The 50,136-nt window shown below is 43.4% G+C and carries 56 protein-coding genes and 2 pseudogenes (1 of these 58 running past the window's edge); 19 read left to right on the plus strand and 39 right to left on the minus strand.

Annotated elements, in window-relative coordinates; all coding sequences use genetic code 11:
• Positions 1–1,173, minus strand: partial view of a replicative DNA helicase gene (gene dnaB / locus GYO_RS42795; protein WP_014115849.1) — the 5' portion only. Its footprint begins 192 nt before the window's first position; only the first 1,173 of its 1,365 coding nucleotides appear in the window; the start codon lies at positions 1,171–1,173; the stop codon falls past the left edge of the window.
• A gap of 169 nt (positions 1,174–1,342) precedes the next feature.
• Here dnaB and GYO_RS42805 point away from each other — a divergent pair, with 169 nt between their 5' ends.
• A complete protein-coding gene (locus tag GYO_RS42805) occupies positions 1,343–1,543 on the plus strand; it encodes a DUF2188 domain-containing protein (protein WP_041521111.1) in 201 nt (66 codons plus the stop codon).
• Positions 1,544–1,588: 45 nt separating this feature from the next.
• Here the strand turns inward: GYO_RS42805 and GYO_RS42810 are convergent, their stop codons facing one another.
• A complete protein-coding gene (locus tag GYO_RS42810) occupies positions 1,589–1,792 on the minus strand; it encodes a hypothetical protein (RefSeq protein ID WP_014115851.1) in 204 nt (67 codons plus the stop codon).
• A 120-nt stretch (positions 1,793–1,912) separates the two neighbouring features.
• Here GYO_RS42810 and GYO_RS42815 point away from each other — a divergent pair, with 120 nt between their 5' ends.
• From GYO_RS42815 to GYO_RS42825, 3 genes are all read left to right on the plus strand, one after another.
• Positions 1,913–2,053, plus strand: coding sequence for a YycC family protein (locus GYO_RS42815; protein WP_003242786.1), 141 nt, complete (start codon positions 1,913–1,915; stop codon positions 2,051–2,053).
• Positions 2,054–2,125: 72 nt separating this feature from the next.
• Entirely contained in the window at positions 2,126–3,334 is a 1,209-nt protein-coding gene (locus tag GYO_RS42820) for a CynX/NimT family MFS transporter (RefSeq protein ID WP_014115852.1), read from the plus strand.
• Between the two features lie 116 nt (positions 3,335–3,450).
• Entirely contained in the window at positions 3,451–5,562 is a 2,112-nt protein-coding gene (locus GYO_RS42825) for an ArnT family glycosyltransferase (protein WP_014115853.1), read from the plus strand.
• 36 nt (positions 5,563–5,598) lie between these two features.
• On the opposite strand, the gene rplI is transcribed toward GYO_RS42825, so the two are convergent.
• The 4 genes from rplI to GYO_RS42845 all read right to left on the minus strand — a co-directional run bounded on the left by rplI (position 5,599) and on the right by GYO_RS42845 (position 9,368).
• Complete coding sequence (gene rplI, locus GYO_RS42830) at positions 5,599–6,048, minus strand: 50S ribosomal protein L9 (RefSeq protein WP_003219165.1); 450 nt, start codon at positions 6,046–6,048, stop codon at positions 5,599–5,601.
• On the minus strand, positions 6,045–8,024 hold the full coding sequence (gdpP, locus tag GYO_RS42835; RefSeq protein ID WP_014115854.1) for a cyclic-di-AMP phosphodiesterase GdpP: 1,980 nt from the start codon (positions 8,022–8,024) through the stop codon (positions 6,045–6,047). The genes rplI and gdpP overlap by 4 nt, the downstream gene beginning before the upstream one ends.
• 37 nt (positions 8,025–8,061) lie before the next feature.
• Positions 8,062–8,991 carry a YybS family protein gene (locus tag GYO_RS42840; protein WP_014115855.1) on the minus strand — a complete coding sequence of 310 codons (930 nt, stop codon included), beginning with the start codon at positions 8,989–8,991 and terminating at the stop codon, positions 8,062–8,064.
• 227 nt (positions 8,992–9,218) lie between these two features.
• Entirely contained in the window at positions 9,219–9,368 is a 150-nt protein-coding gene (locus GYO_RS42845) for a hypothetical protein (protein ID WP_014115856.1), read from the minus strand.
• Positions 9,369–9,513: 145 nt separating this feature from the next.
• Here GYO_RS42845 and cotF point away from each other — a divergent pair, with 145 nt between their 5' ends.
• Positions 9,514–9,996, plus strand: a complete 483-nt coding sequence (cotF, locus tag GYO_RS42850; RefSeq protein ID WP_014115857.1) for a spore coat protein CotF — start codon at positions 9,514–9,516, stop codon at positions 9,994–9,996.
• A gap of 29 nt (positions 9,997–10,025) precedes the next feature.
• Here the strand turns inward: cotF and hypR are convergent, their stop codons facing one another.
• Complete coding sequence (gene hypR / locus GYO_RS42855; protein ID WP_014115858.1) at positions 10,026–10,403, minus strand: transcriptional regulator HypR; 378 nt, start codon at positions 10,401–10,403, stop codon at positions 10,026–10,028.
• A gap of 206 nt (positions 10,404–10,609) precedes the next feature.
• On the opposite strand from hypR, the gene GYO_RS42860 reads away from it, so the two are divergent.
• Entirely contained in the window at positions 10,610–11,539 is a 930-nt protein-coding gene (locus GYO_RS42860) for a manganese-dependent inorganic pyrophosphatase (RefSeq protein WP_014115859.1), read from the plus strand.
• A gap of 234 nt (positions 11,540–11,773) precedes the next feature.
• Here the strand turns inward: GYO_RS42860 and GYO_RS42865 are convergent, their stop codons facing one another.
• The gene (locus GYO_RS42865) at positions 11,774–12,220 is read right to left on the minus strand and encodes a DUF6376 family protein (RefSeq protein ID WP_014115860.1); all 447 of its coding nucleotides are present in this window, start codon (positions 12,218–12,220) and stop codon (positions 11,774–11,776) included.
• A gap of 435 nt (positions 12,221–12,655) precedes the next feature.
• Here GYO_RS42865 and GYO_RS42875 point away from each other — a divergent pair, with 435 nt between their 5' ends.
• On the plus strand, positions 12,656–13,966 hold the full coding sequence (locus GYO_RS42875; protein WP_014115861.1) for an MFS transporter: 1,311 nt from the start codon (positions 12,656–12,658) through the stop codon (positions 13,964–13,966).
• Between the two features lie 229 nt (positions 13,967–14,195).
• On the plus strand, positions 14,196–14,933 hold the full coding sequence (locus GYO_RS42880; protein WP_041521113.1) for a MerR family transcriptional regulator: 738 nt from the start codon (positions 14,196–14,198) through the stop codon (positions 14,931–14,933).
• A gap of 21 nt (positions 14,934–14,954) precedes the next feature.
• On the opposite strand, the gene GYO_RS42885 is transcribed toward GYO_RS42880, so the two are convergent.
• Both GYO_RS42885 and GYO_RS42890 read right to left on the minus strand, forming a co-directional pair.
• Positions 14,955–15,764, minus strand: coding sequence for a YybI family spore inner coat protein (locus tag GYO_RS42885; RefSeq protein ID WP_014115863.1), 810 nt, complete (start codon positions 15,762–15,764; stop codon positions 14,955–14,957).
• A gap of 64 nt (positions 15,765–15,828) precedes the next feature.
• Positions 15,829–16,218: a YybH family protein gene (locus GYO_RS42890; RefSeq protein WP_014115864.1), complete on the minus strand. Its 390-nt coding sequence runs from the start codon at positions 16,216–16,218 to the stop codon at positions 15,829–15,831.
• Positions 16,219–16,365: 147 nt separating this feature from the next.
• On the opposite strand from GYO_RS42890, the gene GYO_RS42895 reads away from it, so the two are divergent.
• Positions 16,366–17,205 (plus strand): pentapeptide repeat-containing protein, encoded by an 840-nt coding sequence (locus GYO_RS42895; protein WP_014115865.1) that lies wholly within the window; start codon positions 16,366–16,368, stop codon positions 17,203–17,205.
• Positions 17,206–17,332: 127 nt separating this feature from the next.
• Here the strand turns inward: GYO_RS42895 and GYO_RS42900 are convergent, their stop codons facing one another.
• Entirely contained in the window at positions 17,333–18,532 is a 1,200-nt protein-coding gene (locus GYO_RS42900) for an MFS transporter (protein ID WP_014115866.1), read from the minus strand.
• 187 nt (positions 18,533–18,719) lie between these two features.
• Between GYO_RS42900 and GYO_RS42905 the strand changes: the two genes are divergently transcribed.
• From GYO_RS42905 to GYO_RS42915, 3 genes are all read left to right on the plus strand, one after another.
• Positions 18,720–19,598 (plus strand): LysR family transcriptional regulator, encoded by an 879-nt coding sequence (locus GYO_RS42905; protein WP_014115867.1) that lies wholly within the window; start codon positions 18,720–18,722, stop codon positions 19,596–19,598.
• A gap of 14 nt (positions 19,599–19,612) precedes the next feature.
• On the plus strand, positions 19,613–20,056 hold the full coding sequence (locus tag GYO_RS42910; protein ID WP_014115868.1) for a GNAT family N-acetyltransferase: 444 nt from the start codon (positions 19,613–19,615) through the stop codon (positions 20,054–20,056).
• Positions 20,057–20,137: 81 nt separating this feature from the next.
• Positions 20,138–20,617, plus strand: a complete 480-nt coding sequence (locus tag GYO_RS42915) for a DUF2798 domain-containing protein (RefSeq protein WP_014115869.1) — start codon at positions 20,138–20,140, stop codon at positions 20,615–20,617.
• A 46-nt stretch (positions 20,618–20,663) separates the two neighbouring features.
• On the opposite strand, the pseudogene GYO_RS44220 reads toward GYO_RS42915, so the two are convergent.
• A pseudogene (locus tag GYO_RS44220) lies at positions 20,664–20,852 on the minus strand (LysR family transcriptional regulator); the annotation flags it as partial.
• A 132-nt stretch (positions 20,853–20,984) separates the two neighbouring features.
• Entirely contained in the window at positions 20,985–21,647 is a 663-nt protein-coding gene (locus tag GYO_RS42925; RefSeq protein ID WP_014115871.1) for an MBL fold metallo-hydrolase, read from the minus strand.
• A 104-nt stretch (positions 21,648–21,751) separates the two neighbouring features.
• Here GYO_RS42925 and GYO_RS42930 point away from each other — a divergent pair, with 104 nt between their 5' ends.
• A complete protein-coding gene (locus GYO_RS42930) occupies positions 21,752–22,105 on the plus strand; it encodes a winged helix-turn-helix transcriptional regulator (RefSeq protein ID WP_014115872.1) in 354 nt (117 codons plus the stop codon).
• 162 nt (positions 22,106–22,267) lie between these two features.
• Here the strand turns inward: GYO_RS42930 and GYO_RS42935 are convergent, their stop codons facing one another.
• Positions 22,268–22,720, minus strand: a complete 453-nt coding sequence (locus tag GYO_RS42935; RefSeq protein WP_014115874.1) for a MarR family transcriptional regulator — start codon at positions 22,718–22,720, stop codon at positions 22,268–22,270.
• Between the two features lie 119 nt (positions 22,721–22,839).
• Between GYO_RS42935 and GYO_RS42940 the strand changes: the two genes are divergently transcribed.
• Both GYO_RS42940 and GYO_RS42945 read left to right on the plus strand, forming a co-directional pair.
• On the plus strand, positions 22,840–23,268 hold the full coding sequence (locus GYO_RS42940; protein ID WP_014115875.1) for a GNAT family N-acetyltransferase: 429 nt from the start codon (positions 22,840–22,842) through the stop codon (positions 23,266–23,268).
• A gap of 11 nt (positions 23,269–23,279) precedes the next feature.
• A complete protein-coding gene (locus GYO_RS42945) occupies positions 23,280–23,876 on the plus strand; it encodes a YczE/YyaS/YitT family protein (RefSeq protein WP_041521217.1) in 597 nt (198 codons plus the stop codon).
• A gap of 165 nt (positions 23,877–24,041) precedes the next feature.
• Here GYO_RS42945 and GYO_RS42950 read toward each other — a convergent pair whose 3' ends face one another.
• From GYO_RS42950 to GYO_RS42960, 3 genes are all read right to left on the minus strand, one after another.
• Positions 24,042–24,515, minus strand: a complete 474-nt coding sequence (locus tag GYO_RS42950) for a DMT family transporter (protein ID WP_014115877.1) — start codon at positions 24,513–24,515, stop codon at positions 24,042–24,044.
• Between the two features lie 13 nt (positions 24,516–24,528).
• Positions 24,529–24,957: a DMT family transporter gene (locus GYO_RS42955; RefSeq protein ID WP_014115878.1), complete on the minus strand. Its 429-nt coding sequence runs from the start codon at positions 24,955–24,957 to the stop codon at positions 24,529–24,531.
• Positions 24,958–25,038: 81 nt separating this feature from the next.
• Entirely contained in the window at positions 25,039–25,353 is a 315-nt protein-coding gene (locus GYO_RS42960; protein WP_014115879.1) for an ArsR/SmtB family transcription factor, read from the minus strand.
• Between the two features lie 276 nt (positions 25,354–25,629).
• On the opposite strand from GYO_RS42960, the gene GYO_RS42965 reads away from it, so the two are divergent.
• On the plus strand, positions 25,630–27,699 hold the full coding sequence (locus GYO_RS42965) for a thioredoxin domain-containing protein (protein ID WP_014115880.1): 2,070 nt from the start codon (positions 25,630–25,632) through the stop codon (positions 27,697–27,699).
• Here the strand turns inward: GYO_RS42965 and GYO_RS42970 are convergent.
• Positions 27,696–28,595: a CPBP family intramembrane glutamic endopeptidase gene (locus tag GYO_RS42970; protein WP_014115881.1), complete on the minus strand. Its 900-nt coding sequence runs from the start codon at positions 28,593–28,595 to the stop codon at positions 27,696–27,698. The genes GYO_RS42965 and GYO_RS42970 overlap by 4 nt on opposite strands.
• A gap of 226 nt (positions 28,596–28,821) precedes the next feature.
• Between GYO_RS42970 and GYO_RS42975 the strand changes: the two genes are divergently transcribed.
• Entirely contained in the window at positions 28,822–30,177 is a 1,356-nt protein-coding gene (locus tag GYO_RS42975) for an MFS transporter (RefSeq protein WP_014115882.1), read from the plus strand.
• A 30-nt stretch (positions 30,178–30,207) separates the two neighbouring features.
• Here the strand turns inward: GYO_RS42975 and GYO_RS42980 are convergent, their stop codons facing one another.
• The 11 genes and pseudogenes from GYO_RS42980 to GYO_RS43030 form a co-directional block, all read right to left on the minus strand.
• A complete protein-coding gene (locus GYO_RS42980; RefSeq protein ID WP_014115883.1) occupies positions 30,208–30,765 on the minus strand; it encodes a sugar O-acetyltransferase in 558 nt (185 codons plus the stop codon).
• 17 nt (positions 30,766–30,782) lie between these two features.
• The gene (locus tag GYO_RS42985; RefSeq protein ID WP_014115884.1) at positions 30,783–31,163 is read right to left on the minus strand and encodes a VOC family protein; all 381 of its coding nucleotides are present in this window, start codon (positions 31,161–31,163) and stop codon (positions 30,783–30,785) included.
• Positions 31,164–31,218: 55 nt separating this feature from the next.
• The gene (ccpB, locus tag GYO_RS42990) at positions 31,219–32,154 is read right to left on the minus strand and encodes a transcriptional regulator CcpB (RefSeq protein WP_014115885.1); all 936 of its coding nucleotides are present in this window, start codon (positions 32,152–32,154) and stop codon (positions 31,219–31,221) included.
• Between the two features lie 58 nt (positions 32,155–32,212).
• Positions 32,213–32,971 (minus strand): exodeoxyribonuclease III, encoded by a 759-nt coding sequence (gene xth, locus GYO_RS42995; RefSeq protein WP_014115886.1) that lies wholly within the window; start codon positions 32,969–32,971, stop codon positions 32,213–32,215.
• A 60-nt stretch (positions 32,972–33,031) separates the two neighbouring features.
• Positions 33,032–33,271 carry a 30S ribosomal protein S18 gene (gene rpsR / locus GYO_RS43000; protein ID WP_003219224.1) on the minus strand — a complete coding sequence of 80 codons (240 nt, stop codon included), beginning with the start codon at positions 33,269–33,271 and terminating at the stop codon, positions 33,032–33,034.
• A 43-nt stretch (positions 33,272–33,314) separates the two neighbouring features.
• Complete coding sequence (gene ssbA, locus GYO_RS43005) at positions 33,315–33,833, minus strand: single-stranded DNA-binding protein SsbA (RefSeq protein ID WP_014115887.1); 519 nt, start codon at positions 33,831–33,833, stop codon at positions 33,315–33,317.
• A gap of 40 nt (positions 33,834–33,873) precedes the next feature.
• Positions 33,874–34,161, minus strand: coding sequence for a 30S ribosomal protein S6 (gene rpsF, locus GYO_RS43010; protein WP_014115888.1), 288 nt, complete (start codon positions 34,159–34,161; stop codon positions 33,874–33,876).
• A gap of 110 nt (positions 34,162–34,271) precedes the next feature.
• A pseudogene (gene ychF, locus GYO_RS43015) lies at positions 34,272–35,373 on the minus strand (redox-regulated ATPase YchF).
• 126 nt (positions 35,374–35,499) lie between these two features.
• The gene (locus tag GYO_RS43020) at positions 35,500–37,503 is read right to left on the minus strand and encodes a molybdopterin-dependent oxidoreductase (protein WP_014115891.1); all 2,004 of its coding nucleotides are present in this window, start codon (positions 37,501–37,503) and stop codon (positions 35,500–35,502) included.
• A 50-nt stretch (positions 37,504–37,553) separates the two neighbouring features.
• Positions 37,554–37,760, minus strand: a complete 207-nt coding sequence (locus tag GYO_RS43025; RefSeq protein WP_003219236.1) for a DUF951 domain-containing protein — start codon at positions 37,758–37,760, stop codon at positions 37,554–37,556.
• A 93-nt stretch (positions 37,761–37,853) separates the two neighbouring features.
• Complete coding sequence (locus GYO_RS43030) at positions 37,854–38,870, minus strand: YkvI family membrane protein (RefSeq protein ID WP_014115892.1); 1,017 nt, start codon at positions 38,868–38,870, stop codon at positions 37,854–37,856.
• A gap of 569 nt (positions 38,871–39,439) precedes the next feature.
• Here GYO_RS43030 and yyaC point away from each other — a divergent pair.
• On the plus strand, positions 39,440–40,057 hold the full coding sequence (gene yyaC, locus GYO_RS43035) for a spore protease YyaC (protein WP_014115893.1): 618 nt from the start codon (positions 39,440–39,442) through the stop codon (positions 40,055–40,057).
• Positions 40,058–40,095: 38 nt separating this feature from the next.
• On the opposite strand, the gene spo0J is transcribed toward yyaC, so the two are convergent.
• Positions 40,096–40,944: a stage 0 sporulation protein Spo0J gene (gene spo0J, locus GYO_RS43040; RefSeq protein WP_014115894.1), complete on the minus strand. Its 849-nt coding sequence runs from the start codon at positions 40,942–40,944 to the stop codon at positions 40,096–40,098.
• Entirely contained in the window at positions 40,937–41,698 is a 762-nt protein-coding gene (gene soj, locus GYO_RS43045; protein ID WP_003219244.1) for a sporulation initiation inhibitor protein Soj, read from the minus strand. Before soj ends, spo0J begins: the two co-directional genes overlap by 8 nt.
• 243 nt (positions 41,699–41,941) lie before the next feature.
• Here soj and GYO_RS43050 point away from each other — a divergent pair, with 243 nt between their 5' ends.
• On the plus strand, positions 41,942–42,382 hold the full coding sequence (locus GYO_RS43050; protein ID WP_041521218.1) for a PH domain-containing protein: 441 nt from the start codon (positions 41,942–41,944) through the stop codon (positions 42,380–42,382).
• Between the two features lie 49 nt (positions 42,383–42,431).
• On the opposite strand, the gene noc is transcribed toward GYO_RS43050, so the two are convergent.
• The 8 genes from noc to rpmH all read right to left on the minus strand — a co-directional run bounded on the left by noc (position 42,432) and on the right by rpmH (position 49,925).
• The gene (noc, locus tag GYO_RS43055; protein WP_003219249.1) at positions 42,432–43,283 is read right to left on the minus strand and encodes a nucleoid occlusion protein; all 852 of its coding nucleotides are present in this window, start codon (positions 43,281–43,283) and stop codon (positions 42,432–42,434) included.
• A gap of 121 nt (positions 43,284–43,404) precedes the next feature.
• Complete coding sequence (gene rsmG, locus GYO_RS43060) at positions 43,405–44,124, minus strand: 16S rRNA (guanine(527)-N(7))-methyltransferase RsmG (RefSeq protein WP_003236640.1); 720 nt, start codon at positions 44,122–44,124, stop codon at positions 43,405–43,407.
• Positions 44,125–44,137: 13 nt separating this feature from the next.
• Positions 44,138–46,024 carry a tRNA uridine-5-carboxymethylaminomethyl(34) synthesis enzyme MnmG gene (gene mnmG, locus GYO_RS43065; protein ID WP_014115896.1) on the minus strand — a complete coding sequence of 629 codons (1,887 nt, stop codon included), beginning with the start codon at positions 46,022–46,024 and terminating at the stop codon, positions 44,138–44,140.
• 20 nt (positions 46,025–46,044) lie between these two features.
• Positions 46,045–47,424: a tRNA uridine-5-carboxymethylaminomethyl(34) synthesis GTPase MnmE gene (mnmE, locus tag GYO_RS43070; protein ID WP_014115897.1), complete on the minus strand. Its 1,380-nt coding sequence runs from the start codon at positions 47,422–47,424 to the stop codon at positions 46,045–46,047.
• 311 nt (positions 47,425–47,735) lie between these two features.
• Entirely contained in the window at positions 47,736–48,362 is a 627-nt protein-coding gene (jag, locus tag GYO_RS43075; RefSeq protein WP_014115898.1) for an RNA-binding cell elongation regulator Jag/EloR, read from the minus strand.
• Entirely contained in the window at positions 48,359–49,144 is a 786-nt protein-coding gene (gene spoIIIJ, locus GYO_RS43080) for a YidC family membrane integrase SpoIIIJ (RefSeq protein WP_044059167.1), read from the minus strand. Before spoIIIJ ends, jag begins: the two co-directional genes overlap by 4 nt.
• A 144-nt stretch (positions 49,145–49,288) precedes the next feature.
• Entirely contained in the window at positions 49,289–49,639 is a 351-nt protein-coding gene (rnpA, locus tag GYO_RS43085; protein WP_041521115.1) for a ribonuclease P protein component, read from the minus strand.
• 151 nt (positions 49,640–49,790) lie between these two features.
• On the minus strand, positions 49,791–49,925 hold the full coding sequence (rpmH, locus tag GYO_RS43090; protein ID WP_003178075.1) for a 50S ribosomal protein L34: 135 nt from the start codon (positions 49,923–49,925) through the stop codon (positions 49,791–49,793).
• Positions 49,926–50,136 lie beyond the last annotated feature (211 nt).

The raw sequence follows: 50,136 nt of genomic DNA on the forward strand, positions 1-50,136 counted from the left end.
ATCCGCGTCCTGCTCGATACTTCCTGATTCCCGGATATCAGACATCATCGGACGCTTATCCTGACGCTGCTCAACACCCCGGGAAAGCTGAGAAAGCGCGATAACAGGGACTTGCAGCTCCCTGGCGATCGCCTTCAGTTCACGGGAAATTTCTGATACTTCCTGCTGACGGTTATCCTTTGAACGTCCGCTTCCCTGAATCAATTGCAGGTAGTCGATCAAAATCATGCCGAGACCGCTTTCCTGCTTCAAGCGGCGGCACTTGGCTCGGATTTCACTCACGCGGATACCCGGTGTATCATCGATGTAAATCCCGCTGTTTGACAGGCTTCCCATCGCCATCGTCAGCTTGCCCCAATCCTCTTCCGTCAGGTTACCGGTACGAAGATTTTGGGCATTGATGTTTCCTTCGGCACAGAGCATACGCATAACGAGCTGCTCTGCACCCATCTCAAGACTGAAAATCGCTACGCTTTCGTCGGTCTTGGTCGCCACGTTTTGTGCGATATTCAGGGCAAAGGCCGTTTTCCCCACTGACGGACGGGCAGCCACAATGATCAAGTCGTTGCGCTGGAACCCGGCAGTCATCCGGTCAAGCTCTGTAAACCCTGTCGGAATTCCCGTAATATCGCCTTTTCGATTGTGAAGCTGTTCGATATTGTCATAGGTTTGGACAAGGACGTCCTTAATATTTTGGAAGGCACTCGTGTTTTTGCGCTGCGCCACTTCCATAATCGTTTTTTCAGCTTCACTGAGTAAATCCTCGACCTCATCCTCACGGGTATACCCGTCTTGAGCGATGGTTGTCGCTGTTCTGATTAATCGGCGAAGAATTGATTTTTCCTCTACGATTTTCGCGTAATATTCTATGTTAGCCGCTGTCGGCACCGAGTTTGCGATATCTGTCAGATACGAAATGCCACCCACTTCTTCCAGCAGGTCTGTATTCGCAAGCTCTGACGTTACCGTCACTAGATCAACCGGTTCACCTCGGTCACCGAGCACCAGCATCGCATTATAGATTTTTTGGTGGGACATTCTATAGAAATCATCTGGAATCAATACTTCTGAAGCCAGTGTTAAAGCAGACGGCTGCAAAAAAATAGCGCCTAACACGGCTTGTTCGGCTTCTATATTTTGCGGAGGAAGCCGATCATTCAGAACGTCTGTCATGCTAAGCACCGTCCTCTCATTAAAAAATCTCCAAACTCCATTCTACCATTTCTGCAGAAAAAAAATAGAAAAATTGTCTATTTCCTGTTTTTTTCAGCTAGCCGATTGGATCGTTTCGGACAGTAACTAGGCGGGAAAAATGCAATAAAACTTGAGGGAGGAATGAATGATGATGAAAAAATATGCAGTTACACCTAATGTTGATGCGGACGGCTGGTTTATTAAGGTGGAGAATGTGGCGCCGACAGCTTTGTATACATCTAAAGACGCCGCAATTGAAAAAGCCAAACAGGTGGCAGAAGAAAACAGTCCAGCAAAGCTTGTGATTTATGACCAGTTTAAAAATGTGGAAGAAGAATACTCATTTTAACGAATGAAACCCTTCGCTGCAGCGGGGGGTTTTTGGCGGATCGGCTTATTTCATCCATTGGAAGCTTGTGTGCATCATCAGATCCGCCGCTTTTTGATACAGATCCCACTCCTCAAACGAAGCAAATTTCCCCATCAGCTCCTGAAGTTTCAGCCTCACAGCTATATACTCCTCAAAGGTGACAGCTTTCTCAGTTTCTTTCTGATGCTCAGTCAGCATTTGTTTTAATAATGACAGCGGTGCGTGCATAAGAACCCTCCTTTCCTCTTTTATAACGGGCATTTACGGATTGCTCCATTCCTTTGTGACATCTTCTTACATTTCACATCTGATTCTTGTACAATGGACAGAAGAGAGGAGGGATCTTTTGTGAGACCTTTGCAAATTTCTGCTGAAACTGCCCAAAAGCTTGCAGAGTCCTTAAATCTGCCGCTTGAACAGATCATGCATATGCCTCAGCATATTCTGCTTGCCAAAATGGCTGAATTGCAAAAAGAGGACAAATCATAGCCTTCATTCACATACTTGCTTACCTGTTTCGGGATAATATGATGTATATGTTAGAAAAAAGGAGTAACTGCTTTGCCACATCCACAAAATAAAAAAATCCAATCGTTTTGGCTGATCGCCGGCATTATCTTTATCGCGTTTAACTTACGGCCCGCGATTACTTCAGTCGGTCCGGTCATCAGCTCTATCCGGGCAGAGCTGCACATGTCCAATGGGGCAGCCGGTTTTTTGACAGCACTGCCGCTGCTTTCGTTTGCAGTTCTTTCTCCGCTTGCGCCTAAGCTCGGACAGCGCCTCGGAAATGAGCGAACCTTATGGCTTGGTCTCCTGATACTGTTTATCGGCGTTTTGATTCGTTCTGCCGGCTACACTGCCGCTTTGTTTTTCGGAACGGCACTCATCGGAGTTGGAATTGCGATCGGAAACGTTCTATTGCCAAGCTTAATCAAACATAAATACCCTGAAAAGTCAGGAATCATGATCAGCCTGTATACGACATCAATGAATATATTCGCTGCTTTGGCATCGGGTGTCAGCGTACCCCTGGCCGCACAGATGGGAGGCGGATGGAAGCAAGCCTTTCTCTTATGGGGCGGGCTGGCGTTACTTGCATTGCTGATCTGGATACCTCAGCTGCGCCACCGGGATACAGCAAACAAGGCGGTGAAGCTTCAAAACAGTTCCATTTGGGCTTCCAAAATGGCATGGTTTGTCACCATCTTTATGGGACTGCAATCATTTTTATTTTACAGCAGCATCGCTTGGTTTCCTGAAATTCTCCGTTCACACGGGATTGATACATCAACAGCCGGATGGATGGTGTCACTCATGCAATTTGCGAGTCTGCCTTCCACTTTTCTGACACCGGTTTTAGCTGACCGTGTGAAACAGCAGCGCGTTATCGTTGCGGCGCTGGCCGCAGTCTATCTGATCGGCCTATGCGGATTATTAGCGGGCGGCAGCCATACAATGCTTGCCATCTGGATGGTGATTATCGGTATCGGACAAGGCTCCAGCATTAGTTTGGCACTCGCTCTTATCGGTCTCCGCAGTGAAAATGCACAGCAGGCCGCTGCGCTGTCAGGCATGTCTCAGTCATTCGGCTATCTGCTTGCAGCCGTCGGTCCAATCTTTGTCGGCTATCTCTTTGACCAGACACATTCATGGACAACACCGATTGTGCTTCTTATTGCTGCCCTGATCGTAATGGGAGCAGCCGGACTGGGAGCCGGACGAGATCGATACATTCTTCAGTCAGCGAAACAAAGAAACTCAGCATAAAAAGCGGGGAAGATATCTCCGCTTTTTTCTTTGAAATTCTTCGAATATTTATGGTTTATTCATAAGTTTTTCATATTTGTTTTTTACAATTAAACATCATAAAGAGGTGAAAAACGATGAAAACCAAACGATTCGACGTAGTCCTTATTCTCATTTTGCTTACAGCGGCTTTTCTGAATGCGTATAACATTTGGCAGGATGACACAGCGAACCAATACTATTTGGCGGCTGTGAAAAGCATGACGCAAAGCTTCCACAATTTCTTTTATGCATCATTTGACCCTTCTGGATTTGTGACAGTAGATAAGCCGCCTGTTGTGTTATGGATTCAAACGATTTTCGCACTGATTTTCGGCGTTCACACATGGAGTGTAATCCTTCCCCAGGCTCTCGCTGGAGTTGGATCTGTATTCCTTCTCTACAGAATGATCAAACCGACTTTTGGAATTGGAGCGGCCCGCATTGCCGCACTTGTCATGACACTGACGCCTATCGCAGTAGCCGTCAGCCGGACAAACAATATTGACAGCATGCTTGTCTTTACCTTATTGCTCGGTTCAGCTTGCCTGCTTCGGGCCGTGAAACAAGGCAAGCTGGTTTGGCTCCTGACGGCATTTGCCCTGATAGGACTCGCCTTTAATATGAAGATGATGCAAGCGTTTATGGTATTGCCTGCATTTGTGTTATTCTACCTGATTGCATCTCAGGTTTCTCTGAAGAAAAAAATCGGGTCTCTGATTCTGTCTCTTGTCCTACTGACAGGCCTTTCCCTCTCATGGGCGGTTGTGGTGGATTCGGCCTCATCCTCCAGCCGGCCTTATGTAGGAAGCAGCCAGACCAACTCAGTGTTAGAACTGGCCTTCGGCTACAACGGCACAGAGCGGCTGCTTGGACAAACCACCGGCCTTGCAAGGAGTGATATGAATGCCGCTGGCGGCCGTAACATGCAGAATCATAGCACCATGCAACCGCCAAACAGCAACGGATCATCTTCTGACGGAAACAGCAAGTCTGACGGAAGTGCCGCCAATCAAAACGGCAATCAATCATTCGGAAACAATTCACAGGGGCCTCAGCCGCCTAACGGACAAAACGGCGCTTTAAATGGAGGCGGAGGCACACCTCCAGCAGGCAACGGAACTGGAAACGGCGGGCCTGGCGGCGGAAATGGAGGACCTGGCGGTAGCGGCGGAAAAAACATGAATATGTTCGGCACCGGCGATGCAGGACCGCTTCGTCTCTTCCAATCGGCACTTTCCGGCCAAATCAGCTGGATGCTTCCATTCGCATTGATCGGATTGCTGGGCGGAATCGTCAGCTGGTACCGTGATCGCCGCGGACAGGCTGCTGAAATGAAAGAAACGCTATTCTGGACGGCATGGCTCGTTCCGGTCGCTGGTTTCTTCAGCGTTGCAGGATTCTTCCACCAGTATTATTTAATTATGCTGGCACCTCCGATTGCCGCACTTTCCGGTATCGGATGGTACACAATGTACCGTTTATACAAAAACAATAAAGACTGGGCCAGCTATCTTCTGCCGGCAGCCGTTCTAATCACAGCCGCGTTCCAGGTTTATATTCTGAGCGCTTATACAAGCCAAATCGGCAGTGTATGGATGTACGTACTAGGACTCTTAGGACTCGTCATCACCCTTGCGCTTCTGATGCTTAAACGCAGCCATCCATTCAGCAAGCAGCTGACGATCATCAGCTTATGTGTTCTGCTGCTCACACCAGTCTACTGGTCAGCAACGCCGCTTCTATACGGAGGCAACAGCGTCCTTCCTGAATCCGGCCCGCAGCTTAATAGCTCAGCAAACGGCGGAAACATGTTCTCTTCAGAGGTCGACACCGGACTCCTGTCCTATCTGAGAAAGCATAATACCGGCGAAGAGTATCTATTTGCTACTTTGACAACCGTAACGGCTGCGCCATACATCATTAATGAAAATGAATCTGTTATGGCAATGGGCGGATTTAACGGCACAGATCCAATTCTGACTGTGTCCGAACTGAAAAAACTGGTCAAAGAAGGCAAAGTAAAATACTTCCTTCTGTCAGGAAATAACTCAGGCAACAGCGAACTTGTTTCCTGGATTAAGAAAAACGGAAAAGAAATAACATCTGACGAATATAGCAGTTCTTCCAGCAGCACAAACAGCAGCCTGCAAAGCATGAGAGGAGGACCTGGCGGAGAAAGCCAGCAAACTCTTTATCTCGTGGAATAAAAAAAGAGGCTTGGATTGCTCCAAGCCTCTTTTCTATTAAACTTCTTCTTTCACATGTACCTTTAACACAGCCTGCACCTCAGGATGCAGCTTCACAGGCACGTTTGTATATCCTAATGCACGAATGCCGTCCGGCAGTTCAAGCTTCCGCTTATCTACTTTAATCTTATGGTCTTTTTGGAGCTGTTCAGTAATTTGCTTGCTTGTCACAGAACCAAATAAACGGCCGCCTTCCCCTGATTTCGCGCTGAGCTCAACTGTCAGTTTTTCTAATGTTTCTTTTAAGCTCTTTGCTTGCTCAAGCTCGGCAATAGCTTCTTTTTTCTCTTTTTGTTTTTGTCCGTTCAGCGCGCTGATGTTTGACGCGTTCGCTTCAACCGCGAGGCCTTTTTTAATTAGAAAGTTATGCGCATAACCGTCTGCTACGTTTTTGACTTCGCCTTTTTTTCCTTTTCCTTTTACATCTTGTAAGAAAATAACCTTCATCTCTGTACGCCTCCCTCAAAATACTCATCTATGGCGTGCTTCAGCCGTTCCAGCGCTTCAGAAACTGAAATGCCGGACAACTGAGTCGCCGCATTTGTTAAATGCCCTCCGCCTTCCAGCGCCTCCATGATGATCTGAACATTGACCTCGCCAAGTGACCGCGCACTGATACAAACGGTTTGTTCATCCCGTCTCGCCACCGCAAATGAAGCCTCAACTTCACTCATCGACAGCAGCGAATCGGCCGCCTGCGCAATGAGCACTTGATCGAAGTATTCCTCCTCATTTTCAGGAAGAGAAGCAATCGCAATGTTCTCTTTATAGAGGGCTGTATGCTGGATCAGCTTCGCCCGTTTAATATAGGAATCAACGGTTTCTTTCAGGAACTTCTGCACAAGCACCGTGTCGGCGCCTTTTGCCCTTAAATAAGAAGCCGCATCAAAAGTCCGCGAGCCCGTGCGGAGAGAAAAGCTCTTTGTATCCACTATTATACCAGCTAATAGGGCTGTTGCTTCAATCATATTGATTTTTAAGCGCTTCGGCTGATATTCAAGCAGTTCTGTCACCAATTCCGCTGTCGAAGAAGCGTACGGCTCCATATAAACGAGCAGCGGGTCTCTGATAAACTCCTCACCCCTGCGGTGATGGTCGATAACCACGATATGTTCAATTTTATTGACCAGCCGTTCCTCCATAACAAGTGACGGTTTATGTGTATCAACGATCACAAGCAGCGTGTCATCATTGGAGATTTCCATCGCTTCTTCAGGCGTAATAAACCTTGACCACAGCTCTTCATATTTTTTGATTTCCTCAATCAAACGCTGCACACTTGATCCGATTTGATTTGGATCAATGACGATAAAACCATCTTTGTTATTTGCCTGAGCCACCTTTAAAATCCCGATCGCTGCGCCGATAGAATCCATGTCAGGGAATTTATGCCCCATGATAATCACATTGCTGCTTTCAGAGACGATTTCCTTTAAGGCATGAGAAATGACGCGGGCCCGCACCCTTGTTCGTTTCTCCATCGGGTTTGTTTTACCTCCGTAAAACTTCACCTTGCCGTTCGGCAGCTTAATGGCTACTTGGTCTCCGCCGCGCCCCAACGCTAAGTCCAAGCTGGATTGCGCCAAATCGCCAAGTTCTTTCAGCGAGGAGACTGACGCCCCTACACCAACGCTTAACGTCAGTGCTACACCGTCAAATGAGGTTTTTTCCCGCACCTCATCTAGAATCGAAAACTTCGAATTTTCGAGTTCAGTTAAGATGTGTTCATTAAGTACAGCAATAAACCGTTCTGAAGACGTCCTTTTCAGGAAGATCCCGTACTCCTGCGCCCAGGCGTTCAGCAAAGATGTTACCTGGCTGTTCATCGTGCTTCTCGTCTGGTCATCCAATCCTTGGGTCACATCATCATAGTTATCAAGGAAAATATACGCCAGCACGGTTCTTTCGTTTTCATATAGCTTTTCAATCTGGATTTGTTCCGTTATATCAAAGAAATACAGCAGGCGCTCATCCCGTTTGATGACAACCTTAAACTTACGGTCGTTCAATGTAACCGTTTCCGATTCCACCTCTTGTTTGATGAGCGGCACAACCGACTCACAAGTATCGTAAAGGGACCTCCCCACTAATGTGCTTTCATTAAAGCAAGAAGAAAGAAACGGATTTGCCCATTCTATATAATATTGGTCATTAAAAAGCATGATGCCGATCGGCATTTCCATCAATGCCTCTTCACCGACTTTTTTCAACCTGTAGGATAACGTAGAAATATAAGCATCAATCTCTTTTCGAATAAGAGAATCAGCACGTTTAATAAAAAACAAAATAACTGCGAGCAGCAGTACTTCGACGGTTCCTAATATCCAGTTAAAATAAAAGCTGATGAGGATTGTAATGATTGACAGAGCAATCAATGCATAGATGGGATACCGAAACAGCGGTTTTTCATAAAAGCTTGGCATTTCTATCACTCCCCACCATGTGAGTAAAACTTCATGTTCACTTCACCTTATTCCTTATATTAAAGCCCATATCTATAACGCCTAAAATGCGAATGGCTGCCATAAAGATCGGATGTATAAACCCAAGAATCACTGCAATTACAGCCGCAGCCTTCGGATATTGTTTCTTATGGCAATAGAAAAAGATAAATGATAAACCTTGGATAAAAATCAGAAACCCGAGTATAAACTCCCCATTTAAAGCGATAGAGTACAGCATTTGGCCTTTTTCTAAAGGCAAAAATGAAAGTATGACGATCATTAAATACAGCACTACAACACTTTGCGGAAACTTCAACTCTCTAAAAGGCTTTAGATTAGGAATATCGGGGGAGAATCGCCTTAAGAGCGGCTTAGCGATAAGGTAACTGAGGAAAGAAAAAATAGCTCCTACCATCACAATAGCTGTTGGAAAAAGATATTGAACGATACCCAATTGTTCTTCCATCAGTTTCAATTGCTTCTCAAGCTGTTCAGCATTGCCCGACTGCTTCACTACAGTTTCTACAATATCAAGAGATTGCCGGTATTGTGTCATCGCTTCATCAATGATATTGATACCCAAAAACTGAATGCTTATCACAAAATAGAAGACAATACAAAGCATATAAATAAGAGCGCCCGAAATAATGGCGTGCCCGGGTTCTTTCTTTTTGAAATAGTGCCCCATGGCAATGCCGGCGCAAGCTGACATAAAAGCTACAATAAGCCCGGTAAAGGACCCAACAATAAAAACAACCGGAAGACTGACAATGCCCATCCATATCCCTAACTTCAATCCATGTCTAATCGTATACAGGATCATGGGCAGCGGCAGTGCAAATAACAGAATTGTTCCAATCACAGGAACATAAACGACCAAAAGCGTGATGATCGCAAACAGACTGATTAAAATAGCACCTTCCATTAATGCTCTCGTTTGTTTCACTTAGTCACCTCGTATCATCCTGAACATACGAATAGAAAAGAGCAGCATAAACGACTGCTCTTTTTTCATCGCTGCAACATGCTTTGCACCGAATGTTTTTTTATATCATCTCTAAATTTTACTTTTATATTTTAACATAAGTCCAAATCGCAAGTAAAATGACGCCAATGTTTCATGTGAAACATTGCAAATGAAAAGACATTCTTTGAAAAGAATGCCCATCACGGTTAATGTTTATCATCCATAAAGCCAGAAGATTCCTTGTTTTTCTTTTTCGTTTTTCTGACATACATAAAAATTAAGATCACCAGTAAAAGCGTTGTTGCTTGCAGAACGCCGCTGCTAAACAAGAAAAAGTTCTTTATCATCTCCCACATCGTGTTTCACCTCTTTTTGCATGTTCTCAACCCGTATCCTATATAAGGTGAATTTCCCTTTTTAAAAACTTCAAAACATCATGAACAACATTGAGCGTTGGGCATATGCTGATATGGAATCTGATTGATAAAGGAGAATTGTTACATGGATGAACGCAGAACATTGGCTTGGCATGAAACATTAGAAATGCACGAGCTGGTTGCTTTTCAATCAAATGGACTCATTAGGCTGAAGAAAATGATAAGAGAAGTAAAAGACCCTCAGCTCAGACAGCTTTATAGTGTGTCTATTCAGGCTGTTGAGCAAAATCTAAGAGAGCTTCTTCCATTCTTTCCGCAGGCGCCGCACAGAGAGGATGAGGAAGAAGAACGCGCGGATAACCCATTTTACAGCGGTGATCTTCTCGGGTTTGCCAAAACGTCTGTCCGCAGCTATGCCATCGCGATTACAGAAACAGCAACACCTCAATTAAGAAACGTACTGGTCAAGCAGCTGAATGCTGCCATCCAGTTGCATGCACAAGTTTATCGATACATGTATCAGCATGGATACTATCCGTCTTACAACCTTTCTGAACTGTTGAAAAATGACGTCAGAAACGCCAACAGAGCCCTTTCAATGAAATAAAACAAGCAGCAAAGGAGTTCCCTTTGCTGCTATTTCTGCTGATCCTTCAGCAAGCCGTTCGACCGATAAGATTCCAGCACATCTCTGTTGGATTCTCCCCATTCTTTCATTTGCAAAACAATCGGTTCAAGCGTTCGACCAAATTCCGTCAGAGAGTATTCAACCTTGGGCGGCACCTGATGGTAAACCTCACGATGCACGATGCCGTCCGCTTCCAGCTCCCGAAGCTGAAGGGTGAGCATTCTTTGGGTGATACTCGGGCAAATTCGACGAAACTCATTAAACCGTTTCTTGCCATCTATCATGTGATAAAGAAGAATCCCTTTCCACTTTCCGCCAATCACATCTAGTGTAAATTCAACTGGACAGCCTTCTTTGTTCGGGTATATATTCTTTTTTTCACTCATTCTTGACCCTCCAATAGTACCTTTTTTGATACTACATCACATTTCGCAACTAATCTACCCAGTATTTTACACACCTTTTCTTCTCAGCTCAAAGAAAATGCTTCTTATTCACATCAATTTTTACGGGTTTGTATGATTACACCTGCAGCAAGACGTGTTAAACTATATAAAGATTACACTACTTAAAAAATAGATAAGGAGCTATCATGGAAAAAATACTTATTTTCGGACACCAAAACCCAGACACAGATACGATTTGTTCTGCGATTGCTTATGCTCATTTGAAAAACAAACTCGGCTTTAATGCTGAGCCAGTCCGTCTTGGACAAGTCAACGGCGAAACACAATACGCGCTTGACTATTTCAAACAAGAAAGCCCGCGTCTTGTTGAAACAGCCGCAAACGAAGTAAACGGCGTTATCTTGGTTGACCATAACGAACGCCAGCAAAGCATCAAGGACATTGAAGATGTTCAGGTTCTAGAAGTGATCGACCACCACCGCATCGCTAACTTTGAAACAGCTGAGCCGCTTTACTATCGTGCTGAGCCTGTAGGCTGTACGGCTACAATCTTAAACAAAATGTATAAAGAAAATAACGTGAAAATCGAGAAAGAAATTGCCGGCCTGATGCTGTCTGCGATCATTTCTGACTCACTGTTATTCAAATCTCCAACTTGCACAGACCAAGACGTAGCGGCAGCAAAAGAGCTTGCGGAAATCGCCGGCGTAGATGCTGAAGAATACGGCTTGAACATGCTGAAAGCTGGCGCTGATTTAAGCAAAAAAACAGTGGAAGAGCTGATTTCTCTTGATGCGAAAGAATTTACACTCGGCAGCAAAAAAGTCGAAATCGCACAAGTGAACACAGTAGACATTGAAGATGTAAAAAAACGCCAAGCTGAATTAGAAGCTGTGATTTCTAACGTTGTGGCTGAGAAGAACCTTGACCTGTTCCTTCTTGTCATCACAGACATCTTAGAAAATGATTCACTTGCCCTTGCGATCGGTAACGAAGCAGCGAAAGTGGAAAAAGCGTTCAACGTTACATTAGAAAACAACACGGCCCTCTTAAAAGGCGTTGTTTCCCGTAAAAAACAAGTCGTTCCTGTCTTAACTGACGCAATGGCTGAATAATAAAAAAGCATCCCGTCGTCGGGATGCTTCATATTACTGACAACATCCTAAAACGGTTTATCGTTTTAGGATGTTGTCATCTTTTCAGCGTGATTGAAAACCCTTGAAGTCTAGGAAGGACGAGCATCGGAGCACAGCGAATGTTGGAATTCGTGAGCACTGAAGCGCAGGCCTGACAACGAATGCGAGGGTTTGTCGACACGCTGAAGCATCCCGTCATCGGGATGCTTTTTCTTATTCGCCCAGCTTTTCAATCTGGCCCATCACATCAGTAATTTGCTTTGCGTTTTGGACAAGGTCTAACTGCTCCCATTCTTCAAGCGATACCTTGCCTTCCTCCACTTGTTTCAACACATCTTCAGCACTTTTTTGCAAGGTTTCGTTATGCTCCTGAACGGTTTGATGAATCTCCGCCGCAGCATCAGGCGGTGTTAATTCATTAAAATCAGCGGCAGCCTGCTGAATCGACTCAAGCTGTGCTTCAAGTTTTTCTTTCGCCTCAGTGTCATTTACAGCTTGCTCAGCCAATTCAGGCGCATCCTCTGCAAATGTCTTCACCTTCTCCACATAGCCGGCGGCTTCACTTGTATAATTCAATCCGTCATTCACCTGATCAAGCATGCCGCATCCGCCTGCACTCAAAAGCCCCACTCCGCCAAGAACAGTCAAAATGATTTTCATCGTCAGCCTCCTCATCGCTTCTTCTTCATTTTTTCTTTTAAGATCGGGATCAATTTCTCTTTTGCTAACGGCAGCCCTTTCCTCACCAATTCTCGCTTCAGCCACTTTTTCAGCTTAGACATCCTGACGCTCCTCTCCCTTTTTGATAAAAATGAAAAAACTCCACCGACTTGGTGAAGTTCCGAAACAAAAAGACCTTCACCAAATCAGATTTGGCAAAGGTCTCGCTAACAATTAGATTGCCAGCAAAGCCGAGGGCATCTTGCCCCGTAATGACGACTTTACTGTGAAAGCTACTCCCCTTTGGAGTGTTCATTTTTATTACTTTCATTCTAAAGCACCGGGCTTTTCCAGTCAAATTCCTGCTGTCCGTTTACACAAAAGTCCACTGTGGTATTTAAAATTTGAATGGTATTTCCATCAGGAGATCATGCTATGACAGAGGAGGTTTTCATCATGAGTCAAGAGCGCGTGAAACGGCCTGGACATACCAGATGGTACATATCTTCGTTACTCAGCGGCATTATTATTCTTAATTATTTTGACCGAGTGGCCATCTCTGTAGCGGCCCCTGCGATACAAGATTCGTTTCACCTTACAGCAACCGAACTCGGCATCGTGTTTTCCATTTACACCTATTCCTATACACTGATGCAGCTGCCTGTCGGAAGTTTGCTGGACCGGTTTGGCGTGGCGTGGGTCACGAGGATTGGAATGACGATATGGAGCTTATTAACGATCCTTCTTGCTTTTTTGCAAGGAAAATTGCTGCTGTATTTGTTCCGGTTTCTCATTGGGCTGACGAGCGCCTCTGCGTTCCCTGCCGCCTCCAAGGCAACCGCACTATGGTTTCCTCCAAGTGAGCGGGGATTGGCAAACTCACTGTTCGACTCGGCCGCCAAATTTTCAAACGTAATCGGCGCGCCATTGGTCGCCTTTCTTGTCACAACTTTTGACTGGCGTGTCGCTTTTTTGACGATTGGATGCATCAATGTGCTGTTTACGATCTTTTTCTGGCAGTATTATGAGCAGCCTGAACGGCACAAACGCATTTCCAAAAGTGAGCTAAACTATATTCAAAGACACAATTCAATTACAACAGAGCAAATCCCTTACAAAACGGGTCCGCTTTTAAAAAAGCTTTTCTCCAACCGGAAAGTATGGGGCTTAATGATCGGATTTACAGGGTACGGCTATACATTCAACCTGCTGCTCACCTGGCTTCCGACTTTCTTTAAACATACATACGGAATGGATCTCATGTCGTCCGGTTTATTTACAGCCGTGCCATGGCTGATCTCAACCATTTCCGGAATTGTAGTCGGGGGATGGCTCGTCGATTACTTTATTAAGAAAGGTTATCCTAACACCAAGGTATACCGAACCGTAATCATTGTTGGAATGAGCTTCGGCTTTTTCTTTTTAGGCTCCATTCTGACGAACAATATCACCATCGCGATTATCTGTATTTCAATCGGCCTTGCCGGTATTTCTGCAACCGCTCCAGTCGGCTGGTCCATCTCCGCAGAGCTGGCGCCGATCGGTTCCGTATCCATGCTAAGCTCCATGGTGAACCTGGCAAACAACCTGTTCGGAGGCATTATTGCCGCTTCACTGACGGGGTATTTGTTTGATGTGACAGGCTCCTTTACGCTCAGCTTTCTGGTAGCTGGTTTTGTGCTGTTGCTGGGATTGGTTTTTTATGTGTTTGTGTTAGGGGATGTAAAACGAATTAAGCTGGAATAAAGAGTGCTTGCTGAAAGCACTCTTTTTTGATCATAAATAAGAAGCGGCCAGCTTTTGAACGGCTTCTCAGGATTATTTCAATCTAGGGCGTGCCACTTGTTTAGTGATTCAAATAAAACTTCTCCCATATTCACCGATATTCTATTCTCTCCGGACGCCAATACCACCATTTTATCCTTGACTCCAACCAAAGGTAAGGCCTCATAGTGAAAGAAGAAGGAGGAATTGGATTGTGAAATTAACAGTAAAAGAATTATCCCACATTGCGAACGTGACAATCAAAACGCTTTATCATTACCACAAAATCGGCCTGCTGGCTCCAAAAGAAATAAGTGAAGCCGGATATCGGTACTATGGTGCTGACGAACTAAAAAGACTGCAGGAAATCCTTTTTTACAAAGAATTAGATATTCCTTTATCAGAAATAAAAACATTATTAGATAAGGATGCTGAAAGAACTAGTACATTAGAAAAACAAAAAAAGCTGTTTGAAAAGAAAATTGAAAAGTATCAGCGCCTCATTCAAACAGCCAACACGTCTTTAGAATACACGAGAAAAGGTGAGAATATGGATCATAAGGTCATGTTTAAAGGATTTGAAAGCGCGGAAGAGTGGAAACAATCTTTAGCAGAACAAAATGGCTATTTAAAAGATCATTACAATTTTGAATTAGATACTCATGCGATCAATGTAGATGAAATGAACAAAATGGCGATAGAAGCAAAACATTTTCTTGATGGAATGGCTGATTTTTTAAGGAGCGGCGTGACGTATCATGACCCTGCCGTGCAAGAGCATGTCATAAATCATCTTAAGTTCCTAAATCAGAACGGGCATCCGACAAGTAAAGAAGATTACGTAAAACAAACGCGATTTTTTGTGCAAGATGATTTCCATAGAGGAATGCTAGAAGAGCAGCAAACAGGTTTATCTTATTATTTGACCGTCGTTGCAGAACACCTGTAACGTGAGTCTTTGTCACTCTATCTAGGGAGACAGCCTTCGTGATGACGAGACAGCACCGCCAACAATTGATACATTCTGCCGGTCAACGGCAAAATTCCGCCCGTTCCATTTCAATACGGTTTGAACATATCCCAGCGAGTCAGCGTTATACCTCCCGGCGATCCGCTGATACGCCACAAGTTCGTATGTGCCGTCTCTGTCAAAATCAACCGGATACAGGCCAGACAAAGGATTGACCCAGCCTTCTATCGGCATTTTTAACACACCCTGGCTGGTATAAATCTCATTCAAATATTCCCTGCCCTTGTAAGTAAGATCGAGGATATACGTTTCATTCTGATGATGGCTGATGACACTTGCTTTATATTGATTTTGATAGCTCACACTGTACTTAAATTCATCATTAAACACATCCGAGTTAAAAATCTGTCGGAACTGCCGATTTAGATAGGCAAAAATATACGCATATATAGTGCCGCCGCTTCCCCCAGTGTCTATTACCACTGCCACATCATCAATCTTGTCGCCTGTCATATCCCCCAGAAAAAGTGACGGATTGTATCCCAGATTGTTTTGGAGCTGGATTCGCTGTTCCTGATGGGTTCTGCCGTCACGGATTACCAATGTGATATTTCTCCATAAAGGGCTGCCAGTCATTTGGCTGCCAGTGAGAAAGACTTCGTCAATTACGCCGTCTCCCGTTACATCCCCGCGGGCTGATGCAATGATTGCACGAGAGGAGACAGGCTGCCGAAAAACGTATGGATGTGGAACAAGTCCTCTGCCTTCATAAAACCAATAAGGAGCCATTCTGATGTCATACAGATTCATTGGCGTCACCTTCCCTATTCAGCTGAATGAATTATTATATGCAGGAATGGCACATCGAAGGACGCTAAACACCAATTAAATCCGTACCATATGAATTATCGATTGCACAAAGCCACTCGCCTTGCGCATTCTTCTTAAATACATAGGTCGCTCTTCTTTCCATCGCATACTCGGAATTCTTTTTATCCGAATCAAGCAGTGTCTGAGAAAGGACGAGTACAGTGTCACCTGCTTCCAACATGATCATTTCCCCTTGTGTCGGGACAATACGATGATTGAAATAGTTCGCGATCTTGATAAATGCTTTCTTGATTTCTTCTTTGCCTCGCGCGATCATGCCAGGCTTCACAACTAAAATGGCATCTTCCGTGTAGTACGTCATCAGTGTATCAAAATCTTCATTTTGGATTGCCAAATCACACGCAGAGATAATGTCTTTAATTTGCTGTTCCAAGAGGGGTCCCTCCCAATCATCATGATTGGATATATTATACATCGTTTGACCCGCTGAAACCGTAAAAACAAAATGAAAAGTATTCCTATTTCCTATATAATCAAATAGATATATTTAACAAAGTACCCAGTGAAGGGGTGGACAATATTGTCTGCGGAAGTAACGTTACATGACAATATACATCATGATTTACGTGCGGATTGCCAGCATTGTTTTGGCCTGTGCTGTGTCGCCTTGCCTTATGCGAAATCAGCGGATTTTGCTTTTGATAAAGACGGGGGCACGCCTTGCCGCAACTTACAATCAAACTATCAATGTTCTATACATAAAGATCTCAGAGAAAAAGGATTTCGAGGCTGTTCTGCATATGAATGCTTTGGCGCCGGCCAGAAGGTATCCCAAATCACTTATGAGGGAAAGGATTGGCGAAATAACCCGGAAACAGCCAACGAGATGTTTGACGTTTTTCCCATCATGCAGCAGCTGCACGAAATGCTCTGGTATTTATATGAAGCTCTTTCTATAGATATAGCCAAGCCGATTCATCCTGAACTGAGAACCAGTTTCGAAAAAATAGAAAGGCTCACCAGACTCAGCAAAGAACGCTTGCTGACACTGCAGGTGGACGAGCATCGAGCTGAGGTCAATGAATGGCTGTTAAAAACTAGTGAGCTGGTGCGTGCCCAAGCCCGCAATCCAAAACTCCCGAAAAAAATCAGCCGGGGAAGTGTTCTAATCGGCGCGAAACTGAAAGGGCTTGATTTGCGAGGAGCAAACCTAAGAGGGGCGCTGCTCATAGCCGCCGATCTGAGAAATGCTGATCTGAGAATGACAGACTTTATCGGTGCAGATGTGAGAGACGCTGGTCTCAGCGGCGCCGACCTGACCGGCAGCATCTTTCTGACGCAGGCACAGGTGAATGCCGCAAACGGCGATTCAAACACAAAACTTCCACCGTCTCTGCAAACCCCTGCCCATTGGAAATAAAAAAGGACCCGCCTGCGGTCCTTTTTTTTGCTGCCATCATTCATCTTTAACAGCAGTTGGTGAAAATGAGTAGTGCTAATCTTATAGTTACCTTTTATTCTGTGAAATGTCGGGTACCAAACATCAGTCATAATGCTTTATCCGGCATTTTCACACTTTTAGCCAAGTATCCCGACAGCCATAACGCAGCCAGCAGCATGAAGGTGATCATACCGATGACGCCCAGCCAGTGAAAAGCAGACCAGAATAGCCCGCCGACTGTTCCGCAAATACTTGAACCGGCGTAATAAAAGAACAAATACAGCGATGACGCCTGCGCTTTGTTATGAAGCACTCTCCTGCCCACCCAGCTGCTGGCGACTGAGTGCCCGCCGAAGAAGCCGAAGGTAAAGAGGGCAATCCCCAGAATTTTCACTGCTAACCCACTGTTTATCGTTAACAAAGCACCCGTGATGACGATGAAAATATTCATCACCAGTATTTTCGGATAGCCATATTGATCAACCATTCTTCCAATGAAAGACGAGCTGAAAATCCCTACAATCATCACAATAAAAATCCAGCTGACAAACGCTTTATTAAACGAATATGGCGGTCCCAACAGCACATACGCAATGTAGTTAAACAATGCAACATTGCTTCCGAGCAGCAAAAAACCAATGAGGAACAAGCTTAATAGTCTCCGGTCCTTCAAGTGGCTGATGAGAGACATTCCCAATTGCCCGAGCTCCAATTTTCTCGGCGTGAAGTGCCTGGATGGAGGCAAATTTATAAAAAATATAATACTTGCGATCAAACTAATCACACCAATTGACCCCATCGCCATATGCCAAGTAAAGTACTCGCTCAGGAGCCCTGACACGATCCTTCCAAAAACGGCGCCGATCGCGTTTCCGCTAATATACAGCCCCATCGCCGATCCAAGGCTTCCGGGTTCAATTTCTTCTCCGAGATAAGCCATCGCAATAGAAGGAAGGCCAGCGAGCGCAATCCCTTGAATGGTTCTCAATACGAGCAGCGTATGAAAGTTCGGGCTGAAGGCCGACGCCAGACAAAGAACGGATGCGGCCAACATGGATACAGCCATAATCGGCTTGCGTCCCCACACCTCGGACAATGAACCAAAGACAAGCATACTCACAGCTAACAGCATTGTTGTAACGGATAAAGAAAGACTCGCCGCAGTAGGTGTCACATGAAATTCCCGCGTGAATTCCTCCAGAAGCGGCTGTACGCAATAAAGAATTGCAAATGTATTGAAACCCGCGGCAAAGAAAGCAAACGTAATTTTCCGAAAAACCGGTGTGCCTTTTTGAATGTATGTCATCGGGACTTTATCGGTCCCTTAGCATGTTGTTGAGCACTGCCATTCATAAACAACCATCCTTTATTTCTTACGAATTCAAACATCCTCGAGTCTGTTTATACATTTATCTTAGCACCGTTAATATATGTTGTATAATGCATATAAAATATCCTTTTCATGCTTATATGTAATTTAGGAGGGATGAGGGTTGGAATGGGAACAACTTGAATATTTTCAAACACTGGCCCAGATGCAGCACGTGACGAAGGCGGCAAAAAGCCTCTCCATCACACAGCCTGCGCTTTCACGCTCTATCGCCAGACTGGAAAACCATTTAGGCGTCCCGCTATTCGACAGGCACGGACGATCCATTACCTTAAATAAATATGGGCACATCTTTTTACGGAGGGTAGAGGCGATGACGAAGGAGTACACCGAGGGAAAACAGGAAATCCAAGCCTTATTAAAGCCAGACCAAGGCGAAGTATCTCTCGGCTTTTTGCATACTTTAGGGACAACGCTCGTGCCCGATCTCATCGGCTCCTTCCAGCAGGAATACCCCAACATTTCCTTCCAGCTGAAACAAAACCATTCCTATTGGCTGCTTGAACGATTAAAATCCGGAGATCTGGACCTCTGCCTCCTCGCTTCGATCAAGCCTGAAAAGCCGATCCAATGGATCAAGCTGTGGAGTGAAGAACTTTTTGTATTTGTGCCAAACGATCACCCATTAGCCAATCGTGAAAGCATTACCCTGAGTGAGATTGCCGGGGAGCGTTTTATTTTATTGAAAAAAGGCTACGCACTTCGGATGACAGTCGATGAGCTGTTTGAGAAAGCCGATATACAGCCAAACATTATGTTTGAAGGGGAAGAAGCCGCCACCGCAGCAGGTTTTGTCGCTGCCGGGCTCGGCATATCCATTCTGCCCGATCTGAAAGGCTTAGACCAAAGCAAAATTACAAAAATCCGCGTCAGCTGGCCAGAATGTCAGCGTGTCATAGGAATCGCCTGGATAAAAGGCCGATTTTTATCACCGGTTGCTGAGACCTTTAAACAATATGTCATCAGCCATTTTTCTGAGTAAGGGAGGATCACATCGTGAATGTGAAAAAAATAACGTCAGAACATGATTTACATATCGCGTTTGATATCAGAAAGGCAGTATTTGTAGAGGAACAAGGCTGTCCTGTTTCCGACGAATTCGATGAGTTCGATACACTCCGCGAAGATTGCCGGCACATCTTGGTTTATCATGAGAATGAGCCCGTTGGCACAGCCCGTGTCCGTATCGTTGATCACGCGGGAAAACTGGAAAGAATCTGCATTCTGAAGCCCTATCGCAAATTCGGGCTGGGCATAGTGATGGTCGATGCGTTAGAACGCATTGTGAAAGAACAAGGCATTTCTGCCTTCAAATTGCACGGCCAGACACAGGCGGCAGGCTTTTATGAAAAGCTCGGCTATCAGACAGCATCAGAAGAATTTATACTGGACGGCATTCCGCATGTGCTGATGACAAAAAAAGACAGCTTCGCCCTATAAAAGTTCACAAATTTGTCACTTATGAGCATGAGTGGTTCATTGGTATACTAATCACCGATTATGGAGAGAAGGATTGATTGTATGCCAACAAATAAAAAAGAAGGTCTTATATTTGGCGTGATGATGTGCTTTGGAATGGTCTGCATCATGTCGATTTACAATGCCATCATCAACGGAGCCATACATGATTTTTCATTGGTGACAGCTTTTGAAATGGTCATCGGTTTTATGGTCGCCCTGCTGTTAGATTTACTGTTAGTGGGTCCCCTTGCCAAAAAGATTGCATTCAGCATGCCGTTCGACAAGTCTAAGAAATTATATGTCATCCTCGCCATGTCTACGTGTATGGTGATCGGCATGGTGCTTTGTATGTCTGTGTTCGGTTTAGTGACAGCCGCTTTATCAAATGGAATTAACGGGGACAGCCTCTTCAGCACTTACCTGATGATTGTATTGAAAAATTTCATCTTAGCTTATCCCTTGCAATTACTGATTATGGGTCCATTAGTCAGAGGGGTTTTTATGAAATTTGTAAAACCGAAGCTCACAGCTGCTGTTTAAATAGAAAAGGAGTGAGCGTTACACCCACTCCTTTTCCCAATGATTTTCAGCACACCGCCTCACAAATCGAATGTAAAACAAGCTCCGCAAAAGCCTCCGCGGCAGGCAGCTGCCATTTTTTCTTTGTGATTAACATATGAGAGTAAAGCGGATCAAAGGTTTCAGCATGATGAAGGATTTTCAGCTTCCCCGCCTCCACTTCTTCTTTCACTGTGATATAAGGCAAAACAGAAAATCGGGATCTGCCGATTTATGTTTGATCTCTGATGAGCCTATTAATATCAGAAGCTCATTGAGATATCTGAGTATCTTTAAATTTCTCTCAAAACATATCAATATTTGTTTGGTATGTTTTTTCTTACTTCAATTAATCCCTATACCTTAACACATAGTTTTTATACAATTCTTTGTTATAAAGAATTTCTTCGCCATGTGAAGAGCAAATGAGCGCTGGTTTGATTTGATCTATGATTGCACCGCTATCGATGTTCTCATTCATATTAATGCTGAATTTTCTGATAGGGGGATGTAAATCCTCCTTGCTTGTGATAAAAAGGTCTCCTGTTAATAGGGTACGATCGATTTCATGATGATACACGACATGCCCCGGGGAATGTCCGGGTGTTAAATAGTATTGCAAAGGCAAGTGAGCCAGCGTTTGCGCCGTCAGCGGCTGGACAATATGAGCCACCCCTGTGTTCTCCACTTCATCTTTGTTCGGATAAGGCGCTTCCCCATTGATATACACTAGCTCTTTTTCATGGGCATAAATCGGAATATCAAATCTCTCTAACCATTTTGATGCACCTCCGATATGATCACTGTGGCCATGGGTAAGCAAGATGGCTTTTGGATTGCCGATCGCTAACGCTGCCCTAATTTGAGCATCAGCAAAACGTTCTATTCCCGTATCAATGATATAAACATCATCACCATCTTTGATAAACCAAATATGAACCGGAATACGAAGAGGCACATCAAGCTCAAATTCACATTGAAAGACATGTTCTGATAGTTGTCTCAAGTTCATGCAAACCACTCCCTTTGGAAATTTTTGATATCATTACTATAATACATCTGAGTTAGATATGTAATGACGCACATTTTTGTAACTTACATTGTGAGGTGACAAAGATGGGAAACCGGTTAAATGGATTTGGCGCTTGCAGTGCAGAAGTAGAAAAGGCTTGTCCCGTGGAAATGACGCTGCATATTATCTACGGGAAATGGAAAGGAATCATCATCGATATCCTGTCTCACAAATCAGTCCGGTTTAATGAGCTGAAACGGACCATACCAGGCATTACACAAAGAATGCTGACACTGCAGCTGAGAGAACTGGAAGCAGATGGTGTTGTGAAGAGAAATGTAGAGAACACTGTCCCCAAGAAGGTGGAGTATTCTTTGACAGAACTAGGTGAAAAGCTTTCTCCTATTATTGCATCCATGAGGCTGTGGGGGAATGAGTATATGAGTAAAAATGAGTGAAAATGACTTTAAAGATTTTACAGAAAACAGAAGGGTTTCCTTTTAAGTGAACGGAACATTTTCAAGGCAGATTATCTTGAAAATGTTCCCACAATGCAGCAGACTGGTATTCTTGAGAATCAGAAGCAGGGTTCTCGCCAGCTTGGCTCGACTTGTTGTCCATTAATAATCCCTTTTGTTCCCCTTCTTCACATATTCCCAATCACGTTCTATATTTTTCCTGACTCTGTGAACGAGTTTAAAAATGGTTTCCTTTTCCTCAGGCGTAAAACCAGACAAGGCCACTTCCATGGAATGTTCTCCTTCTCTTCTTAACAATGGATACACCTTTTTTCCTTTCTCAGTCGGGAACAGTTTTTTTATTTTTTTATTTTGCTCATCCGGCTGTTTTTGAATAAATCCCTGCATTTCTAATTTCTTAATGGCCCGCGCAGCCGTTGTTCGGTCCACTTTTATCATTTCCGCCAATTTTTCTTGAATAATTCCCGGATTTTCGTATATACGTACGAGATAGAGATACTGCCCTCTTGTTAAGTCGAAATCTTTAAATTCAATATTGCTTATGGAATCCAACGCTCTTGCTATCATGCCGATCTCACGCAAAATGTCATTCATTCCTAAAACCCCTCACGTATTTTTGTTGCAATTACAACAAAATTGTTTTAACCTTACTATTATAAGACCACATGCATGCTGTACAGTCCAGACTAATATCAGAAAAGGATTGATCAATTATGAATATAAAAAGAATAACAACAGAAAATGATTTACATGTTGCTCTAGATATTAGAAGAATGGTATTCATTGAGGAGCAGCATGTATCTGAATCGGATGAGTTCGATGAATTTGATACGCTCCAAGAACAATGCCAGCATATTTTGGTATATCATGAAAATCAGCCCGTTGGCACAGGTCGTGTGCGCATCGTTGACCATACAGCAAAGCTGGAAAGAATCTGCATTCTAAAACCTTACCGTAAGTACGGATTGGGGAAAGTCATCATAAGAGGATTAGAAGAAATCATGAAAGAAAAAGGAATGACTGCATTTAAGCTGCATGGGCAAACACAAGCAGCAGGCTTTTATAAAAAACTGGGCTATCAGATTGCCTCACAGGAATTTATGGAAGACGGCATCCCGCACGTCTTGATGACAAAAGAATGATCACGAATAAAATGAAATATGTTTATTACGTGTTAGGTATCCTCATATTAAGTTTAGGCATTTCTTTAACGATACAATCAGGATTAGGCACATCGCCCTTCGATGCCCTTTTGGTTGGCCTTTCAAAAGAAGTCGGTCTTACCGTGGGAAGCTGGGAGGTCCTTATTTCTGTGATCCTCTTAATCTGTAACTCTATATTAACGAGAAAAAAGCCTATGTTGCTGGGGTTGGTTACAGCATTCATTACTGGGATAGGCATTGACCTATGGTTGTTTGTTGTAAAAAATACCATTTATCTAAACGCGTTGTTAAGCAAACTGATTTGTTTCGGAATTGGTTTGGTGTTCATCGGTCTTGGAACAGCCATCTATCTTCAGACGAAATTTGCATCAACTCCTATCGATCATTTAACACTCATCATCCGAGATATCTCCAAAAGAACGATCTTATTTTCAAGAACATTGGTATATGCTCTTTTCTTCGTATTAGCTATTATATGTAAAGGCCCTATCGGCATCGGAACGCTTTTAACTGTTTGTTTAGGAGGAATAATCCTTCACTTTTTTATGCCTTTTGTTGAAAGACGCTTCTTATCCTCAAAAATGTAAATTGATGGTTGAATACCAGTTTCTTATAAAAAAAAGAAAAGAAGAGGTTAAAAAAACCTCTTCGTCTTCAAAAACCTTGCTATCATTAATGCTGCTGAGGAGATGGGAGTTGAACCTCTACCTCCGTCTATTAGATCCCCAATCAAGAGGAAGCCATCTTGTTTTTTAAGCTTTCTGTGTTTGTGCTTCCTTGCTTGAACGCTTATTCCCCTTATAGATAAAATAAAGGGAAATAATCATAAATAGCAATGCGAAGACACGTTTAATATCTAGTTCTATGACTAAACTATTAAACCATCCAAAATGATCAATCATTACCCCAATTACAAGTTGGCCAGCTATACCAGCAATATTAGTTGCAATAACCCCTATTCTTGGAACGGCTATGACAGTTAGCAGCAAATATGCCGTACCCAAAAATGCTGCACTTAATTGCCATTTAGGCGCTTCTAGAAGTCCAAGTACATTTCCGCTGCCAAAAAATAAAATGAAAATAGTAAGAAACATTGTTCCAGTGAGAAAGGTTAAAAATGTTGTTTCAATTGTTCCAGCTTTCCTACTAAATGTACCATTAATAGATGATTGTGCGCTTAATGTGACACCGCCAATCAATGTGAATAAAATCATAAATAGCCCCATTATTAAAGACCTCCTAGTTTATTAATATAAGTGCAATAATCATTGAAATTACGGCAAAAATCTTTTCTTTATTAACCCTCGTTTTCTTACTTCCAAGCCATCCAAAATGTTCAATAACCATACTCATTACCAATTGCCCGATAATGACAGCAACCATGGTGATACCAACACCAACGAATGGAACACTTACAACGATTGAGGTTAAATAAACAACACCCATGACACCACCAAGTAATGACCATTTAGGTGCTTTCAATGTATAGGAAAGCTCTCCTTTTCCAAAAAAGAGCCACAATAGCCCCAAAATAATTGAGCCCATAAAGAAGTTATAAAAACTAGTTTCTATTTGTCCAATTGTTTTTCCCAGTTCAGCATAAATAGCCCCTTCAAAGCTAAGTGCTGCTCCAGCAAATAGAGCAAGTAAATAAGATATAAAGCGCATATATAATATCTCCTTTTTCGAATAATTAAATATCTAGAATATTAGATATTTGCTGGTAAAAAAACAGAAACCAACATAAAATTAGATCTCTGTTTTAAAATATTTAGCTAACTGTTGAATAAATTCTTCGTTACGCCTGTAGTAAGTCCATTGGCCATGACGGATTGATTCAAGCAGACCAGCTTTTTGCATCATGCTTAAGTAGCTAGAAATTGTTGATTGAGAAACTTTGGCTTTTTCTTGAATATCCCCAACACATACTCCGCCTTTGTAACTTACCTCCTTTGGCAGGTGAGCGCCTTGTTTCGGGAAATGTTTCTCGGGTTCCTTCAGCCACTCTAGGATATTAAGTCTTGTTTCATTGGATAACGCTTTGAATACGTTAATAGGTTCCATGGCTGCAATTGTATATCTAGATATACCGATATGTCAAGTTGAATAAAAAATACGATAAATGTATAAATCATTAACAAAGACAATGAGATTCTGACTTGAAATCGATGGCTCGTCGGAATACTTTAGATAAAAATAAAAGATGTACTATAAACTATCCATTCCAAATACTTTAGTTAACCCTATAGACTATAGACTAAGGTATTTTTTTTATTATCTGTGGTAAGGTTAAATATGTTATCAAGTTTATAAAAGAAAAACACGAAAGAAGGTGATCCCATGCCAAATAACAATAAACCCAATAGATTAATCAATGAGAAGTCTCCTTACTTACTCCAACACGCCCACAACCCCGTAGACTGGTTCCCTTGGGGAGAAGAAGCCTTCGAAAAAGCAAAACGCGAAAACAAGCCGGTTCTTGTCAGCATCGGCTATTCCACATGCCATTGGTGCCACGTCATGGCCCACGAAAGCTTTGAAGATGAAGAAATCGCGCGTCTTCTCAATGAACGGTTTGTGGCGATTAAAGTCGACCGGGAAGAGCGGCCGGATGTAGATTCTGTTTATATGAGAATCTGCCAGCTGATGACCGGACAGGGCGGCTGGCCGCTGAATGTGTTTATCACGCCTGATCAGAAGCCATTTTACGCGGGTACATATTTTCCAAAGACGAGTAAATTCAATCGTCCCGGTTTCGTTGATGTCCTTGAGCATCTGTCTGAGACGTTTGCGAACGATCGCGAGCATGTCGAAGATATTGCAGAGAATGCCGCTAAACATTTGCAGACCAAAACAGCCGCAAAATCAGGCGAAGGCCTTAGCGAGTCAGCGATTCACCGGACATTCCAGCAGCTTGCCAACGGGTTTGATACGATCTACGGCGGTTTCGGGCAGGCGCCGAAATTTCCGATGCCCCATATGCTGATGTATTTGCTTCGTTATCATCACAATACGGAGCAGGAAAATGCTTTATACAACGTGACGAAAACGCTGGACAGCATGGCAAATGGCGGCATTTATGATCATATCGGCTATGGATTCGCCCGCTACTCGACCGATGAAGAGTGGCTCGTTCCTCACTTTGAAAAAATGCTGTACGACAATGCGCTGCTGCTCACTGCTTATACAGAAGCCTATCAGGTTACGCAAAACAGCAGGTATAAAGAGATTTGCGAGCAGATCATCACGTTCATACAGCGGGAAATGACCCATGAAGACGGAAGCTTTTTCTCCGCTTTAGACGCAGATACAGAAGGAGAAGAAGGAAAGTACTACGTGTGGTCAAAGGAAGAGATTCTGAGAACGCTCGGAGACGATCTCGGAACGCTGTATTGCCAAGTGTATGACATCACTGAAGAAGGAAACTTTGAAGGCAAAAATATTCCTAACCTCATTCACACAAAGCGGAAACAGATTAAAGCTGATGCCGGGTTAACCGAGGAAGAGCTCAGCCTCAAGCTTGAGGGCGCAAGACAACTGCTCTTGAAGACTCGCGAAGAAAGAACCTATCCGCATGTCGATGATAAAGTGCTGACCTCATGGAACGCGCTGATGATCGCAGGTCTCGCCAAAGCGGCAAAGGTATATCAGGAACCGAAATATCTCAGCTTAGCGAAAGACGCCATCACATTTATTGAAAACCATTTAATCATCGACGGCCGTGTGATGGTTCGGTATCGGGACGGCGAAGTGAAAAACAAAGGCTTCATCGATGATTATGCTTTTCTCCTATGGGCTTATCTGGATCTCTATGAAGCTTCGTTTGATCTTTCTTATTTACAAAAAGCGAAGAAACTGACGGACGATATGATCGGCTTATTTTGGGATGAGGAGCATGGCGGATTCTATTTCACCGGACACGATGCTGAAGCCTTAATCGTCCGGGAAAAAGAAGTGTACGACGGCGCCGTGCCTTCCGGAAACAGTGTGGCAGCCGTTCAGCTCTTGCGTCTCGGACAGGTCACAGGCGACTTATCGCTCATTGAAAAAGCAGAAACGATGTTTTCTGTGTTTAAGCCGGATATCGATGCGTATCCGAGCGGCCATGCTTTCTTTATGCAAAGCGTGTTAAAACACGTGATGCCTAAAAAGGAAATCGTTATTTTTGGCAGCGCAGACGATCCAGCCAGAAAACAAATCATCACTGCACTTCAAAAAGCCTTTAAGCCCAACGACTCCATTTTGGTGGCAGAGCATCCTGATCAATGCAAAGACATAGCACCATTTGCAGCAGACTACCGCATCATAGACGGCAAAACAACTGTGTATATTTGTGAAAACTTCGCCTGCCAGCAGCCGACAACAAATATCGAAGAAGCCCTCCAAACGTTAATAAGCAGCAGGGATTAAGACCCCTGCTGCTTACTTTGTGATTTCTTATGGTACCATAAAGCGATGCCCGCAAAAACAAGATTGACCGCTATCGTAAATAAAGCCTCCCACATCGGGTTCCCCCGCGTAACCGTAAATAAAGAAGGAATTCCTCCATACACACTGTTTTTTTCTGTGATAAACATACACAAAAACATATTATTCGCGGCATGGGCGCCAAGTGATATTTCAATACTGCCAGTTTTAATCGTGTAATAGGTCCACACAAAACCAAATGTTAAGTACTCAATTCCTGCCCAGACAGCGCCATTGTTCATTTCTGGATTAGCAAAATGCAATACGCCAAACAAGCCCCCGACAATCAATGTCAAGATAAGTGGATTTTTCGTTAATCTCCCGAAAGCTTGAAGCAAAAATCCTCTAAAAAACAATTCTTCCGCTGATGTTTGAAACGGAACCAAAATGAGGGCCGCCGCTAGCAGCCATATAAACCGTGAAGCATCAACATCTTGCATTGAATAGCTGTCAGGATGGATCGCAAAATCAATCAATTGTACGGCGATCATCAGCAGGAAATAAGCAATAAAGCCAAAGAAAATTCTCCGCCAATTGATCTTTGCATTCGGCGTAATGACCGTTCGAAAAGGCCGCTTTAGAATAAAGCGCACAGCCAGCCATACTCCTGGAATCGCAAATAAATAAATGACATGAGACAAATAAAGATCTACCAGAGGATCACTCAGCACAGCTTCATCCAAATCAAACGTGATATCGGGATTCACAATAACCGTAAACAGTATAGCGAAAAGGTAAGCAATATTCCCGAATACATATAAACCTACCATCACCAAAAAGGCGAAAAAGTATCTCCACAACGTATTGTTTCCTTCTATAGGACGGATAAATGGATTCATTCCTTCTATGTCTCTTCCTTTCAATGAGAATATTACTATATATTTGCATAAATTGGTCTATGAATCTACTGTTTTGGAAATCTTTTATGCAAAATTAAAATATAAAGTGTGAATTTAGTTCTTCCATCTAGTGATTTGAACTCTGTCACCAATGAATCAAGATACTTATAATATTCCCAAGAGGGGAGTTTTCAGTCTTTTCTTACTACTTAAAAGGGGGTTTTTTATGAATACGATCTTCAAACAGAAAAACACACATCCTTTCTCAAACGCAGCGAATCGTTTAGACCGCCTTCCGATTTCTCGCGTTCACTTCCAAGTATTAACCGCTCTCGGCATTGTTTATTTCTTTGATCTTGCAGATTTATTTACCCTCAGCAATGTAGCGCCGGCACTGATCGAGCATTGGGGCATCCCGCTTTCAACCATTGCCAATGTAACGGCGGCTTCGTTTTTAGGCATGTTTTTAGGCGCATCACTGGGTGGAAGGCTGTCCGATCGAATTGGCCGCAAAAGAGCCTTAAATCTATTTGTGTTTGTTTTCTCAATCGCATCGCTATGCAATGCCACGGCATGGGACATCCCGTCTTTAATGACATTCCGTTTTCTTACCGGATTTGGTGTCGCAGCGGCCATGGTCATTACCAATAGCTATCTGGCAGAATTTTTTCCTTCCAGTGTCCGCGGGAAATATATTTCTTTCTGTGCCATGATTGGATTGATCGGCGTTCCGATCACCAATATTGTGTCTGCCTTTGTCATTCCGCTCGGTTCATGGGGATGGAGGCTTGTATTTGTATGGGGTGCCGTCGGCCTTATTTATTTTTTCTTTATCCGCCGTCTCGAAGAGTCACCTCGCTTGCACGAAAATCGCGGTGAATATGCGAAAGCTGATGCGATCCTCAACAGAATTGAGGCGCAGGTTGAACAAGAGAAAGGCCCGCTTCCGGCACCAGCTCAGCCTAAAGCAAACAGTATCGTTCAGAAGCATGCCGGTTATGCAGGGTTATTGAAAGGAAGAAACCTTAAAATCACCATTGTGTTATCTGCTGTATGGATTTTTGAAACGTTTGGATTTTACGGATTTGCCTCATGGGTTCCCAGCCTGTTAAAAAGCAATGGAGTCTCCATGGAAAATACATTGTGGTATAACGTATTGCACTCCGTCGGCGCTCCGCTTGGCGCATTGCTCGGTTCCATGATTTCTGAAAGATTTCAGAGAAAGTGGATTTTAGCCGCCAGCGCATTTTTGACAGCCATCGCCGGTCTCTTATATGGCATGACTTTTATTCCGATCATGATCATTGTGTTTGGTTTTATCGTGAATATCACGGAACGGGTTTTCACCTCGAACTTATACGCCTATACGTCTGAACCTTATCCGACTGAATACCGTTCGTCTGGCAGTGGTTTAGCCTACGGCCTCGGCCGCTTTTCAAACATTTTTGGCTCATTGCTCGTCGGATTTATCGCCGTTCAGCTCGGCTATGTCAGCGTCTTCTTATTTATCGGCGGCTGCTGGCTCGCATGCTCCGTGCTGTTAATCTGCTTCGGCCCTAAAACGAATGCGAAACAGATTTAAAAAAGTCAGTGCGGATCTGCCGCACTGATTTCATTTCAATTCCTTCAACATCCTCGCAGGGTTTCCGCCTACAACCGTATTAGCAGGTACATCCTTAGTCACAACAGACCCTGATGCGATCACTGCGTTATCGCCGATCGTCACTCCCGGGTTAATCACTGCCCGGCCTCCGATCCAAACATGATCTCCAATTGTCACAGGCTTACCGAACTCCTGCCCGGACTTCCTTTCAATCGGATCAAGAGGATGACCGGCCGTATAGATATGTACACCTGGCGCAATCAAACAATGACGTCCGATACGCACTTCACACACATCTAAAATGACACAGTCAAAATTAACAAATGTATGGTCTCCAATATGAATGTGATAGCCATAATCACAGCGAAATGTCGGCAAAATCGTGACTTGATCACCAATCGAACCGAGCAGCTCCTTCAAAAACTCCGTCCGCACTGTATCATCTTCTGGTGTTTCGTTATATTGTCTAGTCAGCTGTCTCGCATGTTTGCGTTCTAGTAGCAGTTGTTGATCTTCCGGATTGTATAATTCTCCGGCTGCCATTTTTTCTTTTTCTGTCCTCAGCATTCAAGTCACTCCAGATGTCAGATTGTAATCTCGATCAAATTTCCTTCATCATCTTCAATCACACTTTCATAGTAGCCGTCTCCTGTTGTCCGCGGACCGTTTACTACTGCGAAACCATCCTTCTTCAATTGATCAGTCAGTTCATCAACCTTCTCCCGGCTTCCAACGGAAAAGGCAATATGGGCCCAGCCTGTCATCGTTTGTGAAGGCGGATCAGTCACATTTCCTTTTTTCATAATTTCCAGCCTTGCTCCGGAATCAAACGTAATAAAATAAGACTTAAAATCTTTTTTCTCATTATGGTATAGATCATTCGCTTTGCCGTTAAAATACGTTTCATAAAAAGCCTTCATTCGCTCTAAATCGTTGACCCAGATCGCTGTATGTTCAATCCGCATTTCTTCCTCCTCCTTCACCTTCAATGAAGTTATAAAGTATGAAATGCATTTCAGTTCAAGCTTTTTTCTCGAATTGATGCTGAATTTTGATATCAATGGGTTCATCCTGCATAAATAGAGAGAATGCTGCGATGCCGAGTTGCTCAAGATTCAAATCAAGCGACGGAAAACCAAGAACACGGCTGATAGAAGAATTCCCCTCGCCAATGATTTCAACATCCCATTTATTCTTTTGGGCAAATACATAAATTCCAGCTGCCACTTCATCACTATTTGCATAAATAGCAGTCGGAACCCGCTCGCTCGTATAATAATGTTCAGCTGCCCGCGCACCGTCATTCATCCCATTGCAACCAGACAGCATATGACGGTCTTCCAGCCTCCCGTAAACGGCTTTATAGGCCGCAGCTTTATCAGACGTGCTCGGACTCCTGTCGGCTTCTCTGACGCACGTAAAAGCAATATTTTCATGCCCACGGCTCTTTAGATAGCGAAAGCTTTCTGTATAAGCAGCTTTTCTGTCATTGTACGCACATGGGACATCAATGTCTCCGGTATCCTCACAAGCGATGATCGGCCCATACTCCTGATAAGCGATAATGCTGTTCCAGTCATTGGCGCGGGATGTAATGATGAGACCGTCTATTTTCTTCGTTCTTAACAGCTCTAGATATTTGATTTCAATAGCGGGGTTATAATTGGTGGGGAGGAGGGTCGTTGCATACTCTTGCTGAAACGCCGCCTTAGTGATTCCATTTACGATTTTATCAAAGCAGGGATGATCGCTATAAGGCAGGATCACACCGACCGTATGGGTTTTCCCGCGAATGAGATCGATTGCGGTTCGATTTGGTGTGTAATCTAATTCCTTCATGACTTGATGAACAAGCTTTCTCTTTTCTTCAGACACATATGGATGATGATTCAACACACGCGAAACAGTCGAAACAGATACATTGGCCAGTCTTGCAATCTCTTTTATGTTCGCCATCTCTTTCTCCTTTTTCATATAAAAAAGCAGTAAGTGTAAATTCCTTACTGCTATCTCATCATATATTGATCATAAGTTCAACAGGACAATGGTCAGAACCCATGACGTCCGCTGATATGCTGGCATCCTCAATCTGTTCCTTAAGCCTTTCGGACACAACAAAATAATCGAGACGCCATCCGATATTTCTGTCCCGGGCCCCGGCACGATACGACCACCAGGAATAAGCGCCTTCAAGATCAGGATAGACGTGGCGGAATGAGTCAACAAAGCCTGCTTCTAAGAAACGAGTGAATGCTCCTCTTTCTTGCTCAGAAAATCCGGCGTTATTTCGGTTCGCCTTTGGATTTTTCAAATCGATCTCCTGATGGGCTACATTCAAATCGCCGCATAAAATGACCGGCTTTTTCTTATCCAATTCAAGAATATAAGATAATAAAGCCTCTTCCCATTGCATCCGATAATCGATTCGCTCCAATCCTCTTTTGGAATTGGGCGTGTAAACGGTCATCACAAACAAGTTTTCAAATTCCAGCGTAATCACTCTGCCTTCTTGGTCATGCTCTTCTATTCCGATACCGTACATGACATGCAGCGGCTTTTGTTTTGAAAAAACAGCTGTGCCGGAATATCCTTTTTTCACTGCATAATTCCAATACACATGATAGCCTTCAGGCTGGAGATCAACCTGGCCGTCCTGTATCTTTGTTTCCTGAAGACATATAATATCTGCATCCTCTTCTTTCAGATAAGAGAGGAAATCCATCTTTCTCATGACAGCCCGCAGGCCGTTTACATTCCAAGAAATCAGCTTCATGTTTCATCCCCCTATAAAAAAGAGCAAGAACCCGAAGGTCCTTGCTCTTTACGTATCAGCTTACTCACCGCTTACGTACGGAAGTAAAGCCATTTGACGAGCGCGTTTGATCGCTGCAGTCAATTTACGTTGGTATTTAGCGTTTGTTCCAGTTACACGACGTGGTAAAATTTTACCGCGCTCAGAAACAAACTTTTTAAGAAGATCTACATCTTTGTAGTCGATGTGCGTGATACCGTTAGAAGTGAAATAACACACCTTACGGCGTTTCGCACGACCGCCTCTGCGTCCTCCTGCCATTGTCATTTCCCTCCTTTCTTTTTCAATTTAGGTGATAATCTCATTAGAATGGAAGATCGTCATCCGAGATGTCAATCGGTTTGCCGTCGTTGGCAAATGGGTCATCATTAAAGCTGTTCCCCTGATTGCGTTTCTGGTTGTTTTGATTTCCCCCGAATGGATTATCATTTTGGCCTCCGCCAAAGTACTGGCCTCCGCCGCTATTTCCTTCGTTGTATCCACCTGAACCAGAACCGCCGCCGTTTTTCGGCTCAAGAAATTGAACACTTTCAGCTTGGACCTCAGTCACGAAGACACGCTGTCCTTGCTGGTTTTCATAGTTTCTTGTTTGTAAACGGCCATCTACGCCTGCAAGGCTTCCTTTTTTCAGGAAGTTTGCAACGTTTTCGGCTTGTCTTCTCCAAGTGACACAATTAATGAAATCGGCCTCACGTTCTCCGGACTGGTTCGTAAATGTACGATTCACAGCAAGAGTAAACGTAGCAACAGCCGCACCGTTTGGCGTATAACGAAGCTCTGGGTCTTTTGTCAGTCTTCCGACTAATACAACTCGGTTAAGCATAAGAAAGACCACCTTTTACCATTATATATTTCAAAATTGCTTATTCTTCTTCTTTAACAACAATGTGGCGAATGATATCGTCACTGATCTTAGCTAGACGGTCAAATTCTTGAACTGCCGCAGCGTCAGCTTGAACGTTTAAGATTTGGTAGAAACCGTCGCGGAAATCGTTGATTTCGTAAGCAAGACGACGTTTACCCCAATCCTTTGTTCCAGTGATCTCCGCACCGTTAGAAGTCAGAACGTTGTTGAAACGCTCGATAACTGCTTTTTTAGACTCATCGTCAATGTTTGGGCGGATAATGTACATAACTTCGTACTTTCTCATCTGTTTGCACCTCCTTTTGGACTAAGCGGCCCATAATGGGCAAGGAGCAATAATTCTATTACTCACAATTTTATATTATACCAAAGCTCTTGTCCCTTTACAACTGCATCCTATACATTAAATCGGAAATGAATAACGTCTCCGTCTTGAACAACGTACTCTTTTCCTTCGAGACGGACTTTTCCTGCTTCTTTCGCTCCTGTCATACCGCCGCCCGCAAGAAGATCCTCATAAGCAACAGTTTCAGCACGAATGAAGCCGCGCTCAAAGTCACTATGAATAATTCCTGCACACTCAGGGGCTTTCATGCCTTTTTTGAATGTCCAAGCTCTGACTTCCTGTTCTCCGGCTGTGAAATATGTTGCAAGGCCAAGAAGGGAGTATGATGCTTTGATCAACTGATCAAGCCCTGATTCTTCAATGCCAAGCTCTTCAAGGAACATTTGCTTTTCATCGCCTTCAAGCTCGGCGATTTCGGATTCGATTTTCGCACAAACAACGATAACTTCTGCATTTTCGCCGGCAGCGTACTCGCGAATCTTCGCTACATTTTCATTGCCAGACGGATCAGCTACTTCATCTTCACTTACGTTTGCAACGTACAAAATAGGCTTCGAAGTCAGTAAATGAAGCTGCTTCACAAGCTTTTGCTGCTCTTCAGTGAACTCAACAGAACGAGCAGGCTTTTCACTTTCAAACGCTTCTTTCAGTTTAGACAGAATCTCAAACTCAAATACAGCTTCTTTATCTTTTTGCTTCGCAAGTTTGCTGACGCGTGTAATCCGCTTTTCAACTGTTTCCATATCAGCGAGGATCAGCTCAAGGTTGATCGTTTCAATGTCATCAATCGGATCAACTTTTCCAGAAACGTGTGTAATGTTGTCATCAGAAAAAGCACGGACAACGTGGCAAATTGCATCAACCTGGCGAATGTGAGAAAGGAATTTGTTACCGAGTCCTTCTCCTTTAGACGCACCTTTTACGATCCCTGCAATATCAGTGAATTCAAAAGCAGTCGGCACAGTCTTCTTCGGTTTGACCAGCTCAGTCAGCTTTTGCAGACGATCATCAGGTACTTTCTACAATTCCCACGTTCGGATCAATTGTACAGAACGGGTAGTTGGCTGATTCGGCACCGGCCTGTGTAATTGCGTTAAATAGCGTTGATTTCCCGACGTTTGGCAAACCAACAATTCCAGCTGTTAAAGCCATTCTTTCATCTCCTCTATATAAAACCGTCATTGTATAAACGTATTTTGAACCTAGAGCAATTATAAGGAGGTTCACTGGAAAAGACAAGCTGACAAAAAAGCATTTTCAGCCTGCCAATCCCTTTGGTTACGCTTTTTTCAAGCCTACTAAACAGTCAAAAAGCGTGCTTCCCATTCCATTATCAGAATTTGTATCATTTGTCAGTGCATTGACTGAACCTCCAAAAGCCGCCCACATGCCTTCATCTATATTAATCGTCTTCGGGTGAGCCTGCTTCATCACTTTCACCTTGCCCGTCAAGCGCCCGCGGTCATTAAAGATGGCAACCTCGTCTCCGTCCTGAAGGTTCTGCTCCACCGCTATGTCTGGAGAAATATCGACTTGAATATGCTGAAGCTTTTCAATAAACGGCACATGCTGAGAATGATTAGAACGCTGTGGATGAATGGACAACAGCGTGTAAGGATACTTTCCAGCTAAATCCTCATTATGGAAAGCAGATTCTTCGGGCACATTTAATTGAAGCAAGCCGCTAAACCCTTTTTCCTCAGCTAGCGACGAAGTAAATTCAAATTTTCCGCTCGGCGTCAAAAACTGATAGTCATCCCACGGCACTTGCTTGACTGGAAGAGGGAGATGGCCTTTTTCTTTCAGTCGCTCTAGCGTCACATCCTCTGCCTCCAATGAAGAAAGCCCCATTTCCAAAAATTCTTCAGTGCTGTGTTCAAACAACTCGCCAAATCCAAGGCGTTTTGCAAGCTCTGACCAGATCCAGCTGTCCGACTTCGCTTCACCCTGCGGCTCCACAAGCTTTTTCCCGTATTGAACGTAATGGTGATACATGCTGGAATAGTAGATATCCTCTTCTTCAAAAACAGTGGCTGTCGGCAAAACATAGTCACATAGCTTTGCCGTATCCGTCATGATAGAATCAATCGCTACCGTCATCGGAACCTTTTCAAACGCTTGTCTCACTTTATGTGTGTTTGGCACCTGGGTCAACGGGTTTCCGCACGTCACGATAATCATCTCGATCGCTGGATCAGCAGCCGTTAGTACCTCTTCAGCCTGCGTCATCATTGAAAACGAACGTGATGTTGTTTTTAACTCCGGGAGCGTCAGCTTCGTTTTCGCAAAGCTCTCACCTATTTGGACATTCCCGAAATTCGCGCCGCCACCTTTAATTCCGACATTTCCGCTTGCCGCAACGAGTGCATCAATCCAGCGAATCGTTCCGCCCCCGTTTTTATAGCGCTGCATACCAAGCCCCATAAAAGTAGACACCGGGCCATCGGCATACAAACCGGCCAGATACTCCAGCTCCTCCATAGAAGTTTCTGTTTTTACAATAAACTCTTCTAGAGAAACGGTGTTCAAAAGCTCTTTTACATCATCAAAACCGACAGAGTGCTCAGAAATAAATGTCTCATCCGTTCTCCCTGTCTCAATCAGAACCTTCAAAACAGCTGCCGCAAGCCAGCCATCCATTCCCGGCTTTACAGAGATATAGCGGTCTGCAAGCTTGGCAGTCGGATTGAAGATCGGGTCAATCACAGTAATTGTGGCGCCCTTTTTCTTCACCTGCTGCAAGTGATGGTATAAGTGCATATTCGTTCTGGATACATTTCTTCCCCACACAACAACATGTTTGCTGTTGTAAATATCAAGCGGGCCGTGCCCATACGAACGGCCGAAATCCCAGCTTTGTGCCTCGATACCGGAGCCCCAGCATATGCTTCCGACGATTTCAGTCACGCCGCCATACCCATTAAAAAAACGCTGGTCTAGCGCTTTTAACAAACCGTTATTCGCATAATCGTGGCTGTGCAAAACAGCAGTTGTCTCCGATTTTTCCTTGATCTCCCGAAGTTTGCCGGCAATTTCATCAAGTGCCTGATTCCAGGAAATTCGCACAAACTCGCCATTTTGTTTTTTCATCGGATAGCGGAGCCGCTGAGGCGAATTTGTTTTTGTCTCAAGCATTCTGCCGCGGCCGCAGATTTTGCCTTCCGTAATCGGATGGTTCGGATCTCCGTCCACCTTTGTTACCTTTCCGTCTTCAACAGTCACCAAAAAGCCGCAGCTGTCCCAGCAATTCAGCGGACATGCTGACTGATGCACTTTGCTCATCGCCGTCTTCTCCTTACCTTCTATATGAAAAAGCATGAGTGCCGGCCTTTTTACGAAGTAGGCTCCTCATGCTTGACAAGTACTTTTTTTAGTTTTCTTTCAAATTCTTTTCTCGGAATCATTACACTGTGAGAACATCCCTCACACTTAATTCGAATATCCATTCCCATGCGTATAATTTTCCAGCTGTTCGCTCCGCATGGATGCGGTTTTTTCATTTCTACGATATCATTCAGGCCAAAGTCTTTATCCGCCAAGACCCTTCACCTCTTTTCATAAACTGCTGTATCTATTGTACAAAAAAACTGATCATAAGAGCAATCAAGATATCTGAAAAGAAAGGTATCCTCTTATTTCCATTTACTCAAAATAGGATATAACAGCAGACAAACTAACAAATATAAATTCAGCATCCCGTATATCGGATACAAGAACGCGATCAAATCAGAAAACCCGAAAGAGGTAAATGGCACCATTAACACTAACAGAATCAACACAATCATCCATCTTGGCATATGAACAAACGCCATCAACCGGCTGGACAGCCCCAGCAAACCAGCTACCGTCGTCGTGTAAATCGCCAGACAAAGCACCGCCGTCATACATAAAAAAAGGAGATAAGGCGCCCCCTCCAAAACGGCAAACAACGGTATTTCAAACTGGGAAAGGGAGCCCGCCAACTCCACTAACGTTTCATTATAAACAAAAGAGATCACACCAAAAATAAGTCCGCTTGCCACACTGGCGATTTTCGCTTCTCCGAGTCCTTTCATTTCTTTCCCAACGGAGGATAAAATCGCGACAACTGAAAGAATGTTTAAAGAGGTAAACGTAATGCTCGCAGGCCAGTTATACTGCCGAGTCAAATCAATCGTCCACGTATGATGATGGGTGCTCTGAAAGGAGATCAGCGCATACAGCAGCCCTGCTACTAAAACAGGTATTAAAAAACCATTTACTGATAATATTCCTTTCACATCCCAGAAAAACAAACACACGGTCACGATACAAATCAGCGCGATTCCCCACCAGAAAGGAAGCTTGTACATTTGCAAGGTCACACCGCCTCCGGCAATCATCACCATAGTCGTCGAAAACAAATAAAAAACGATGAGGACATCATAAATTTTCGCCAGCCATGGTCCCATCAAATGTTCCAGAACCGGCAGAAAATGAGTGGATTGAACCTTAAAACTGATTTTCATCACAATATAAGACGAGAAAATGAACATGATTGTAAACAGCACAATAGCAAGTCCGCTTTCCGCCCCAAAAAACTGCCATATCTCCTGACCGCTCGCATATCCGGCCCCGATCAGGCTCCCTAATATGAGCAGCATCCACTTCATTCCGGCTCTCCACAACATCATCACCTCATAGCACAGAGTTCAGCTTTTTCCCGTTATTGTTACTATATAAATAACTGAAAGCAAACATGCCATATTTTCATAGACATTGACCACAAGGTAAAATTATCATACGAAATACACATAAAAAAGACTGCCAATGAAGGCAGTCTAAAACAAGATATTAGTTTGGCCGCGGAAATAAGGAAAGAACCTCTGTATGCATCTTCACCCCGATATCCTATACTGCCGAAATAGATAATGTATTGTATGACAAGAAACAGACGGATTGAAATCACTTCTGATCCCAGAATCCTAAACTTTGTCGGTATTGCCCTTCCAATGTAGACATCTATGCATTTTCAACTGTTTTGTAAGCAGACCACAGCTTGATCATAATAGAGGCATTGGAGCACAATACTTATAACCAACCCCTCTAAGCACTCATATCAATCCTCTATTTTTGAAAATATCCGGTGTCTACACAAAGCATAAAAAATCATACTGCTGGATATACTGTAAACAACCTTACATAACTAGGCACACACCATAGCAATTCTGTTACCTACTATAACAAGGAAGTGAAACCTATGAATCGAAAAGGCGGGCTTTTTTCCTCTCAGGAACGAGTAAAGCAATATGTTTCACATACAGATGCAGCAGCAGCAAAACAAATCCAAACCATCCTTTCTTCATCCTTACGTAAAGCTGCCGGCAAACCAATTGTCGTGGTTTGTATCGGAACAGACCGTTCAACCGGTGATTCATTAGGCCCGCTCGTAGGAATGAAACTCAAACAAATGCCACTCACCAGATTCCATGTCTATGGAACCCTATCTGATCCCGTCCATGCTGTGAACATGAAGGATAAAATCAATGACATTCAAAAATTACATAAAAACCCATTTATTATAGCGGTCGATGCATGCTTAGGACGCGTTAAAAGTGTAGGATCGTTTCAAATCGGAGAAGGGCCATTAAAGCCTGGGGCTGGTGTGCAAAAAGACCTTCCTGAAGTGGGAGATCTTCATATTAACGGAATTGTGAATGTGAGTGGTTTTATGGAATACTTTGTATTGCAAAATACAAGGCTACACTTAGTCATGAATATGGCAAATGTTCTTGCAGAAGGATTGAGTTTAACAGATCGAACAGAGTGGAGGCAGGAACGCCTTAACCCGCTGCAAAGGCTCACTGGACGAATATAAAACAAAAACCATCTTCGCTTGAAAGATGGTTTCTTTATTTATGATTCTCGTTCAGACAAAAGTTCTAAAATCCGGTCAAGATCTTCATTAGAGAAAAATTCGATTTCGATTTTACCTTTTTTCTTTTGTCTTTTAATATTAACCGTTGTTCCAAAATAATTTTGGAGATAAGATTCCCGTTCTTTTAGAACCGCGTCTTTCACAGGTTCTTTTTTCTTTGTTTCACGTGAAACATTCTCATTTAACTGCTGAATCAGCTGCTCAAGCTGGCGAACATTGAGCTGCTCCGCAATCACTTTTTGTACAAGCGGTTCAAGCTTATTTTTGTTTTTCAGGCCAAGAAGCGTGCGTCCATGCCCCATGGAAAGCGTACCATCGGCAATAAGCTGCTGAATGTTTTCTGGCAATGTCAGCAATCTTAAATGATTCGCAATATGCGGTCTGCTTTTCCCAAGACGTTTGGCAAGCTGTTCTTGCGTGAGATCTAAGTGTTTCAGCAAGGAGTCATAGGCCTGAGCCTCTTCAAGCGGCGATAAATCTTCACGCTGAAGGTTTTCCAATAAAGCAATTTCTCTCATTAAAGCCTCTGATAATTCACGGACAATCGCCGGAACTGTGTCTAAACCCGCCAGCTTTGCCGCTCGAAAACGCCGTTCCCCCGCAACAATATCATAGCCTTTTAAAGATTTTCTGACGATAAGAGGCTGAAGAATGCCATGCTGCAGCACAGATTCTTTTAGTTCAGCTAATGCCTCGTCGTCAAAGTGTTTTCTTGGCTGATAAGGATTAGGGCGTAAATCGGCAACTTTAATTTCTTCAACTGTCTCTTCAGACAAATCGACCTGATTAAACAACGCATTAATCCCTTTTCCAAGGCCTTTAGCCATTCGCAGCCACTTCCTTTGCTAAATCTAAATATACTTCCGCACCTCTTGACCGCGGATCGTATAAAATGATGGGTTTTCCGTGACTCGGTGCCTCGCTCAGACGGACATTACGCGGAATAACCGTCTTATATACTTTATCTCTAAAATATTTTTTAACCTCTTCAATGACTTGAATACCGAGATTCGTCCGGGCATCAAGCATTGTCAGCAATACACCTTCAATCATTAAATCAGTATTCAAATGCTTTTGCACAAGACGTACTGTATTTAATAACTGGCTGAGCCCCTCCAGGGCGTAATATTCGCACTGTACAGGAATCACAACGGAATCTGAGGCAGTAAGCGCGTTAATCGTCAGCAACCCCAATGACGGCGGACAATCAATGATAATATAATCATAATTCTGCTTTACTGCTTCAAGCGCCCTCTTCAGTCTCACTTCTCTTGAAATCGTCGGAACCAACTCGATTTCAGCTCCGGCAAGCTGAATGGTCGCAGGAATCACGTCCAAGTTCTCTACTGTCGTTGCTTTAATAATATCTATTACATCTGCATCATCTACTAAAATATCGTACACACACTGCTCTACATCGGCTTTTTCAATCCCTAATCCGCTTGTCGCATTCCCCTGCGGATCAATATCTACCAGCAGAACCCTTTTCCCTATGTAAGCTAAGCATGCCCCAAGGTTGACAGACGTCGTTGTTTTGCCCACTCCGCCTTTTTGGTTCGTAATTGCTATGATTTTTCCCACGATGTCACCTACTTTCACATGAACATGTACTATCTTGCTTCTATTCTATCAAAAAAAGATTAAAGCGTTTCATTTTTTTCATCATTTTGTTCCGATTCAGAAGGGAAATAATTGAAAATTCAAGCTTGTCATATGCTTTCTCTTATAAATTCTGCAATTTCTATGTTTTTTTGACTTAAAAAAGGAATTTCTTAAAGAAAAAAAGAAGAGGTTACAGTGCAGAACGTACAGGACGGTGAGAATATGGTTTATAAAACAAAGAGAGATATACCCGTTACGCTGATGATTGTGTTCCTTATATTACTGATACAAGCAGATGCCATCGTTCCTTTTGTGATGGGAAATGTGAGGGTTTCAGGCTGGATCATTTTTACTCTGCTGACTCTTTTAAATGTGCTCATCATTTGGAGCTTTATTGATCTGAAATATGTATTAAGGGAACATCATCTGATCATTAAAGCCGGACTGATCAAACATCAAATTCCTTACGAAAAAATCGACAAAGTGGTTCAAAAAAAGAAGCTGTGGTCAGGTTTTCGTCTGATCGGCTCTCGTCATGCCATCACGATATATTATCAGAGAGGCTGGGGACATGCAGTGATTTCTCCGCAAAATACTGAAGAATTTATCCACAAGCTCGAAGAAAAGAATTCTAATATAACATTATCGACTAAAAGTAATTAATTTCCTTTTACAATAAGAATAAAAGCTCTCCTGCTTTTCAGGAGAGCTTTTATTTTGGTATGCGAATCGTTAATTGAATATATTCTTCAAATTCTTCTTCTTCCGTATTCAATTTTACACCGCTGTCTTCAACCATTGATAGTGACTGGCGAATCGTGTTCATTGCAATTCTTGTATCTCTGCTGAACGCTTTGCGTCTCGGCTTTGGTTTTCTCTGGCCTTGCTCCAGCATTTTCACCACGCGGTCTTCCGTCTGCTTTACATTTAAACTTTTCTCAATAATCTCTGTGAGCAGTGTGACTTGGAGCTCAGGCTGCTTCAGCGGAATCAGCGCTCTGGCATGACGCTCAGTGATTTTCTTCTCCATAATCGCGTCTTGGACCGGCTGAGGCAGCTTTAATAACCGCAGCTTATTCGCAATTGTGGATTGCCCTTTTCCTAAACGCTGTGCGAGTGCTTCCTGTGTTAAGTCATGCAGCTCAAGAAGCCGAGCATAGGCATGCGCTTCCTCAATAGAAGACAGTTCTTCCCGCTGCAAGTTTTCAATTAACGCCACAGAAGCGGTTTCCGTGTCGGAAAAATCCTTAATAATAGCCGGAATCTTTTCCCACTCGAGCGATTGTACCGCTCTCCAGCGTCTTTCACCTGCAATGAGTTCGTATTGGCCCTCTTCTTCTGTATGCCTGACAACAATCGGCTGAATAATGCCGTGTGTATGAATGGTCATTGCTAACTCTTTGATTTTTTCATCTGAGAAAATGGTGCGTGGCTGAAAACGGTTGGGAACGATAGCATTTACCGGTATTTCCAGAATCTCTTCTTTGTTTGTCTCATGTTCAGCAATCTCCGGTTCCTGTTCCTTCTCACCAAGCCCGAAGAAACGAGAGAATGAATGCTTCATGTACCTACACCACCTTTAAAAACTGCCATTTTTATAATTCTATTTTCTCATGGTTTTTCCTGCTGTACATCCATCAATTTTGATGAAAATATGATGGTATTGTCATATCAGGCTGTCTAAATTACCCTTCAATTGGCGATTTATTAGGAGTTCCCGGTTTTCTTGGATACTTCTTAGGTGTATTTTTTGTCTTGCGTATCACCATAATATTACGATCGCTTTCTTCAATAGGCAGCTTAAAGGAATGGATATTCTCAAGTTCTCCTCCAAGCGTCGTGATTGCTTTTTTGCCGGCATTCAGTTCTTCTTCAGCTGATGCGGCTTTTAAAGCAACAAACAAACCGTTTTTCTTCACCAGAGGCAGACAAAGTTCGCTCAAAACAGATAGTCTTGCAACTGCTCGCGCCGTCACAATATCATAGCTTTCCCGTACGTCTTTCCGCTGTCCGAATGTTTCAGCTCGGTCATGGCAGAATGTCGTATTCTCCAATTGCAAAGCTTCAGACAACTTTTCTAAAAACGTAATCCGTTTGTTTAGTGAATCCACGATTGTGACATGGAGGTGCGGAAAGCATATTTTAATCGGAAGACTCGGAAAACCCGCTCCCGCTCCGACATCACAAATCGTGTTCACTTGATTGAAGTCGACATAAAAAGCAGCTGTAATGGAATCATAAAAATGCTTAAGATACACTTCTTTTTTCTCTGTAATTGAAGTCAGATTGATTTTTTCGTTCCATTCAACCAGCATGTCGTAATACAGCTCAAATTGCTCCAGCTGACGGGGAGAAAGGGAGATCCCTTTTTCCGCCAAACTAGAAGTGAATTCTTCAATATTCATGCCGTCATCCTTTCTACTCGGCTATCTTCGCAATGCGTCCCTGCTCTAAATACACCAATAGAATTGAAATGTCCGCCGGGTTTACACCGGAAATACGGGAAGCTTGGGCAACAGACAAAGGACGCACATTTTTCAGCTTTTGACGCGCCTCAGTCGCGATCCCTTTGATTGCGTCATAATCAATTCGATCCGGAATTTTTTTGTTTTCCATCTTCTTCAGTTTTTCCACTTGTTGAAGGGATTTTTCAATATATCCTTCATATTTCACTTGGATTTCTACTTGTTCTGCCACGTCTTGCGGAACCGGCACTTCTGGCGGCGCCAGTTTTGTGACTGTTTCATAGTTCATTTCAGGACGTTTCATCAAGTCTGTGCCGCGAACTCCATCTTTCAATTCGCTTCCGCCAAGAGAACGGATATATTCTTGATTTTCCGGTGACGGCTTGATAATCACAGAGTGCAGACGTTTTTTCTCCGCTTCAATCGCCGCTTTTTTCTTCTCAAAAGCTGCATATCTCTCATCAGAAATCAATCCAATGCGGTGTCCGATTTCTGTCAGACGCAAATCAGCATTGTCATGGCGAAGAAGCAATCTGTATTCAGCACGTGATGTCAAAAGACGGTATGGTTCATTGGTTCCTTTTGTTACAAGGTCATCAATCAGAACACCAATGTAGGCGTCAGAACGGCTTAGAATCACTTCTTCTTTTCCAAGCGCTTTTCGTCCTGCATTGATTCCCGCCATAATCCCTTGTCCCGCAGCTTCTTCATAGCCTGATGTTCCGTTAATTTGGCCTGCAGTGTAAAGGTTTGCGATTTTTTTCGTTTCAAGTGTCGGCCATAGCTGTGTCGGTACGATCGCATCGTACTCGATCGCATAGCCGGCTCTCATCATTTGCACGTTTTCAAGACCAGGAATCGTTGCAAGCATTCTTTGCTGTACATCTTCTGGCAGACTTGTAGATAACCCTTGGACATAGACTTCCTGCGTATTTCTGCCTTCCGGCTCAAGGAAGATCTGGTGACGCGGTTTATCATTAAATCGGACAACTTTATCTTCAATGGACGGGCAATATCTTGGGCCCGTACCTTTGATCATACCCGAATACATCGGTGAACGGTGCAGGTTGCTGTCAATAATCTCATGTGTCTCAGGGCTTGTATATGTCAGCCAGCAAGGGAGCTGATCTGTAATATATTCCACTGTTTCATATGAGAAAGCGCGAGGCACATCGTCACCAGGCTGAATTTCCGTTTTGCTGTAATCAATCGTGTCGCTTTTGACGCGAGGCGGCGTACCTGTTTTAAAACGAACGAGGTCAAAGCCCAGTTCCTCCAAATGCTCAGAAAGCTTAATAGAAGGCTGCTGGTTATTCGGACCGCTTGAGTAAGACAGATCACCAAGAATGATTCGTCCTCTTAAATATGTCCCTGTCGTCATGACAACTGCTTTCGCACGATAATGCGCGCCGGTTTGTGTAATAACACCGCGGCATTCGCCGTCTTCAACAATCAGCCGTTCCACAATTCCTTGCAGCAATGTTAAGTTTGGTTCTTTTTCAAGCGTATTTTTCATTTCGTGCTGATATTGGAATTTGTCTGCTTGCGCACGCAATGCACGGACCGCAGGACCTTTTCCAGTATTCAGCATTCTCATTTGAATATGCGTTTTATCGATGTTTCTGCCCATTTCTCCGCCGAGCGCGTCAATTTCGCGGACGACAATCCCTTTTGCGGGACCGCCGACAGACGGATTACATGGCATAAATGCAACCATATCTAAGTTGATGGTCAGGACAAGCGTTTTGGCGCCTTGGCGTGCTGATGCGAGGGCAGCCTCAACACCGGCATGCCCGGCGCCAATCACAATCACATCGTATTGGCCTGCTTCATACCCCATGATTCTAGTTCCTCCTTTTATTATTTTCCTAAACAGAATTGAGAAAAGAGCTGATCAATTAAGCTTTCGTGGACAGAATCTCCGATGATTTCACCCAAAAGCTCCCAGCATCTTGTAAGGTCGATTTGCACCATGTCGATCGGGACATCCTGTTCGATGCCGCTAAGCGCATCTTCAATGGCACGTTTTGCTTGCTGTAAAATAGAGATATGACGTGTGTTGCTGACATAAGTCAGATCTCCGCTTTCAATGGCACCCGTGTAGAACAGCGATTGAATCGCTTCTTCCAGATCATTGACGCCTTCCTCTTTTAATAGAGATGTCGTGACAACAGGACGTCCATTGGCAAGCTCACGGACACGCTCACTGTCAATCTTCGCCTCAAGGTCAGTCTTATTCATAATCACGATAACGTCCATGCCCTCAACGGCTTCAAAAAGCTTCACGTCTTCTTCAGAAAGCTCTTCACTATAATTAAGCACGAGTAAAATCAGGTCCGCTTCCTTTAGAACCTGGCGAGAACGTTCAACACCGATTCGTTCAACAATATCCTCTGTTTCACGAATACCTGCTGTATCAACCAGACGAAGTGGAACGCCCCTTACATTAACGTATTCCTCAATTACATCCCGAGTCGTTCCGGGAATATCGGTTACAATGGCTTTTGCCTCATGAACGAGGCTGTTCAGAAGAGATGATTTTCCTACATTCGGCCGGCCGATAATGACAGTAGAAAGACCTTCCCGCAAGATTTTTCCTTGCTCAGAAGTCCTCAGCAGCGCCTCAATTTCTTTTTTCACGGCGGTTGCCTTTTCAACCAAAAGCTGATGCGTCATTTCCTCTACATCATCGTACTCCGGATAATCTATATTTACCTCAACGTGAGCCAGCGTTTCTAAAATCTCACTGCGTAAACGGCGCACCAAAGCAGAAAGACGCCCTTCCATTTGATTCATGGCGACGTTCATTGCCCGGTCCGTTTTCGCTCTGATTAAGTCCATAACCGCTTCCGCCTGTGAAAGATCAATTCGGCCGTTTAAAAACGCGCGTTTCGTAAATTCACCAGGCTCTGCCAGTCTCGCTCCCTCTCTCAATGCGAGCTGAAGCACTTGGTTCACAGTCACAATTCCCCCGTGACAGTTAATTTCGATGACATCTTCACGTGTAAAAGTTCTCGGTGCCTTTAACACTGATACCATTACTTCCTCTACGACACGATCCGAAGGTCTGTCTACGATATGACCATAATGAATCGTATGTGATTCGACCGAGCTGAGTGTTTTCCCCTTCGGCCCTTTATAAATTTTATCTGCGATTTGAATTGCTTCTGGTCCGCTCAACCGTACAATCGCAATCGCGCCTTCTCCCATCGGAGTGGAAATTGCTGCAATTGTATCCATGCTGTTCACCTCTCTTTACTTATACTTTCATCTATATAAAAAAATTTTTATTATGCCAAAACTAAAAGATAACATAGTTTGGTTCGAAGTGGAAGATATGTTATCCACAGAATTAGGAATTCGCCTCCTATTACTTTAACTTATCCACATGTGAATAACAATTAATTTTATTTCCTGAACTTCCTTTTTATCAACAGGATACACCTAAAAAGAAAAAACTTAAACGGCAAAAGCTTGATATGACTAGGAAAAATAGATTTTTCTCATACAAAAAAACCGAAATCCGCTTTTTATCGGACTTCGGTTTTATGCTATCTTTTATGGGAAATAACGAGATGGCGATTTTCGCCTTCACCCATTGAATATGTTTTGATCTGGTGATTTGCATATCCAGAAAGAGTATCATGAATGATTTTTCTTTCACTGGACGGCATAGGTTCAAGATGAACTGCTTTTTTCGTTTTCAAGACCTGGTCTGCAAGCCTGATGGCCAGCTGACTCAGTGTATCTTTTCTTTTCAAACGATAGTTTTCTGCATCCACCGTCACATTTTTATATTGGCCTGGATAACGATTAAGGACAAGCTGTGTCAAAGTTTCAAGGGCATTTAAGGTTTGTCCTCTTTTCCCAATCAACAAGGCCGCTTTTTCACCTGTTATATGGAAACTCACTGTCTTTTTGCTTTCTTGAACAGTCACATCAGACTTCCCGGCAATCTCTTCGGCAATTGTTTGAAGATAAGACTTCGCTTGCTGAATCGGATCAATCTTTTCAACCAGCTTTACGACCGCCGGCTTTTTACCGAAAATACCGAGAAACCCTTTGTTTCCCTCTTCAATAACGGTAATTTCTACCTTATCCTTCGTTAATTCCAGCTCTTGCAATCCAGACTGTACTGCTTCATCGACATTTCGCCCTGCAGCAGTCACATTCCTCACTTTTTCTTTCCTCCGGCTTTTTCCGGCTCAGGATTTTTTTTAATATCTGGTCCTTTAATGAGGAAAGTTTGTGCAATCATAAATAAGTTACCGACTACCCAATAAAGAGAAAGAGCCGCCGGGAAGTTGATCGCAAATACGATAATCATAATCGGCATAATCCAAAGCATCATCGCCATTTGCGGATTTTGCTGCGCATTTCCCGCCATCATCAGTTTTTGCTGAACAAATGTAGCAACACCGGCAACGATAGGAAGAATATAAAAAGGATCTTTTTCTCCTAAGTCAAACCATAAGAAACTATGCTCTGAAATCGCCTGTGTTCTCATGATCGCATGATAGAATCCAATTAAAATCGGCATCTGGATTAAAATCGGGAAACATCCCGCCAACGGATTGACACCATGCTTTTGGAATAAAGCCATTGTTTCCTGCTGAAGCTTTTGCTGTGTTTTTTGATCCTTTGAGCTGTATTTTTCTTTAAGCTTTTGCATTTCCGGCTGTAAAGCCTGCATCGCTTTCGAACTTCTCAGCTGCTTAATCATCAGCGGTAAAATTAATAAACGAATTAAAATGGTAACAAGAATAATTGATAGTCCATAGTTATCTCCCGTCAATTTCGCTACATACGTAATGAGCTCAGACAATGGATATACTACGTACTTGTCCCAAAAATGCGGACTATCTGCAGTGATTGGCTCCTTCACACTCGAGCACCCAGCCAAAAGCATGAATACGCCAACCATACTTAATAGCAACCCTATTCTCCTTTTCAACAACATTTCCTCCTATAATTAATCTTTACACTCTTTTATTGCAAAGCATACTTGTATGTATTTTAGCATCTTTCAGTTTTAAATGGTGTCTTTTTCTGATCAACCAGAAAGGAAGCGCTTTTAAAAGTTGTAAGAAAGCAGTGACAATGCCTACTTTGACGAAGATTTCTTATATAAAGAAGACTTCCTGAATAGATGCTGCAGACTTTTTTTCGTTTCCTCATATGTCAGCTGGCTCGCCGGTTTTCTGGCAATAATGATGTAATCCTTTTCCTTCAGTCTCTCTTTCTCTTCAAGAAAAGCCTGCCGAATCAAACGTTTGATCCGATTTCGCATCACAGCGTTGCCAATTTTTTTGCTGACGGAAAGCCCGACGCGCAGCTCATCGTTTTCAGGCTGATCAAGCGTATATAAGACAAACTGGCGGTTCGCTATTGATGTCCCATGCTTAAACACTTTTTGAAAATCTTCATTTTTCTTTAAACGATTTCGCTTCTTCAAATGACTCACTCCGATACTGGCTGGCAGAAACTTTTGAAATTTATTATGAAAATGAGATGCACTAGAACCAGGGAGCATACCCCGGTTCATCATGCATCACATCTATCTTTTCCCATAAAGTGAAAAAAGACCACTGACATTATTCAGTGGCCTAAGCTGATAATACTTTTCTGCCTTTACGGCGACGGCGTGCTAAAACTAGACGACCGTTTTTTGAACTCATACGGCTTCTGAAGCCATGAACTTTACTGCGTTTACGGTTATTCGGTTGGAATGTTCTTTTCATTTATGACACCTCCCTCGAGGAATAGCTGTTAAAGACAGTCTTACTTATTATATTTGCGTTACCTATTCATTGTCAACTTCACTAGTGCTTTTATTTCTTGCAACCATAATAGGATACCACACCTTCCCGACTTTCGAAACCTTATTTTTTAGATTCCTTAATTTAACGAAAAAAAGTCAGAAAAACTGCTCTAAAGATACGAATGTGGATA

This window comes from Bacillus spizizenii TU-B-10 (assembly GCF_000227465.1).
GTDB classification, from domain to species: domain Bacteria; phylum Bacillota; class Bacilli; order Bacillales; family Bacillaceae; genus Bacillus; species Bacillus spizizenii.

What these genes read in the sequence shown, in the direction of transcription:
- GYO_RS42805 (WP_041521111.1), top strand. Translation starts at nt 1,343, where the DNA reads ATGATGAAAAAATATGCAGTTACACCTAATGTTGATGCGGACGGCTGG.
- GYO_RS42810 (WP_014115851.1), bottom strand. Translation starts at nt 1,792, where the DNA reads ATGCACGCACCGCTGTCATTATTAAAACAAATGCTGACTGAGCATCAG.
- GYO_RS42825 (WP_014115853.1), top strand. Translation starts at nt 3,451, where the DNA reads ATGAAAACCAAACGATTCGACGTAGTCCTTATTCTCATTTTGCTTACA.
- rplI (WP_003219165.1), bottom strand. Translation starts at nt 6,048, where the DNA reads ATGAAGGTTATTTTCTTACAAGATGTAAAAGGAAAAGGAAAAAAAGGC.
- gdpP (WP_014115854.1), bottom strand. Translation starts at nt 8,024, where the DNA reads ATGCCAAGCTTTTATGAAAAACCGCTGTTTCGGTATCCCATCTATGCA.
- GYO_RS42845 (WP_014115856.1), bottom strand. Translation starts at nt 9,368, where the DNA reads ATGTGGGAGATGATAAAGAACTTTTTCTTGTTTAGCAGCGGCGTTCTG.
- cotF (WP_014115857.1), top strand. Translation starts at nt 9,514, where the DNA reads ATGGATGAACGCAGAACATTGGCTTGGCATGAAACATTAGAAATGCAC.
- hypR (WP_014115858.1), bottom strand. Translation starts at nt 10,403, where the DNA reads ATGAGTGAAAAAAAGAATATATACCCGAACAAAGAAGGCTGTCCAGTT.
- GYO_RS42860 (WP_014115859.1), top strand. Translation starts at nt 10,610, where the DNA reads ATGGAAAAAATACTTATTTTCGGACACCAAAACCCAGACACAGATACG.
- GYO_RS42865 (WP_014115860.1), bottom strand. Translation starts at nt 12,220, where the DNA reads ATGAAAATCATTTTGACTGTTCTTGGCGGAGTGGGGCTTTTGAGTGCA.
- GYO_RS42875 (WP_014115861.1), top strand. Translation starts at nt 12,656, where the DNA reads ATGACAGAGGAGGTTTTCATCATGAGTCAAGAGCGCGTGAAACGGCCT.
- GYO_RS42885 (WP_014115863.1), bottom strand. Translation starts at nt 15,764, where the DNA reads ATGAATCTGTATGACATCAGAATGGCTCCTTATTGGTTTTATGAAGGC.
- GYO_RS42900 (WP_014115866.1), bottom strand. Translation starts at nt 18,532, where the DNA reads ATGACATACATTCAAAAAGGCACACCGGTTTTTCGGAAAATTACGTTT.
- GYO_RS42915 (WP_014115869.1), top strand. Translation starts at nt 20,138, where the DNA reads ATGCCAACAAATAAAAAAGAAGGTCTTATATTTGGCGTGATGATGTGC.
- GYO_RS42925 (WP_014115871.1), bottom strand. Translation starts at nt 21,647, where the DNA reads ATGAACTTGAGACAACTATCAGAACATGTCTTTCAATGTGAATTTGAG.
- GYO_RS42930 (WP_014115872.1), top strand. Translation starts at nt 21,752, where the DNA reads ATGGGAAACCGGTTAAATGGATTTGGCGCTTGCAGTGCAGAAGTAGAA.
- GYO_RS42935 (WP_014115874.1), bottom strand. Translation starts at nt 22,720, where the DNA reads ATGAATGACATTTTGCGTGAGATCGGCATGATAGCAAGAGCGTTGGAT.
- GYO_RS42940 (WP_014115875.1), top strand. Translation starts at nt 22,840, where the DNA reads ATGAATATAAAAAGAATAACAACAGAAAATGATTTACATGTTGCTCTA.
- GYO_RS42945 (WP_041521217.1), top strand. Translation starts at nt 23,280, where the DNA reads ATGAAATATGTTTATTACGTGTTAGGTATCCTCATATTAAGTTTAGGC.
- GYO_RS42950 (WP_014115877.1), bottom strand. Translation starts at nt 24,515, where the DNA reads ATGGGGCTATTTATGATTTTATTCACATTGATTGGCGGTGTCACATTA.
- GYO_RS42955 (WP_014115878.1), bottom strand. Translation starts at nt 24,957, where the DNA reads ATGCGCTTTATATCTTATTTACTTGCTCTATTTGCTGGAGCAGCACTT.
- GYO_RS42960 (WP_014115879.1), bottom strand. Translation starts at nt 25,353, where the DNA reads ATGGAACCTATTAACGTATTCAAAGCGTTATCCAATGAAACAAGACTT.
- GYO_RS42965 (WP_014115880.1), top strand. Translation starts at nt 25,630, where the DNA reads ATGCCAAATAACAATAAACCCAATAGATTAATCAATGAGAAGTCTCCT.
- GYO_RS42970 (WP_014115881.1), bottom strand. Translation starts at nt 28,595, where the DNA reads ATGAATCCATTTATCCGTCCTATAGAAGGAAACAATACGTTGTGGAGA.
- GYO_RS42975 (WP_014115882.1), top strand. Translation starts at nt 28,822, where the DNA reads ATGAATACGATCTTCAAACAGAAAAACACACATCCTTTCTCAAACGCA.
- GYO_RS42980 (WP_014115883.1), bottom strand. Translation starts at nt 30,765, where the DNA reads ATGCTGAGGACAGAAAAAGAAAAAATGGCAGCCGGAGAATTATACAAT.
- GYO_RS42985 (WP_014115884.1), bottom strand. Translation starts at nt 31,163, where the DNA reads ATGCGGATTGAACATACAGCGATCTGGGTCAACGATTTAGAGCGAATG.
- ccpB (WP_014115885.1), bottom strand. Translation starts at nt 32,154, where the DNA reads ATGGCGAACATAAAAGAGATTGCAAGACTGGCCAATGTATCTGTTTCG.
- xth (WP_014115886.1), bottom strand. Translation starts at nt 32,971, where the DNA reads ATGAAGCTGATTTCTTGGAATGTAAACGGCCTGCGGGCTGTCATGAGA.
- rpsR (WP_003219224.1), bottom strand. Translation starts at nt 33,271, where the DNA reads ATGGCAGGAGGACGCAGAGGCGGTCGTGCGAAACGCCGTAAGGTGTGT.
- ssbA (WP_014115887.1), bottom strand. Translation starts at nt 33,833, where the DNA reads ATGCTTAACCGAGTTGTATTAGTCGGAAGACTGACAAAAGACCCAGAG.
- rpsF (WP_014115888.1), bottom strand. Translation starts at nt 34,161, where the DNA reads ATGAGAAAGTACGAAGTTATGTACATTATCCGCCCAAACATTGACGAT.
- GYO_RS43020 (WP_014115891.1), bottom strand. Translation starts at nt 37,503, where the DNA reads ATGAGCAAAGTGCATCAGTCAGCATGTCCGCTGAATTGCTGGGACAGC.
- GYO_RS43030 (WP_014115892.1), bottom strand. Translation starts at nt 38,870, where the DNA reads ATGTTGTGGAGAGCCGGAATGAAGTGGATGCTGCTCATATTAGGGAGC.
- yyaC (WP_014115893.1), top strand. Translation starts at nt 39,440, where the DNA reads ATGAATCGAAAAGGCGGGCTTTTTTCCTCTCAGGAACGAGTAAAGCAA.
- spo0J (WP_014115894.1), bottom strand. Translation starts at nt 40,944, where the DNA reads ATGGCTAAAGGCCTTGGAAAAGGGATTAATGCGTTGTTTAATCAGGTC.
- GYO_RS43050 (WP_041521218.1), top strand. Translation starts at nt 41,942, where the DNA reads ATGGTTTATAAAACAAAGAGAGATATACCCGTTACGCTGATGATTGTG.
- noc (WP_003219249.1), bottom strand. Translation starts at nt 43,283, where the DNA reads ATGAAGCATTCATTCTCTCGTTTCTTCGGGCTTGGTGAGAAGGAACAG.
- rsmG (WP_003236640.1), bottom strand. Translation starts at nt 44,124, where the DNA reads ATGAATATTGAAGAATTCACTTCTAGTTTGGCGGAAAAAGGGATCTCC.
- mnmG (WP_014115896.1), bottom strand. Translation starts at nt 46,024, where the DNA reads ATGGGGTATGAAGCAGGCCAATACGATGTGATTGTGATTGGCGCCGGG.
- mnmE (WP_014115897.1), bottom strand. Translation starts at nt 47,424, where the DNA reads ATGGATACAATTGCAGCAATTTCCACTCCGATGGGAGAAGGCGCGATT.
- spoIIIJ (WP_044059167.1), bottom strand. Translation starts at nt 49,144, where the DNA reads ATGTTGTTGAAAAGGAGAATAGGGTTGCTATTAAGTATGGTTGGCGTA.
- rpmH (WP_003178075.1), bottom strand. Translation starts at nt 49,925, where the DNA reads ATGAAAAGAACATTCCAACCGAATAACCGTAAACGCAGTAAAGTTCAT.